Source organism: Oceanobacillus senegalensis (assembly GCF_900176885.1).
In the GTDB taxonomy this organism is placed as follows: Bacteria; Bacillota; Bacilli; order Bacillales; family Amphibacillaceae; genus Oceanobacillus; species Oceanobacillus senegalensis.
The window spans coordinates 3,446,039-3,503,709 of sequence record NZ_LT839648.1; the positions used below are offsets into that span (position 1 = coordinate 3,446,039).

Genomic DNA, 57,671 nt, shown 5'->3' on the forward strand with positions numbered 1-57,671 from the left:
AATCGAACCGCCGACACACGGATTTTCAGTCCGTTGCTCTACCGACTGAGCTACCGAGCCGTAATTATAAATGAAATTATCTAATATAAAAAGCTCACTTTTCGTTTGTGACCCCTGCATCTGCTAGTTTATTCAAAGATGATTCGTGCTTCGGGGTTACTCGTAGATTATTCGGTAGAAGTGTTGCTTGTTGCTCTACCGACTGAGCTACCGAGCCGTAATATTATTTATAAATTGTTAGTATTCGCCATTGCTTTTTTGGAATTTGTGCTCGTCATGTTGCTAGCCTTTTCGGTGTAGCAGCATTCCTCGCAGGCCTGCACATAGATGCTTAGTCAATGATGTTGACGGCCAGCTACCGAGCCATAATATTACTAATTATTAAGTTTTATGTATGGAGGAGGTAGAGGGATTCGAACCCCCGCGCGGTTTGACCCGCCTCTCGGTTTTCAAGACCGACCCCTTCAGCCAGACTTGGGTATACCTCCGTATTATTTTAAAGTATAGCGGTGGAGGGGATCGAACCCACGACCTCACGGGTATGAACCGTACGCTCTCGCCAGCTGAGCTACACCGCCAAAATTAAAAGTGGAGCCTAGCGGGATCGAACCGCTGACCTCCTGCGTGCAAAGCAGGCGCTCTCCCAGCTGAGCTAAGGCCCCATAATAGATTTATAATGGTCGGGAAGACAGGATTTGAACCTGCGACCCCATGGTCCCAAACCATGTGCTCTACCAAGCTGAGCTACTTCCCGATAATGGCGCGCCCGAGAGGAGTCGAACCCCTAACCTTCTGATCCGTAGTCAGACGCTCTATCCAATTGAGCTACGGGCGCTTATGGTGCCGAGGACCGGAATCGAACCGGTACGGTAGTTACCTACCGCAGGATTTTAAGTCCTGTGCGTCTGCCAGTTCCGCCACCCCGGCACATAGTCTGGAGCGGAAGACGGGATTCGAACCCGCGACCCCCACCTTGGCAAGGTGGTGTTCTACCACTGAACTACTTCCGCATGACAATGTTTTTATAGTATATTATAATGGTGCGGGTGAAGGGAGTCGAACCCCCACATCCGAAGATACTAGATCCTAAGTCTAGCGCGTCTGCCAATTCCGCCACACCCGCATAAATGGTGAGCCATGAAGGATTCGAACCTTCGACCCTCTGATTAAAAGTCAGATGCTCTGCCGACTGAGCTAATGGCTCATATATTTTATAGAAATGGTGCCGGCCAGAGGACTTGAACCCCCAACCTACTGATTACAAGTCAGTTGCTCTACCAATTGAGCTAGGCCGGCGTATTATGTTTTAGATAATATTATTAGATGGTGCACTACTTTTTTTATGCTCGTCGTGTTGTAAGTTCATTCGGTTAAGTTGCACTTCTCACAAGCCTGCACATAGTAGGTTTTGATGAAATAAACGGCTTGCTCTACCAATTGAGTTAGACCGGATTATATATGGTGGAGGATACAGGACTTGAACCTGTGACCCCCTGCTTGTAAGGCAGGTGCTCTCCCAACTGAGCTAATCCTCCGGATGAAACCTGGCGGCGTCCTACTCTCGCAGGGGTTAACCCCAACTACCATCGGCGCTGGAGAGCTTAACTACTGTGTTCGGCATGGGAACAGGTGTGACCTCTCCGCCATCGCTACCAGATAATACTTATTCATAAGAACAAGTTATATTATATGCATTTTTGACAAAAAGTGCAAGGGTTTTTTATACCCTAAAAACTAAATAAGAGGTAATCACTGACATCCTTTAAGAAGTTAGTTAAGTCCTCGATCGATTAGTATTCGTCAGCTCCACGTGTCACCACGCTTCCACCTCGAACCTATCTACCTCATAGTCCCTGAGGGATCTTACTCACTTAGAAGTGATGGGAAGTCTCATCTTGAGGGGGGCTTCATGCTTAGATGCTTTCAGCACTTATCCTTACCATACGTAGCTACCCAGCTATGCTCCTGGCGGAACAACTGGTACACCAGCGGTATGTCCATCCCGGTCCTCTCGTACTAAGGACAGCTCCTCTCAAACTTCCGGGCGCCCACGACGGATAGGGACCGAACTGTCTCACGACGTTCTGAACCCAGCTCGCGTACCGCTTTAATGGGCGAACAGCCCAACCCTTGGGACCGACTACAGCCCCAGGATGCGATGAGCCGACATCGAGGTGCCAAACCTCCCCGTCGATGTGAACTCTTGGGGGAGATAAGCCTGTTATCCCCGGGGTAGCTTTTATCCGTTGAGCGATGGCCCTTCCATGCGGAACCACCGGATCACTAAGCCCGACTTTCGTCCCTGCTCGACTTGTAGGTCTCGCAGTCAAGCTCCCTTCTGCCTTTACACTCTGCGAATGATTTCCAACCATTCTGAGGGAACCTTTGGGCGCCTCCGTTACCTTTTGGGAGGCGACCGCCCCAGTCAAACTGCCCGCCTGACACTGTCTCCGAACCGGATCACGGTCCTGGGTTAGAAGGTCCATACAGCCAGGGTGGTATCCCACGGATGCCTCCACGTAAGCTGGCGCTCACGCTTCTGAGGCTCCCACCTATCCTGTACAAGCTGCACAGACATTCAATATCAGGCTACAGTAAAGCTCCACGGGGTCTTTCCGTCCTGTCGCGGGTAATGCGCATCTTCACGCATAGTATAATTTCACCGGGTCTCTCGTTGAGACAGTGCCCAAGTCGTTGCACCTTTCGTGCGGGTCGGAACTTACCCGACAAGGAATTTCGCTACCTTAGGACCGTTATAGTTACGGCCGCCGTTTACTGGGGCTTCGGTTCTAAGCTTCGGACCAAAGGTCCTAACTCTTCCCCTTAACCTTCCAGCACCGGGCAGGTGTCAGCCCCTATACTTCGCCTTTCGGCTTCGCAGAGACCTGTGTTTTTGCTAAACAGTCGCTTGGGCCTATTCACTGCGGCTCTATCTCTATAGAGCACCCCTTCTCCCTAAGTTACGGGGTCATTTTGCCGAGTTCCTTAACGAGAGTTCTCCCGCTCACCTTAGGATTCTCTCCTCGCCTACCTGTGTCGGTTTGCGGTACGGGCACCTGTGATCTGGCTAGAGGCTTTTCTCGGCAGTGTGAAATCCGGAACTTCGGCTATAGTTGCCTCCCCATCACAGCTTGAAATGGCCAGACGGATTTGCCTATCTGACTTTCTCACTGCTTGGGCGCACACGTCCATCGGTGCGCATTCCTTATCCTACTGCGTCCCCCCATCACTCATAACGATCACGAGGTGGTACAGGAATATCTGCCTGTTGTCCATCGCCTACGCCTTTCGGCCTCGGCTTAGGTCCCGACTAACCCTGAGAGGACGAGCCTTCCTCAGGAAACCTTAGGCATTCGGTGAAAGAGATTCTCACTCTTTTTTCGCTACTCATACCGGCATTCTCACTTCTAAGCGCTCCACCAGTCCTCACGGTCTGACTTCACAGCACTTAGAACGCTCTCCTACCATTGTCTAAAAGACAATCCACAGCTTCGGTGATACGTTTAGCCCCGGTACATTTTCGGCGCAGAGTCACTCGACCAGTGAGCTATTACGCACTCTTTAAATGATGGCTGCTTCTAAGCCAACATCCTGGTTGTCTAAGCAACTCCACATCCTTTTCCACTTAACGTATACTTTGGGACCTTAGCTGGTGGTCTGGGCTGTTTCCCTTTCGACTATGAACCTTATCACCCATAGTCTGACTCCCAAGTCTAAGTAGCTGGCATTCGGAGTTTGACTGAATTCGGTAACCCGATGAGGGCCCCTAGTCCAATCAGTGCTCTACCTCCAGTACTCTTTCCTTGAGGCTAGCCCTAAAGCTATTTCGGAGAGAACCAGCTATCTCCGTGTTCGATTGGCATTTCACCCCTACCCACACCTCATCCCCGCATTTTTCAACATACGTGGGTTCGGGCCTCCTGTCAGTGTTACCTGACCTTCACCCTGGACATGGGTAGATCACACGGTTTCGGGTCTACGACCGCATACTCATTCGCCCTGTTTAGACTCGCTTTCGCTGCGGCTTCGTGTCTTCCACTTAACCTTGCATACGATCGTAACTCGCCGGTCCATTCTACAAAAGGTACGCCGTCACGCGTAAATGCGCTTCGACTACTTGTAGGCACACGGTTTCAGGTACTCTTTCACTCCCCTTCCGGGGTACTTTTCACCTTTCCCTCACGGTACTGGTTCACTATCGGTCACTAGGGAGTATTTAGCCTTGGGAGATGGTCCTCCCGGATTCCGACGGAATTCCACGTGTTCCGCCGTACTCAGGATACACTCCGGAGAGAATTCTCTTTTGACTACAGGGCTGTTACCCTCTTTGGCTCATCTTTCCAGATGGATTCGTCTAAAGAATTCCTTTGTAACTCCATGTGGAGTGTCCTACAACCCCAGAGAGCAAGCTCTCTGGTTTGGGCTGTTTCCGTTTCGCTCGCCGCTACTTGGGAAATCGCATTTGCTTTCTCTTCCTCTGGGTACTGAGATGTTTCAGTTCCCCAGGTATGCCTCTTGTGCCCTATGTATTCAGACACAAGTCCTGTTCCATTACGAACAGTGGGTTTCCCCATTCGGAAATCTCCGGATCAAAGCTTACTTACAGCTCCCCGAAGCATATCGGTGTTAGTCCCGTCCTTCATCAGCTCCTAGTGCCAAGGCATCCACCGTGCGCCCTTATTCACTTAACTAAGTTTACAATGAATAAGCGTACTAAATTAATAGCCTTGCTTTACGTTTTAATCTAGATTCAGCTCCCATAATCAGTCGCTGCATCCTTTTATTTTTGATGTCGTTGATTACTCTTATTTAGTTTTCAAGGTACAAAAATTAAGAGATTCACTCTCTCAAAACTGAACCAAACAACTCAGTATGTTTCATCCTAAATAGGATGTTCCGTAATAATCCTTAGAAAGGAGGTGATCCAGCCGCACCTTCCGATACGGCTACCTTGTTACGACTTCACCCCAATCATTGGTCCCACCTTCGGCGGCTGGCTCCAAAAGGTTACCTCACCGACTTCGGGTGTTACCAACTCTCGTGGTGTGACGGGCGGTGTGTACAAGACCCGGGAACGTATTCACCGCGGCATGCTGATCCGCGATTACTAGCGATTCCGGCTTCATGTAGGCGAGTTGCAGCCTACAATCCGAACTGAGAATGGTTTTATGGGATTTGCTTGACCTCACGGTTTCGCTTCCCTTTGTACCATCCATTGTAGCACGTGTGTAGCCCAGGTCATAAGGGGCATGATGATTTGACGTCATCCCCACCTTCCTCCGGTTTGTCACCGGCAGTCACCTTAGAGTGCCCAACTGAATGCTGGCAACTAAGATCAAGGGTTGCGCTCGTTGCGGGACTTAACCCAACATCTCACGACACGAGCTGACGACAACCATGCACCACCTGTCACTCTGTCCCCGAAGGGAAAATCCTATCTCTAGGAGTGTCAGAGGATGTCAAGACCTGGTAAGGTTCTTCGCGTTGCTTCGAATTAAACCACATGCTCCACCGCTTGTGCGGGTCCCCGTCAATTCTTTTGAGTTTCAGCCTTGCGGCCGTACTCCCCAGGCGGAGTGCTTAATGCGTTAACTTCAGCACTAAAGGGCGGAAACCCTCTAACACCTAGCACTCATCGTTTACGGCGTGGACTACCAGGGTATCTAATCCTGTTCGCTACCCACGCTTTCGCTCCTCAGCGTCAGTTACAGACCAGAGAGTCGCCTTCGCCACTGGTGTTCCTCCACATCTCTACGCATTTCACCGCTACACGTGGAATTCCACTCTCCTCTTCTGTACTCAAGTCCTCCAGTTTCCAATGACCGCTCACGGTTAAGCCGCAAGATTTCACATCAGACTTAAAAGACCGCCTGCGAGCGCTTTACGCCCAATAAATCCGGACAACGCTTGCCACCTACGTATTACCGCGGCTGCTGGCACGTAGTTAGCCGTGGCTTTCTGGTTAGGTACCGTCAAGGTATGATCAGTTACTATCATACTTGTTCTTCCCTAACAACAGAGTTTTACGATCCGAAAACCTTCTTCACTCACGCGGCGTTGCTCCGTCAGACTTTCGTCCATTGCGGAAGATTCCCTACTGCTGCCTCCCGTAGGAGTCTGGGCCGTGTCTCAGTCCCAGTGTGGCCGATCACCCTCTCAGGTCGGCTACGCATCGTCGCCTTGGTGAGCCTTTACCTCACCAACTAACTAATGCGCCGCGGGCCCATCTGTAAGTGACAGCCGAAGCCGTCTTTCAAACTCTCCATCATGCGATGAAAAGTATTATCCGGTATTAGCTCACGTTTCCGCAAGTTATCCCAATCTTACAGGCAGGTTGCCCACGTGTTACTCACCCGTCCGCCGCTCGTTCCACTAACGTCACCCCCGAAGGGGATCAGTTAGCTTCCCGCGCTCGACTTGCATGTATTAGGCACGCCGCCAGCGTTCGTCCTGAGCCAAGATCAAACTCTCCAAAAAAGTTTGTATAGAATTAACACCAATTAATTCTATGTCTTAGCTATAGTTAAAAGAAAAACGAGTTCCTTTTAATATCTTAACATACTGGTTGTTTTGTTCAGTTTTCAAAGAGCAAATTTGGTTCGCTTTGTAACAGCGACTTTATTAATTTAACATATCGAATTGTTGTTGTCAACAATTTTGTAAAATTAATTTTAGCTGGTTTCGTTTGTCGCCTCATGTCGAAGCAACGATATATAATTTATCATGTCTGTTAGATAAAATCAAGTACTTTTCTTTATTTTTTTACAGTGAATCATAACTTCAATTTTATCTTTATTTAACTAGATATTTATCTATTAAAGGTTAAAAATCACCATGGCTAAAAAAACAGCTTTTAATTTACATATATCTTCACCTATTAAAAACCTCCACAAAAAATATTCTTGTAGAGGTTTTTAATAGTATTATTTGGTACGCATTTGTGGGAACAGTAGAACATCTCTAATAGAAGGAGCGTTAGTCAATAACATAACTAAACGATCAATTCCTATTCCAAGCCCACCTGTAGGAGGCATACCGTACTCTAGCGCTTCTAGGAAATCCTCATCCATTAGATGTGCTTCATCATTTCCTTCTTCTCTTTCTTTAACCTGAGCTTCAAATCGTTCACGCTGATCGATTGGGTCATTCAACTCACTAAATGCATTGGCATGCTCTCTGCCAACAATAAATAATTCAAAACGATCTGTGAACCGCCCATCTTCTTTATTTTTCTTAGCAAGTGGGGAAATCTCTACAGGATGTCCATAAATAAAGGTAGGTTGGATTAACGTTTCTTCAACCTTTTGCTCAAAGAATTCGTTTACTACATGTCCAAAAGTCATGTTGGCCTTAATCTCTACGCCATGTTCTTTTGCAAGTTCCCTCGCTTCTTCATCACTCATATTCTTCCAGAAGTCTACTCCCGTCTGTTCTTTTACCGCATCTACCATATGAAGTCTCTTCCATCTTGGTTCTAAGTCAACTTCATACTCACCATAAATAACATTAGTTTTACCAAATACATCCTTAGCAATATGAGCAATAAGGTTTTCCGTTAATTCCATGATATCGTTGTAATCTGCATACGCCTCATATAACTCAATCATTGTAAATTCCGGGTTATGGCGTGTTGATACACCTTCATTACGGAATACACGTCCAATTTCATATACCTTCTCTAACCCACCTACAATAAGGCGTTTTAAGTGTAACTCAATAGCGATACGCATATATAGCGGGATGTCTAATGCATTATGATGTGTTACAAACGGACGTGCTGCTGCACCACCAGGAATACTGTGCATCATAGGTGTTTCCACTTCTAAGTATCCATGATTATTAAGGTATTCACGCATAGACTGAATAATCTTACTACGTTGAATAAATGTCTGCTTACTATCCATATTGGTAATTAAATCTAAGTAACGTTGGCGATAACGTTGTTCAACATCCTTCAGTCCATGGTACTTTTCAGGTAATGGACGGAGGGATTTCGTTAATAATTGGAATTCATCCACTTTAATGGATAGTTCCCCCATATTCGTGCGGAATATATCACCTGTCACACCTACAATATCGCCAAGGTCAATTGATTTAAATACGTCATATGCCTTGTCACCGACTGTATCTTTTCTAACATAAATTTGTATCTGACCACTTAAATCCTGAATATGAGCAAAGCTAGCCTTACCTTTTCCACGTTTTGTCATTATTCTACCAGCTACAGTAGCTCGTTCGGCTTTCTCCTCTAGCTCTTCTTTCGTCAAATCCTCATATTTATTAAAGATATCTCCTGCTAAATGGCTACGTTCATATTTCTCACCAAACGGGTCCAACCCTTTTTCTCTATGTTCATTTAATTTGTCACGTCTTACGAGCATTTGTTCATTCAATTCTTCTGACACGATCAAGCCCTCCAGTTCATTATATGGTGTAAGTATATAAGAAAAAATTAATTTTTTCACGTATGTAGTATTCTTACTTGGCATTATAACCTACATCTATATCATAAATACTATATTCATAGGAGATTAAAATTTCTTGCGTTCATTCATATAAAAACCTGCCAGTAATACTACTGACAGATTACAAGTTTAAGGAAATTACTCTAAAAAGGCATGGAACAACTCTAGTAAAACTTCCTTTAAATATACAACACATTTCCTTCTCCAGAAACTCTACCCCTTTTTCCCCTTGTCTTGTACCCATTTTCGCACTCCTTTAACGTCTGACTCGTGAAGTTCCTTCAATAACTGTTCCACACTTTTCTCCAGAGTCGGCACCATCATTTGAGGAGCAATCTCTGCAAATGGAATGAGTACAAATGCACGTTCATGCATCCTGGGGTGAGGTATCTGTAAACTATCCACTGTACTATTTTCATGATTAAACGTCAAAATGTCAAGGTCTATTGTTCGCGGGCCAAATCGGATATTTCTTACTCTGCCCAATTCATTTTCAATATACTGGCAATAGGAGAGCAAGTCAAAGGACGATAAGGATGTTGAAATCTCAACAACCATATTTAAAAAGTCCTCTTGATCGGTATATCCAACAGGTGCAGTTTCATAAATGGATGATTTCCCTCGGATGGATATGTATTCATTTTGCTCTAATATCTTTAACGCATTAGTTAAATGTTCATAACGTGGCTCAATATTGGTTCCTAGAGATAAAAATGATTGATTCACTTGCTTTTCTCCCGATATATTTCTACCGCTACCGAATCATAGTGACCTGGTATTGGTGGATTTGGTTTTATTACTTTAATCCTACAACCTTGAAGTAAATCAAAGGAGGATAAAAGCTTTTGAGCAATATCCTCGGCAACTGCCTCAATAAGATTTTTTGCCTCTCCCTCAACAATTTCCTTTATCATTTCATATGCCTCACCATAGTGGATGGAATCATTCATATTATCTGAAACTCCTGCTTTATATAAATCAGCATATAGCTCTACATCGACATGAAAAGGTTGCCCTAAACGATTTTCCTCTGGCATTAGACCATGAAATCCATAAAATTTTAGCTTTTGAAGGATTATTTTATCCATGATACCTCTCCTTACCAAGCATTGCGTCCATCATCCTCGCTAGTTCACTATTCATTTTCACATTATGTACACGAACAATATGAGCTCCCTTGGCTATTCCCAAGCATGTCGTTGCACCGGTACCTATATCGCGTTTATCTGGTTGCGATATCCCCAGTGTACTGCCTATAAATCGCTTGCGTGAGGTTGCTAATAAAAAGGCATATCCCATATCGACCAATTGTTCAAGCTGATTCATAACTTGTAAATTATCTTCCGCAGATTTAGCAAAACCTACTCCTGGGTCAAGAATAATGTCTTCCTTTGGCACCCCAGCATTCATCGCAATATCTATACTTTCTTGTAAATCCTTTTTCATATCGTCCATTAACGATGTGTAATCTTCGTTGTCTCGGTTATGCATTAAAATAATAGGTACATTCAATTCAGCAGCTACCCTAGCAATCTCTGGATCCTTTTTAGCTCCCCATATATCGTTTATCATATCAGCTCCAGCTTCTATTGCAGCTCTTGCCGTTGCTGCTTTAAATGTATCGATGGATATCGGTATGTCTACCTGCTCCTTCACAGCATTAATTACTGGCACAACACGTTCTATTTCTTCTTCATCCGATACAGGGACATGTCCAGGCCGTGTTGACTCTCCACCAACATCAATTATATCAGCACCCTCTTGTTCCATTCGCTTAGCCTGTTCTACTGCCTTGTCAATCGTTGTATAGCTTCCACCATCAGAAAAGGAATCGGGTGTTACATTTAAAATTCCCATAATATGTGTACGCTCTGATAAATTCAGTGTCTTTTTCGCAGTCTTTATGATCATTATTTTTTGTACCTTCTTCCAATTTAATATTTTTATCATATCGTATCATAAAGAACAGGTACTTTCATTAAAGAATAAAAACTAATTTAACCTAGATTAATTATCATTTACTCTCAGCGTACCCTATAATCAAATAAAACAAAAAAATTAGCTCTACATAAGAGCTAATCTTTTTGTTAACTAACTTATTTACCTTCTTCAAATTGATAAAGTGGTGTTGATAAGTAACGCTCACCATTATCTGGGAAGACAGCTAATACCTTCTTACCTTTTCCTAGCTCTTTTGCAACCTTTTTAGCTGCAGCAATTGCGGCACCTGCTGAAATACCACCTAGAATCCCATTTGTACTCGCAACTTCACGAGAGGTCTGGAATGCTTCTTCATTTTCAATTTTGATCACTTCATCATAAATATCTGTATCTAAGATTTTCGGAACAAACCCTGCACCAAGTCCTTGAATTTTATGTGGTCCAGGAGATCCTCCAGAAAGTACAGCAGAATCAGCTGGTTCAACCGCATAAACTTTAATTCCATCAAAGTTCTCCTTTAGCACTTTTCCAGCTCCAGTAATTGTACCACCAGTGCCGATACCAGAAACAAATGCATCTAGTCCATCTGACATTTGGCTTACAATTTCCTTACCAGTTGTCTCTTCATGAACTTTTACATTTGCTTCATTATTAAATTGCTGCGGCATAAAATAGCCTTTTTCTTTTTGTAATTCATTCGCTTTTGCAATAGCACCATTCATCCCATCTGGCCCAGGTGTTAAAATTAATTCCGCACCATACGCACGTAATAGGTTACGACGTTCCATACTCATTGTCTCTGGCATAACCAGAATTGCTTTATACCCTTTTGCAGCAGCCACCATTGCTAGGCCGATTCCTGTATTTCCACTCGTTGGTTCAATAATTGTGTCGCCCTCTTTTAGAGCACCATCTTTTTCCGCAGCCTCGATCATAGCCATAGCAATCCGGTCTTTAACGGAACTTGCTGGATTAAAGAATTCTAATTTCACATAAATATCTGCACTATTTTCATCTGTAATATTATTTAATTTAACAATCGGTGTTTCTCCAATTAATCCAATTATAGAATCTGCAACTCTCACAAAAATCCCTCCTCTTAATTCCTACCATTCCTATATGTTTAAATTTAATCCATTTATGCTCTACTGTCAAGAAAAAGGGAAAGAATAATACAACAATTATTACACTTTATGTAATTCATATTAATCATTCTTTCCCGCCTCCTTCTTTTTATCATAAATCCATTCAACGTCTAATTGCTTCCACAGCAAATCCGCAGTAGCAGGCTGGTTTAATTGCGACAAGGCTAATTCCGTTTCAATATATGGTTGCAATTCTTCATAAGTAAATGAAATAGATGGGAGTTTTTCATGCAAATATATAATGGCTACTCCTTTATTCGTTTTAAATGGATGACTTATACTATGCTCTTCCATTTCATCTGCTACTTTTTCATAGCCCTCCGGGAAAAACTCGCTATTTGTATGAATAAAACCTATATAGCCCCCGTCATACTTCGTTTCCTCATCTAATGAATATTCCTTAGCCAGTGAAGCAAAGGACGCGCCTTGTTCTAACTCGCTTTTAACCTTTTCAGCTATTTCAGTATTATCTACTATGATATGGGATAGTTGCATCGCTTCCGTAAAATTATATTGTTCACCGTAACGTTGATAAAATTGGCGCGTTTCCGACTCTGGAATGGAAACATCCTTTGCTAATAATCGTTCAAGCTGATATCGATAAACGATATCTCCCTCCCAGTCTTCAACTAATTGTTTAAGCTCCATTTGTGTCATAACACCCTGCATCGATGTTAATAATGAAATCTCTCGTTGGATGACTTTATCATCAATCTGTATGTCATGTTTATCTGCCAGTTGACGAACAACTTCCCTGTCAATTAGACTTTGTAGTTCCCCTTTTCCATGTTGTTCCATTATTGCTTTAAACCAAGTTTTGTATGTAATCTTTTCACCATCAATATTTGCAACAGCATCATTTAAAGCTACATTTACAGTATATCCATTAATTACAATTTTGTTTTCTTTATTGAATGTGATGATAGTCGCGATATTGGTTATCAAAAGTACTATTATAATACCCATCAATAATCGCTTTGACATCGAAAGAACTCCCTTTTCCTACTGTTTCAATTCCTCTAACTCTTTCTCTGTAAATTGATATGTTTCATTACAAAAATGACAACTTGCTTTAGCACCATGATCTTCATCAATCATACTTTGTATTTCCTCATTTCCTAATCCGATAATGGCATTTGCAATTCTCTCTTTTGAACATTTACAGCGAAATTCAACAGGAAGTTTCTCGTGGAATTTCACTTCACCTTCACCAAATAATCGCTCCAAAATTTGTTCTGGAGAATTACCTTCTCGGATTAATGTAGAAATGGGAGGGATATTCGATATACTTTCTTCCAAACGACTAACGATATTATCATTCGCACCAGGCATGACTTGTACGATAAATCCGCCTGCAGACAAAATCGTATGGTCTGGATTTACAAGCACTCCTGCCCCTACAGCTGATGGTATTTGCTCAGAAGTTACAAAGTAATACGTGAAATCTTCACTTATTTCCCCAGAAATAATAGGTACTTCACCAGTAAAGTAATCTTTAAGACCCAAATCCTTAATCACACTGACTCTTCCTTGCTTTCCTACTGCTCGTGAAACATCTAATTTACCTTTTTCATTAAGATCAAAATCAACATGGGGATTTTTGACATAACCACGGACATGCCCTTTTGCATTTCCATCCGTGATAATAGCGCCAATCGGGCCATCTCCCTCTACTTTTACCGTAATAGAGTCTTCCCCTTTCAGCATAGCACCCATCATTGCAGTTATCGTGAGTGTTCGCCCTATAGCGGCTGATGTCGTAGCCCACGTATCATGTCTTCTACGTGCTTCCTCTACTAATCCTGTAGTAGAGGCTGCATACGCTCTAATCATGCCTTCAAATGCTGTTGCTTTTACCAAGTAATCTTTCATTCCGCTATCTCCTTTTTACATTCTAGAATCCATTATTGTATTCGTTCGATAACAAGTAAAGCCATATTACCTTTGTTATTTAACCGTTTTTAATCTGCTGATAAATCATATACAATCCTTTTAACGTTAGATTCGAGTCGACTTTATCTATCGTTGTTGAGTGTTTTGCAATTAAATTAGATAAACCACCGGTAGCAATTACTTTCGCTTCTACGTTGAAATTACTCTTTATTCGGTTAACCAGTCCATCAATCATCTCTATCGTGCCAAAGTAGATACCAGACTGCATGGCATCTACGGTGGATGTCCCAACAACATTTTCAGGGGCTTCAATCTCAATTTTAGGAAGCTTAGATGCCTTACTATATAAAGCCTCCATGGATACATTCATCCCCGGTATAATAATCCCACCGCAATATTCATCCTCATCATTAATATAACAGTAAGTAGTTGCCGTCCCAAAATCAATGATAATAAGTGGACCACCACCATTTTCTTTAATGGCAGCAACTGCATTAACAACACGGTCTGCACCAATTTCTTTTGGGTTGGGATAATTCATTTTTAAATACCTACTAAAATTATCTTTGCCGATAATATGTGGTTCCACGTTAAAGTATTTACGACTCATCTCTTCTAACGAATACATAATTGGTGGAACAACAGAGGAAATAATAACACCATCAATTTCTTCAAAAGAGAGCTGGTTATATTCAAATAGGGATTTAAAGATCATACCAAATTCATCTTCTGTTTTATAGCGGTCTGTTTTAATCCGCCACTCATATTTTAGTATATCCTTTTCGAACACCCCTAGTACCATATTAGTATTTCCTATATCTATAACTAGTAGCATTTTCTACTTTACCTCCTTCATTTAAACCAATATAAAGTGAATCTTCAATTTTTGAGGTAGGGGCATGACGACCCTTAACCCGCGATAATATGTATAATTGCCATCTAAATTTTCTAAAAGCGGTTCTACCTATTATACAAACGAACCAGGGGAATTAATTCACTAGTTCTACTTAAGCTTTTTTAGAGTTAGTCTCAGGACATTCATAACCAGCAACCACTTTGTAAAATTTGCTCTATTCAACGTGTAAAATATACCACATTTCTCATTTAAAACAAAAAAACAGTCACTTTTCTGTGACTGTTTTTTGTTGAGTCTTATTTATTTTCATCATCAGATGCTTTCGGATCTTCTTCTATAGATGATGTTCTATTTTTTTGTTCATTCTCATCTACGTTAGCCTTCGCATCTTCATATGAAGATCCCACAGCGTCGTCACTATCTTTCTTCTGAATGTTTACTTTTACATCTTCACCATCCATTGTAGCAACAACTGGGTCTGGTAATTTTCCTTCTTCAAATAAAGATTTAATTTGCTTCGCATCCAGCGTTTCAATATCAAGCAAAGTTTGAGCGAATAGCTCTAACTTATCTTTGTTTTCTGTAAGAATTCTCTTAGCACGATCATAACAGTAATTAATAAAGTTTTGCATCTCTTTATCAATCTCATAAGCAATCTTATCACTGTATGTTTGCTCGTTTTGTAAGTCACGACCCAAGAAGACATTACCGCCTCCGCCACTTGAGAATTGAAGTGGCCCTATTTTGTCACTCATACCATATTCGGTAATCATCTTGTTAGCAATATTAGTTGCACGCTGGAAATCATTATGCGCTCCAGTACTTACTTCACCAAAGATAATTTCTTCTGCAACACGTCCACCTAATAACCCGGTGATCTTGTCAAATAGCTCTGGTTTGGTCATAAAGTAGCGATCCTCTTTAGGAAGCATGACGGCATAACCGCCCGCTTGACCACGGGGAACAATGGTAACCTTGTGTACCATGTCAGCTTCATCAAGCACCAGCCCAATAATCGCATGCCCACTTTCATGATATGCAACAATATTTCTTTCTTTTTCTGATATAACCCGACTTTTTTTCGCGGGACCAGCAATCACACGATCTGATGCTTCATCAAGGTCATCTTTGTTAATTGCCTTACGATTATCCCTTGCAGCCACTAGTGCGGCTTCATTAAGAAGGTTCTCTAAATCTGCACCCGAAAATCCTGGGGTTCGCATTGCAATTGCTTTTAAGTCAACTGTTTCATCCAATGGTTTGTTTTTAGCATGCACTTTCAATACTGCTTCACGCCCATTAACATCTGGACGGTCTACCGTAATCTGGCGGTCAAAACGCCCAGGACGTAATAATGCAGGGTCTAGAATATCCGCACGGTTAGTTGCTGCAATGATGATAATACCTTCATTTGCAGCAAATCCGTCCATTTCAACAAGTAATTGGTTTAGTGTTTGTTCACGTTCATCGTGTCCACCACCAAGACCTGCACCACGCTGACGACCTACTGCGTCAATTTCATCAATAAATATAATACAAGGGGAGTTTTTCTTTGCGTTTTCGAATAAATCACGAACACGAGATGCACCTACCCCAACAAACATTTCAACAAAATCCGATCCACTGATAGAGAAGAATGGTACACCAGCTTCTCCAGCAACAGCACGGGCTAATAATGTTTTACCTGTCCCAGGTGGTCCTACTAATAGCACACCCTTAGGAATACGAGCTCCAACTGCAGAGAATTTGCGTGGGTCCTTTAAGAATTCAACAACCTCCACAAGCTCTTGCTTTTCCTCATCTGCTCCAGCAACATCTTTAAATCGAACCTTTTTCTTTTCTTCGGTGTACATTTTAGCCTTACTTTTACCGAAGTTCATGACACGGCCGCCACCGCCGCCACCTTGAGCTTGACTAAAAATGAATAAAATAAATAGGCCGATTAATAAGAATGGTAAAATTCCTGTTAAGAAAGTTAACCAAGGACTTGGCTGTTCCTCTTCTACTACATTAAGTATTCCCTGTTCTGTTGCGGTCGCAGTAACCTGTGCCACAACATCCGTGTTATCAGGAATTTGTGCCACAAATGATGTATCATCTGTTAAAACACCAGTTACACGATAAATTCCATTTGCTGGTTGTAATGTCATTTCATCAATGTCACCAGTATTTAGAACATCCATAAATTCTTTTACATTTAATTGTTCTCTTTCTTCTCCTTGTCCATTGAATACTCCTATAACTCCAATTACAACGAAGAATATAAGCATCCAAAAGAACACATTCCGAAAAATCTGATTCATTTCGTACCTCCTCCCTAACCGGGAAAAACTATAGTTCATCGTACCATATGAAAAACTGAAAATACAACTAATTTAGCTTGAATATTCACTGAAATTATCCGCTATTTAAAAGTGCGATGATACAACACTTAGACGCTTCATTCTCCACCATAAATTTCCGGCTTAAGAACACCGATATATGGAAGGTTTCTGTATTTTTCTGCATAATCCAAACCATATCCAACCACAAATTCATTCGGAACATGGAAACCAGCCAAGTCTGCTTGAAGATCAACTGTTCTACCCTCAGGTTTATCAAGTAATGTAACAATTTTAATTGACTTTGCTTTTCGATACTTAAAGAGGTCAACGAGATAGCTAAGTGTTAATCCACTATCAATAATATCCTCAATGATAAGCAGGTCTCTTCCCTCGACCTTCGTATTTAAATCCTTCACAATCTTTACTTCTCCAGAGGATTTCGTCTCACTTCCATAACTCGAAACATCCATAAAGTCCATTTCAATATGGCATTCCATATAGCGTAATATATCAGACATAAATGGCATAGCACCTTTTAACACACCAACTGCTAATGGAAATTTCCCATCATATTCTACCGTAAGCTTCTTACCTAATTCCTTGCATTTATTTCTAATTTCATCTTCCGTGTATAAAACCTTTTCTATATCATTATGTATATTATCTGTATTCATCTATATCCTCCTACTAGTTGCCTGTACATAATTTAACTGAATCCATCGGCCTTTATCCTGCGAGTCTTTTAGCTTTCCTTTTTTTAAACCAATTAACCAGATGATTTCACCGTTATTATCGACTAAGATGGGCCAACTATTCCGTTTATCCAAAGGAATTTTCTCATCTATAAAAATATCCTTCAATTTTTTACTCCCATTTAGTCCATACCAACTCATCCGATCTCCTGATTTCCTTGTTCTTATATGTAACGGAAAAGAAACTTGGTTCTCATAAAAACCGTATGATATGGTATCTTGATTGTATCTAACATCACTAAATTGCGCTAGTACTTTGGAACCATCGGGAAACAACACCTCTCCTGGAACCTCCAAAGGAAAATGGTAGGAAGTGTCTTCTCCACTATCATAGAAACGAAATGTAATTTCCTCATAGGCTCTTTCCACTTTTAGTTGCGATGGAAAATACAATTGCCTATTCCCTTCTTTACTGTCTAATAACGAAAGAAACTGTTCCTCGTGTACATAGGATAAATCCTTTGGTAATTCTTTATATAGATAGTTTAATATTAGATGAAGTGCACGTCTTTGTAAAGCATGGGCACGTTTTTTAAATGCATCTACTTCTAATATCGCACTATTCCATTTATCATCAAATTTCACTACCTCTTCAACCATTTCTTTAGCCTTTTCTTGAAGAAAATATTCATCTTCGTTACGGGTTTCACTCAAATGCTGTATGGTAGTATGTATATTACTATTTTTCTGTTTTATTAACGGTACAACATGTTTTCTGAAAAAATTCCTTGTATATAGGGTGTCAAAATTTGTTTCATCTATTCTAGGTGAAATTTCATTTTCCCTACAATATGTATGAATTTCCGCTTTTGTAACACATAGAAGAGGACGAATAATATATCCGTTACTAAACTTCCTTCTTACAGGAATACCAGAGAAAGCAGTAGTTGATGCAGAACGCGTGAGACTCATGAGCATCGTTTCCACTTGATCATCTCCGTGATGACCTAATGCCAAATAATCTGCATGATATTCTTTCATCACTTTTTCAAAGTACTGATATCTTAGTTCACGTGCTGCTAACTCAGTACTGATACCTTTTTCCTTTTGATATTTGATAACATTTACTCTTTCCCAGACAAAAGGAATCCCCCATTCTTTGCAGACTGTATCTACATAGACAATATCCTCACGTGATGCCTCCCCTCTTAATTGGTGGTCAACCGAAACAGCAATTATATGGATGTTCCACTTCATTTGATTTCTATAAAGGAAATGCAATAAAGCCATAGAGTCTGCTCCACCGGAAGCCCCAACCAATACAGTCGATCCATTCTTTATTAATTGATGTTTATCGATAAAACTTAAAATAGTTTGTTTCATACTAATATCCCCATTAGAATTATAATGATAATTCCATTATATAGAAAAATATCTTTAATCCCAACCAAAGCAATCAAATTATAAAAGTAATGATAGTAAGTAAAAGAATGTAGCTACAACTGATATTCCTCCTAGTTCCAAATAAAAAGGTATATTAGAGAGTTTGCGAGTAGAATTTTTCTGCACCCTACTTTTATTTTGTGTTTGATAAACAGCACGAATGACTTCGTTTTTCATTTCCTTACTTGTACGATATTGTCCTAATAGTGCCTTTTTAAACATCATGCGGTACGGCTTAAGTTCTTTTACTTGATCTATCTTTCTACATAGAAGCTTTTCCGATTCTGCAACCTTTTCAAAGCGTTTAGGATAATAAATATTTAAAAATACCATCGTTAATGCAAATAGGTCGTAGCTTGGCTCTGCTTTTCTAGTACCCATCCCCCAGTATCCTCGATCATAAAACTCTGTATATTCCTTTATCGCTCGACCTCTTTGTGTTGTCCCCCCGACATCAACCCATCTAACTCTTATAGGTGATGAGAGAACGATTAAATTATCTAACTTCAAATCACCAAAGACCCAGCCTGATTGATGAAGCTGCTCTAGATCATCCAGTAATTGAAGTAGAAACACACCAACCCAAGTACCTCCTTGGTTCCGGATAAATTGTTCCATTGATTGGCCTTTTAAATATTCCATAACATAAAAAGAGTACGTTTCTCCAGATGGGGAAACCCAATCATCCACATCCAATAAATAAGGCCCAAGATGACTACCTTGGACCTGCTGCAATGACTTTAATACATTAACCTCAACAGTCATCGAAGTACTCTGTTCGCTAATTTTTAATGCCGCTAATTTCCCACCAGTTTCACATAAATAAACAGTTCCAATTGCACCTTTTCCGAGCCTCTTCTTTATTACATAATGTTTGTTATGCCATTTACCAAAAACTTTTGTGCCAGCCCTAAGATCAATATCAAACTTCTTCGATGTCTGCTTCATCTTCATTTCTTAAACTCCTTAAAAGGCTCTTCTTACCAAACTGATAAATTGCTTCACGCAATGCAGGACCAGTAGGAGTAATACCACCACTTGTCAGTTTAGGGAAAACATTTGAAATGGAATTTAATTGTGGAGACCAATCTAATATTTTTTGTAAATCTTTCCTTCTTCCAGGAAAGCTATAAATACAAAAGCGATTCTTACCGATACGGGAGTTTAAGCTAATGGAAAGGTCGATTAATGATTCTTTTACGGTTGGCAGTTTATCATGCATACTAGCACTTGTGTCCACCAAGACTACTACTTCTAAGTCACTCGTTTCACCTAAATCTTCTACAACCTCCATAATTTCACCACGTTTTTCTGGAGACACATCTTCTAATGATTGTTCAGATCCCAATATTTGCTTTAACTCCTTGTTAACAAAGCCTTGGATTGTTTGTGTCATAGCCTGTTTTGTTACCATTTGCACGGTTTGTGATAAGGTTTCCGGGTAAACAATTTGACTAACGCCACCACCAGAAAGTGCAATATCCTCTACTTCCTGAAGGCCATCCACATCCTCTGTTTGACGATTATCTAATACTCCAATTACATTAACGGTAATTCCTTGCTGATTTGCTAATGCTGCCACAGCTCGAGGATCCTCCCCCCTATTCGAGCATCCATCGGTTATAAGCAAGATTTGTTTTAATGTCCCTTTTTTCATACCGATAACCTCCCTTACATTCTACTAGCATCATCGCCATCATGTAGTAGAATTATACATGTCTATCGGTAGGATACGTGCATTATTCAGCCTATGACGTGAATCTATCATTCTAAATAACCACATGGACTCCCCCTAGCCGTAAAATCCGTCATAAGTCCCGATTCATCTAGTACCGTTCGGCTAAGACTGAACACAAAGTTGGAAAAAACGGTTTGTATCCTTTCTCTGTCAATTTGGCGAATAAATATATTCACATGGTTTGTGAATCGTCTTGTTTTTATAAATAGCTGGGCAGCAAACGGAAGAATATACTTATTTATTTGGGTAATACTTCTTTCCCACATAGGATTTCGGTTGATTACATTTACAAAAGCTAATATAAAACATTCAATCATAGAAAATATCATCTATCATCCACTCCTCTATAGAAATTCTTTTAAATAATTCGATAAAAATGACTTATCGATGTTTCTAGTTAGCGATAGGAGGACTTCTACTAAAACCGCCCACAACGTAAAAGTAAGCACTTCCTGATTAAGCCCGCTTCTCATGAACCTTTTAATTTACACTCCAATCCTTTTTTACCCTCCTTTAGAACACACTCTTATAATGCTTTATCATTGTACAGTGGTACCGATGCCCATTTAGGCTGGTTTTTTTGGACCTTTGCTACTAATACGGTCATATCATCATCAATTTCTCCTGATTTTGCTCGGATAACCTCTTCTAATAAGAGATCGGCAATTTCTTGTGGATCATCTGTTGCCATTTCACGGAGCTTTCTCTTCATCCAGATGTCTGTATTTTCCACATGCACTGGACCATCAAATATTCCGTCACTCATCATAATTAATAAATCCTCTGACAACAACTGTTCACTAACAATATCTACATCAAATTCCTGAATGATTCCAATTGGCAAATTACTTGCTTCCACTTTTATGACATCCTCTCCTCGTTTAATAAAGCTAGGAGTGGAACCAATCTTTAAAAACTGAACAAAGGCATCATGCAAATCAATGACTGCTAAATCAAGTGTTGCAAACATCTCATCGGTTGTCCTTAAAGATAAAATGGAATTAATAGATTTAATGGCAACCTTTTCAGGTATACCTGTTTGCAGGATTTGCTGAAGCAGTCTTAAAGTCTCTACGCTCTCTTCCCTTGCACGTTGTCCATTTCCCATGCCATCACTTATCGCCATTGCATATTTACCAGCTCCTAACTCAATGGTTGTATAACTATCCCCTGATATGAATCCCCCTCCTTTTGCGGCATTCGCAGCACCTGTAGAAACTACAAATTCCCTCGCAGAACCAAACGCTAAATAACTTGTCCCATTTGGAAATGGCGATATTTCCTCTTGCTTAACTACTATCATTTCATTCAATATCTCAGAGAGTACAGGAGCAATTAACTTTGTGCCTTCCCCATGATAATCATAGAAGGAAGTAGTCATTTCAATATCAACACTACCTTTCTCCAGCGAAAATATATCTAATTTATCTGTCTCAATCCCCATATTGGTTAATGCTTCTATAATTTGATTCTCTTGTATTTCGTGATTCTGTCTTTCCTTTAGAATTTCTTTCGCAAAATCCCCCATCACCTCCGAAACTCCATGTAATTGATCGGCTACTAAGCGTTTACTTTCGAGAACCTGTTGCTTTAACTTACGATTCGCTTCAAAAAATGTTATTTCTTCCTTCATCACCCCTAATACTTTCTTGGATTTAACGCAATGATTCTCAAATTCCCTCATCACCTTATGATTGGGATACATTCCATCTGCAAAATCTTCCTTCATCTCCTCCATTAAGGAATAAGTTGTATCAAACTCCTTCTGCCAACATCGGTCCTTCATAAAACAGGATTGACAGCTGCGTTCCGTTACTTGAGAAAGAAAATAATCGGTTTCCTTTCTATTTTCCGTTTCATCTAGTGCATAGGCATCCGTTGTATCAAAGCTTTTTGCTAATGCACCAAAAACACCTGAGAATTGTTCTACCCGCTTTGCTGTTACATTGCGTACCTTTTGTAAGTATCTTTCTTGTTCATTGGAATACTCCTCTGTTCCCGGAATGTACCGAGAAATTTTGCTAACCCATGTTGCTGGTGTCAAGAAGAATAGAATAATAGCTATAGCTGATTCCGTTATAGAAGGTATTAATTCAATAGACGTTCCGTAAATTCCAATTAAGAATGTACCAACCATCAGCCCTATAGAAACCCCTATTTTTTTCCCTTCCTTCAGTAAACCACCTAATAGACCAGAGAACGCTAGCAGACTCATTTGATAAAGGTTAGCTACATTAGCTAATGAAAGAATTAATCCTGCTACCACACCAACCGTTGAGCCTATCGCGGCACCTCCCACAAATGCAAACAGTAAAACAAAATACCGCGAAAAAATTTGTTCAATGGATGCACCGTAAATTTCCCAGCCGATGGTACCTGTTAATATAGAGGCAATAAGAATAATCATACAAACAATTTCTTCATTTTTTAATGTAGGTTTATATCTTTTTGGTGATAATAGCGGAATACTTTGCATAAAGATTAATACTAGAACTGTCCCTAAAACCCCTTCAACAGCTAAAAGCATCCACTCATATGACGAAATTTGGCTATTTAGGGAATATATAAAAACTCGAGTTACAGCTGTAGATAAGAACACAAACATCGGGATAAGTATCTGCTGATTTTTTTTATTTTTAAATAGAGCTGCTAAAAAAATAAATACGGTCATAGCTATCACCGCAAATACACTATGTGTGATAGAAAAGGTCAAAGCTCCGATTAGAACAGAGATCATCGTATAGAAAGTCTTTGTACGATCCACAAACCAAATAGTTGCAATAAATGCAACGGCAAATGGTGATACATCGCTTAAGATAACTGCACGTCCTAATAAAAATCCAACAATAAAAAACAACAAACCCTTTTCTAATAGGATGGTATTAAATTTTAGTTGAATTTGGTTTCGAAGTTTTCCAAATAGACTCTTGTTTTCCAAACCAAAGCTATCCGTATCCATTTTTGGAATAGAACCCATCATATTATCCACTCCTATCTTTTCACTTTAGTAAACCATAATATGTCTTTTTTTTTTGTCAAAACTTCAGTGTTCATTCCAAAAATCGTTCGACGTCTTTCTAACAAAAGTGCAAAATTCAACATATAGGAATAAGGGTTATGTCCAATTGTTCATCATGCAATCTAACAGTAAAAAAGGCTTGATTTACGTTAAAAGGATGGTCTAATTGAAAATAAATGCCTTAAAAATTTCCCATATAGGGATAATCTACTAGACAGTCTTTGACGAATCTCATTGCGAATTGGCGAAACCCGTTACATGGAATGGAAAGATACTAGTAATTTATACAAAATTTTCTTAATAAAAACGAAAATTTTTAAACAGACTTTCTAGCACTTTTCTATTGACACGAATAAAGACGTACGTTATTATATCTTCTGTTAGTAACTTGGCGGCGTAGCTCAGCTGGCGAGAGCGTACGGTTCATACCCGTGAGGTCGTGGGTTCGATCCCCTCCGCCGCTATAAACAAAAGCGAGAAGTGAACGTTTAGCTAGACGGTTGCGCTAGACACTTTCATGTAAAAAGGCTGTTACCTCATTGGTAACAGCCTTTTTATTTATATATAGTATTCAATCAGTGGGAGTTTTCTTTCATCCCCACTAATAATGATTTGCTCTTCCTTTATTTTTGAGGTGCGGGTATCACTATCCCTTAACCTGCGAGAAATGTATCAACCAAAAAACAGATACCGATTTGGTATCTGTTTTTTCTGTATATTTCTAGAGCATTGAACTATGATAGACAGCAACTGCTATCCTCTTCTAGCACCTCGACCTCCACGTTTGGATTCGGTATGCTTTTTCAAAGAGGCTAAGCGATCTTCAGAATCTTTGAGAAAGCGACTCATTTTTGCTTCGAAATTTTCTTGGCGGTCTTTTTTTGGTTTTGGACGGGATTGACGCGCTGGACGATCCTTCGCTTTCTTAATGGATAATCCGATTTTTCCATCTTTCTCGACATTAATGACTTTAACTTCTACTTCATCTCCGACTTTTAAATGGTCGTTAATGTCCTTAACATAATTGTCGGCAACCTCACTAATATGAACAAGACCTGTTTTCCCTTTTTCGATCTCAACAAATGCACCAAAATTAGTGATTCCAGTTACCTTTCCTTGCAGCTTGCTGCCTACTTCAATTGACATAAAAAAAATGCTCCTCCTTAAAAGATTAGATAAAGTTCATTTATAGTATATTAATCTTATGAAAAAGTGTCAATACGCCGGTTCCTCATCAGGGACGGTAAATATAAGTTCCCCTTCTTTAGATAAAAAATAATTCGTTCTAGCAATATCCAATACGTAATCCTCATTATTCAAAAGCTTAATTTCCTCCTGAAGCTTTCTACCTTCCACTTTTAATTCTTCTAGTTCCTTCTCAAGCTGATCATACTGTTCTTGTTTTTCAGCATGAAGTACACGTTGTTTCATATGGTAGCCAGCCATGCTCCCAACTATAACCATTGTAACAATAGAAAATAGTACTAAACGACGAATCAAACGCTGCTTTTTTCTTCTCTGTCTTTCTATGTATACGTCATATTGCTCCACGTAGTTTGAATCTATTTTAGTAACGGTTTTCTCTTGAGAAGACAAAGCTTCTACCTCCTTTTCGTTTCATTTAAGCTCCCTATGACAGGCTTGTCCATATATAGCTCTTAGTCATTTACGGTTGCTTTTATTTTTGATATACTTCAGCCATTTAAAGATTATATTCTTTATTTTACTATAAAATCCTGCTATTTGCTGCAAAAAGTTTTTAAAACTTTTCGGTAGCAGATAGTAAATGACTTTAGCAATCCAACGAATTGGAGCAAATAGAAGCTTTGCGATAAAAAGTACTACTTTCCATAAGGCAGTTGCTAAACCAACTACAATAGTTATAAGGACCGTTACCATCCATATTATTGGTTGAATAATAAGAGCTTGTACTAGCCTTTTGAAAAATTGATAAATAGCTGTTACCACACGTATCATATGTTCAAGCATACGCTTATATATATTTGCAGCAAACACTTGATACATTGAAAATCCCAATAGACATGCAATGAGAACATAAAATCTTATCTCGCCCGCATTTACCTGAAATAGGATATAAAACAAAATGATTGTTTGAGTAAGCCAAAAGCAAATTTCCATTAAATAGTTTAGAAAAACTGTATTTTTCCAATATGGTGTGAAACGGCGAAAGGTATCTAAGGCCATCCCTAAATAAAATCCACTTCCTACCATGGTTATCATGGTTAAGAATTGCACACTTAGGGTCATCTAAATAACTTGCTAAAGAATCCTTTAGCTTTCTCCTGACCTTGATCATCGACATAGGTAAGTTCATACACTTTTCCTTTTATGGTTACTATCCCTTCACCAACATCAAGATTTTTTAACTGTAGATTTTGGCCACGAACAATTAAGTAACCCATCACTGTCTCAAGCAAAAATTCCTCATTATCAAAACTGTCCACTTCTTTAACGCCTGTAATCTCCAAGTTCCTACGATTATTCATTTTTACATAATGGTCCGTGTTTGTTCTTGTAATGCTTTCTTTATTATCATAATAATTCATATAAAAACGCCCTCCTTATCATTATCAATTTATGAAAGGAGGGACAAGTATAGAACAGGAAACTTGATAAGAAATTTCGTGCGTAAATACACTACGCTTTCATTAATGAGTTAGATTATACATCAAGGCGCACAAAATTAATGCGTATTAATCCATTCCATCAAACCTTTTCTTCTTTAACAATTGTATACAATGTTTCTGCTTCGTCCTTTTTTACATTTTCTCGTAAATCGTTTATTTTCAACGTAACAATCTTTTGACCAAATGTAATGGTTAGTTCATCGCCTACTTTAAGATTAGCAGAGGCTTTTGCTTGGTTTCCGTTAATCATAATTCTCCCTTGTTCTGCTACTTCTTTTGCTAGAGTTCGACGTTTAATTATCCGCGATATTTTTAGAAATTTATCTAATCGCATACCAATCACTCTCTTTCCCTTTCCTTTGCTTCATTCCAGTACATGTCCATTTCTTCTAATGTAACATCTTCTATATTTTTTCCATTTAGATTTAATTGCTCTTCGATATATGAAAATCGAGAATAGAATTTTTTATTCGTTTGTTCCAATGCCAATTCTGGATTAATCTTATAATACCTTGTCAAATTGACTAAAACAAATAGAACATCCCCAAATTCCTTCGCTATTTCATCATCGTTTTTAAATTGAATAGCTTCTCTTACTTCCTTAATCTCTTCATCTAACTTATTCCACATATCTGTTACTTCATCCCAATCAAAACCAACTTTTGCGGCTTTTTTCTGTAACTTATATGCTTTAACTAGAGCAGGAAGGGGCTTAGGGATACCGTCTAATACTGATTTCCTCTTGTCTCCTTTTTCCTTCTTTTTAAGTTCCTCCCAGTTATCAACAACTTCCTCGACTGAATCTGCTGATACGTTATCAAAAACATGTGGATGACGGTAAATCATCTTATTCGTAATTCCTTTTATGACGTCATCAATGGAGAAATAACCATTATCTTCTCCAATTTGGCTATGTAGCATGACATGCATAAGAATATCGCCAAGTTCTTCAATTATTCCTTCATCATCTTGATTATCAATAGCCTCTATTAATTCATATATTTCTTCAATAGAATGCTCTTTTAACGATTCATGTGTTTGCTTCCGGTCCCATGGGCAACCTTCTGGGGATCGCAATACCCTCATAACCTCTCTGAGATTGGTAAATGTATGATTTAGGAGATTGGTAGGAACAGGAGGCACATAAACACTAGTCAAATTATTCACTTCTATCTCACGGTCTAGCTCACTTAAAGCAACCCTTTGAATGGATTCCTTCTTACTTCCTACCGCTTCAACAATTGTTATTTCATAATCTGGTGGTAAATCCTCTAATAATGCTAGTTTTACTTCTGAAGCAATCAACTGATCATATACCTGGCAAAAAATGAGGTGGTGCCGATATTCTAATTCACTGCGATGAAAGGATGTGCCATCAACAAATTGGAAGCCCTCAATTGGATCAATTTGTAACGCAGTAAATAAGTCATCTAAATAGCTTTGGCCACCTGCCACTTCTACTTGGATATCGTCCTGCCCTAATAGCAATTGAACGGATTTTTCCGCAAGCATAGGGTGTCCTGGAACAACATAGGAAACAACACCTTCTGTATCCTTTGCTATCTCTAACAAATCCTGAGAAATTCTATTATAAACGGAATCAAATTCATCCTCATCTTCATAAATGGAATCAAAGGTATGAAAGGATACCCCTTCTATTTGTAATGTTTTAATCACTGGATGGTCAGCTGTCCGTGCATATATCACCCGATCTGTACTTTTTAACTTTTTATATATCCCTAATGATAATTGATTGATGTCTCCAGCACCTAAACCTATTATTTCAATTTTACCCATTGTTGCCCCTCCAATTATAAACCTTTAAAATATAAGAAGAGAAAGGTAGTAGCGATATCTCCCTCTTCGATAATGCGTTTCCACGTATGAGAAGAAACATAAACAAACAAGCACCTGTTATAACCATAAATAAAACATATAACAATACATGTAAACGATTCTGTAATAAATGAACCGGAATGAAATGTTTTATCATATAAATATAGGCAAGCATCATTAAAGATGCCTGGAAAACTGCCTTATAATTAATATTCCGGAAAAAAGTCCATTCAGGTAGCTTCCTTTTTAGATTCATCATTACCATAACCAATAATCCAAGTAAACTAATGACAGTTGATAATGCAGCACCTGTTATACCGATAATAGGTACGAATAATTGATTTAATACCCACTTTGTAAATAAAGAGACTATAATAAATCCAGCCGTGCGTTTAATAAAACCTAACCCTTGTAGGATAGACGAAGCTGTTACTGCTAAAGAACATAAGAGTATGGATACCATCAGGATGCGCAAATCCATCGTTCCATTATCATTTTTGTACAATAATAGATTGACTTCAGGAAAAATGGCAATAATCCCAATTGTTGCTCCTATAGCCAAATAAAAACTAAACTTTAATGCACTACGTATATAAAAGTAAAACGCATCTCTATCTTCCACTAACCTTCGTTTCGAAACGGAGGGTATAAGGGCAAGTGCGAAAGATGAGCCTAGCACTGTACCTAACTGTATAATAGGCTGTCCTCGATCGAATATCCCCTTCACTTCTTTCGCCTCATTTAATAAGAATCCGTATTTCATTAGACTAGGCACTAATGTAAATGCATCAGCAAATTGCATCACTAGTAGAACCATATGATTTAATGCGGCGACCATTCCAAGTATTAATACTGTCTTAACGTAATAATTCCATGGAATAGGGTAAACTTCCATGGAAATTGGTTTTTTAAAAAGGAAAATAATGAAAAGGGTGGCTAGTGCGGCCATTCCTCCAATTAAGGAAGCAATCACCGCTGACAGTCCTATATCATAATAATTGATTACGTTTTTAGCGACCAACACTGCAGCAACAATGATAATCGTCACTCGTAGTAATTGCTCTATTACTTGGGACAAGGCGGTCGGCTTCATATCCAATTCAGCCTGAAAGACTCCCCGTTGTAATCCTATAAATGGTACGAGTAAAAATACGATTGCCGTAAATTGGTATGTATGTACTAAATTGGAGTCCCCAATCCAAGTAGCTAAATTATCTGCATTCAATAAGAGAAAAAGAAATATAGCCCCATTCATGATAAACATAATAAGTGAGATAGGGATATAAAAACTTCGAATGGAAAGCTTTCTTCCTCTTCCCCTCATATCTATTGCTATTTTAGATATCGCTTGTGGAAAGCCGTATAATGCTAACATAGTTGCAATACCTAAAATAGGATACACCTGCTGATAAATATAGAAACCGACATCCCCAGTTAAATTTTGTAGCGGTATGCGATAACCCGCACTTAAAATTTTACTAATAAAACCGGCTAACGTTAAAAGTAAAGCACCTTTCACTAACCGATTTGTTTCACTACCACCCATACATAACGTCCCTTTTTTATTTATCCCGATCTAGTTATATAAATTCCATCCAATTATAGCATAGTTTCTTTCCATAATTGTATAAATAGAAGGGTTAAAAATAAGCAAAAACCAGACATTGCTGATTTTTGCTTAAAACCATTACTCCATTTGCCTCGCTAAAAATCCAGAAGCAGTTTCAGCAGACTTTTCCTCCACTTTACTTAGCTTTTCGCCGTCTTTGGAAAAGATTAGTACACATCCTATTGGATCTCCATTCGCGATTACTGGGCTAATACAATAGGAATTAACCTCTTGTTCTTTTCCATCAAGGATTTCTATGGTATTACTCTCTGCTTCAAATACAGTGTTACGGTTTTCAATTGTTTTCGTTATTTGTGAACCAATATTCTTATTTAAGTAATCCTTTTTCGACTCTCCAGCAACTGCGATAACCTCATCTCGGTCACATATAAGTACTGGAAATTGAAGTGAATCAAACAGTGCTTCTGCATATTCTTTTGCAAAGTGTCCTAATTCATTAATCGGTGAGTATTTTTTCAAAATAACTTCGCCTTCTCGATCGACGAAAATTTCCAGTGGATCTCCTTCACGTATGCGAAGAGTCCTTCTGATTTCTTTAGGAATAACCACTCTTCCTAAATCATCAATTCGACGTACAATACCTGTAGCCTTCATCCTGAGTTCCCTCACTTTCTACGATGATTACTCTTGCTTCCGTATTTCTAAAAACTGTCGGGATATCTAATAATCACCAGGTGTGGTTTTAGTATAGGCAACTCAAAAATAACTATACATTACCTGCCAATTTTTTAGCCATTTCTATCCACTGTCTCTAACTTTTTAATAAAGTCCCTAACAAATTCATATCTATTTGGCATGTTTTTGGCAGTTTTAAACACAATCTTTAGGTTCTGGTTTTCAGTCCCTAATTGTACATTTCGTCCAAACTCATTCGCTAATTCAAATAACTTCGACCCATCAATTTGCTGGCTTCGTCCTTCATCGACTAAAAGGGTTATTTTATTATTTTTTTCCGTAATGGATTGCACGCTTTCTCTTTTAGCATACAGTTTTAAAGAAGAGACGGTAAATAAATTTGCAACTTCATCAGGGAAGTCACCAAACCGGTCAATAAGCTCTTCTTTTAATTCATCCATTTCCTCTTCATTATCTAAAGAGCGGAATTGCTTATAAATATCGATTTTCTGTTTTTCGTCACCAATATATTCATCAGGTATATATGCATCTAATTTTAAGGTCATTTCTGTTTCAAATGGCTCTACGTTCTCTACTTCTTTCCCTGCCTTGCGTGAATCTATTGCATCTTTTAACATTTGCGAATACATGTCAAATCCAACAGAATCAATAAAACCATGCTGTTTTGAACCTAATAGATTCCCTGCTCCACGAATAGATAAGTCACGCATGGCAATTTTAAATCCCGAACCTAACTCCGTAAATTCCTTAATCGCCTGCAATCTCTTTTCCGCAACTTCCGTTAACACCTTATCCTTTTGATACGTGAAGTAAGCATATGCTACTCTGTTAGACCTTCCAACGCGCCCACGAAGCTGATAAAGCTGACTTAATCCCATATGATCGGCATTGCTTACTATTAACGTATTCACATTTGGGATATCTACACCTGTTTCAATAATGGTTGTACTTACTAGAACGTCAAATTCGCCTTCCAGAAAACTTACAATCATATTTTCTAATTCTGTTTCACTCATCTTCCCGTGGGCAACACCTACTCTTGCCTCTGGAACGAGCATACCAAGGTCTCGTGCTACCTTTTCAATATTCTCCACCCGATTATATAAGAAGAAAATCTGTCCACCTCGTGCCATTTCCCTTTCAATGGCCTCCCTAACCAAAATTGGATTATACTCCATTACATAGGTTTGAATTGGGAAGCGGTTTTCTGGAGGTGTTTCGATAACGGACAAATCACGAACGCCTAACATAGACATGTGTAATGTCCTTGGTATTGGTGTCGCTGTTAATGTAAGCACATCTACATTCGTTTTCATTTGTTTAATTTTCTCTTTATGTTTTACACCAAAACGTTGCTCCTCATCTACAACTAACAATCCTAAATCACGGAATTCGATATCTTTGGATAAAATTCGATGTGTTCCTATAACAACATCCATTGTCCCTTTCTTTATTCCGTTGATGGTTTCTGTTTGTTGTTTCCTCGTCCGGAATCTACTCAATAAACCAATATTTATTGGATAATCCTGAAAGCGTTCGCGAATGGTCTCATAATGCTGTTGAGCAAGGATAGTAGTTGGTACTAAAAGGGCAACCTGCTTTCCGTCCATGACAGCTTTAAACGCAGCACGAATAGCAACCTCTGTTTTCCCATATCCTACATCCCCACATAATAGACGATCCATTGGACGCTGTTTCTCCATATCAGCCTTTATTTCCGTAATACATCTTAACTGATCTTCAGTCTCCTGATATGGAAAAGCTGCTTCAAACTCTCTTTGCATCTCTGTATCTTCGGAGAATGCGTAACCCTTTCTAGCTTCTCTTTCTGCATAAAGCTTTATAAGGTCATCTGCTATATCTTCCACGTTGGATTGAACTTTTCGTTTTACCTTCGTCCACTCTGAACCGCCTAGCTTATAAAGCTTCGGCTCTTTACCTTCTGCCCCAACATATTTCTGTACTAAATCAATCTGGTCAATAGGGACATATAACTTATCATCCCCTGAGTATCGAATCAGCATAAAATCTTTATGCAGGTCGTTCAATTCCAGTGTCTCAATACCTATATATTTCCCTACCCCATGGTTGGCATGTACAACATAATCCCCAACTTTTAATTCCTGATAGCTTTTTATACGTTCTGCATTCGATATTTTCTGCTGCCTTCTTTGTTTCTTTACTCGTTTCTTAAAAAGTTCATTTTCGGTAACTAGAACGAGCTTATGCATCGGTAATTCGATACCATTACTCAGGTTACCAACTACAATGGTTGGCTTCTCCACTGGTAATTCTAGCTTTTTGGCTACACCGGCTTCAATTCCATAGTCTTCAAAAATAGAATGAACTTTTTCTGCCCGCTTTTCATTTGGTGCTAATACAACAACTGAGAAGTCCCCTTTCTCCCAGCGTTTTAATTCATTTTTAAACAAGTGCATTTGGCCATGAAACTCCTGCATGGCTCTAGATGACAAGTTTATAATATTCTGCGGATTGGTATTAGGTATGTGTCTAAGGAATACAGACGTATATAATCGTTGCTGTATCATATCATCCATAATGGATTGCCAGTCAAAGGAAAATCTACTATTCTGGACCATCTTACCAGTTTCAAGTAGGCTACTGTACCATTCCGCTTCTTCCTTATCTAAATTTAGCGCCGTCTCTTGGATACGGCTCATTTCATCCAAAATGACTAGTCCATCCTCAGAAAGGTAATCTAATAAACTAGCAGGTTTTTCATACATGTAGCCGATATATTTATACATCTCCTGAAAACGCTCTAAATTTTTTAAGCGTCCAACATCTGCTTCAATGACCTCATCTAGGTTTTCCTTTGTTTCGGACTTTTTCATCTTTTTCAATGTTGCACCTAAAGCCTTCTCCACTCGATCTGCCGCTGCATGAATATCCTCATCTGTCAACAATAACTCTGTGGCCGGTCCAACTATAATTTCCTGCATCTTGGATAAAGACCTTTGTGACTCGGCATCAAAATATCGAATAGAATCAATTTCTTCATCAAATAGTTCAATTCGAATTGGATTTTCTTCCGTAATAGGATAAATATCAATAATTCCACCACGTTTGCTAAATTCACCTGGAGTTGTAACCATGGATACCCTTTCGTAACCCATATCAATTAAAAAGGCAAGATATTTCTCAATATCTATCTCTTCACCCAATGTAAATGTTAGTTGATACTTACTCCAGTAATTAGGAGGGGGGAGTATACGCTTTAATGCTGCAACAGGTGCTAGTAATATGCCTGATTTATTTTTTGCCCACTTTGTTAATGCTTCTATTCTCTGACTTCTTAACTCTGGACTAGAAAAAGCTATTTCAGAGGAAATCAATTCATTAACCGGATACAAATGTACATGGTCTTCACCAACTAGTTCTACCAAATCATCATAGAGCTGCTGTGCATGCACCAATTGATGGGTTACTAATAAAACCGGTTTAGAAATGGATTCATTAATAACCGAAACTAGCATACTTCTTGCAGAACCAGATAAGCCAGCTACAAGCTGTTCCTTCATTCCACCCGTTATACCGTTGATAATAGACTGAATATCTTCCTTCGATCCTAAAAAATTATTAATTGCTTTCATCGTTAACCCCCGCTACTTTTCTTCAACTAAGCGCAAAAATGCCTTGGCCAGTGCCAAAGCTCTTCATGCGTATTTTATTGTATAAAAAAGTCTAGCTCATGATATTGCGGATGCTGTCCTAACGTGTCCTCACAGCTTTCGCATATCGTCTTTACATGAATATCACCGTTATCATGATATTGTATCATTTCTTCCTTTTCTTGACCGGAAAGCTGATTAAATCCTAACATCGAAGAATCAACTACTTGATTATCTAGCTTTCCTATCTCTTGCCCACAGTGCCGGCATTGATAGACTATTGACAACTAAATTCCTCCTCGGTTAAACGATTCAAACTACTATGAAGTTTATCCGAAAAGAAATTTATTATACATAGTTCTCCTATCCTGGATGTGGACTGTGATTCCATCTAATTATTGTTATATTCATTCATTACCTCAAGAAATGACTTCCCTCTTAACCAATCCTCACAGGCGTCTGCGGATGTTTGAACACTACTTGCCATATTTTCCTGTTCCTTCTTAGAGAATGTTCCTAAAACGTAATCAATAATAGGTGTATTATTCGCTGGTCTTCCAATGCCAACTCGTATACGTTTAAATTCTTTTGTGCCAAGATGATCAATGGTGTTCCTTACACCATTATGTCCGCCGTGACCACCTTTTTGACGTAGTCTGATTTTTCCTGGGGACAAATCTAAATCATCATAAATAACAAGTAGATCCTCCACATCTATATTGTAAAAATCCATTAAAAGTCGAATGGATTCCCCCGAAAGGTTCATATAGGTTTCAGGCTTAAGCAATATTACTTTTTCCCCTTCAAAGGGTTCCATCGTAAATCTCCCTTTGAATTTTGATTTACCGAATTCCCAGCCATTTCTTCGTGCTAGTTCATCTACAACCATAAATCCTGCGTTATGTCTTGTCTGATCATATTTTTTTCCTGGGTTTCCTAAACCGACGATACATTTCATTTTTTGCTGGCTTCCTTTATTTGTAATTAATCTTTTTAAGTTAAACACTTTCATGATACCTCATTTAGAAATAAAAGCAACTTTAGTAAATTTTCTTACTCTTTAAACCTCGCAAAGAACTATGATAAAAGGTAACTTATCAAGGCGAATCGTGCGTAATTTTCGCTGCGGAAATACACTACGCATCCCATGGGTAGCTGTTAAATCAGCTTCGTGCTATCGATGCCTTTCCTTCCACAGGGCGAGGAGCACCTATGACAGCGAAGCATCGTACGCAGAAAACTACTTTTTTGTGTGGGATACGTCGTTGACGAAACCTGCGGGAAAATTATGTGTCAAGCCGTGTCCTAAAGTACGTAACTGCCCGATGTGGAAATCAACTCGCGCACACATCAATTTATGACAGATCGTTCTATTTAATGCATGAAACAACCGACTTATAGGAAAGGGCCAATAAGAAATACAACAATCCCTCCTACTAAGAATTTATTGTTTCAAGCTTCTTAATGGAGGGTTGTTATTTTTATGTTTTAGCTTCTGTTATTCTTCATTTCCAGCTTCTTCTTGTTCTTCTTCTACTGCTTCTTCTAATTCCTCTGAATGCTCTTTTGCTACTTCTGTATCTGGTGCAAGTACGGTAGCTACCGTTGTTTCGGGATCATCAAGAATTTCGTATTTATCATTCACTGGTATATCCGCTACGGTCTTACTATCCCCAATTCCTAAAGAAGATATTTCTAATGTTATTTCTTCAGGGATATCATTTGGCTTTGCCCGTACTTGAAGTTCAAATAAAGGCTGCTGTAAAATTCCATTTCCTTCAAGCTCACCATCAAGTCTGATTGGAACAGTAACATCCCTTTCTTCTGACATATCAACTTTATAAAAGTCAGCATGTACCATTTCATCTTTCATAGGGTCTACCTGATAATCATGGAACATTACATCAATGCTTTGTCCTGATTCAACAACAAGTGAGAGAACTGCATTTCTCCCATGTTCCCGAATTACTTTTATCAGTTCAATACTATCCACTGCAATTGGCTGTGGTTCTTTATCTTTCCCATAAACAATGGCAGGAACTTGTCCACTTTCTCTTAAATTCTTTGTACTTGAACGTGTTAAATCTTCTCTTATATTAGCCTTAAGTGATACTGACACGCTATCATCCTCCAAATTTATTTACTGAATACATGAAAGTTCAATAAGCCTTTCTTTGCTAATCAACTTTTGCAATCATCGAATGGAGCTAAATGTTAGTCAATACATTTATTCCCTAATATAGAGAAAAATAAACACTTTAGTCGAAAAGGATACTTACTGATTGTAATTCGTGAACACGGATAATCGCTTCACCGATTAACGGTGCAACAGATAAGGTTGTAATCTTATCAATTTTCTTTTCATTTGCTAAAGGAATACTGTTTGTAACTACTAATTCCTTAATCTTGGAATGTTCAATTCGCTCAATAGCTGGCCCTGACAACACTGGATGAGTGCAGGCTGCATAAACTTCTTTTGCACCGCTTTCTATTAATGCATTTGCTGCTAATGTAATGGTTCCTGCTGTGTCAATTATATCATCTATTAAAATTGCCGTCTTTCCTTCAATATTTCCTATAATATTCATTACTTCAGCAACATTCGGACGAGGTCTACGTTTGTCGATAATCCCAATTGGTGCTTTCAAACGATCAGCCATCTTGCGAGCACGAGTTACTCCACCGTGGTCAGGTGAAACCACAATAGGATCCTCTAATCCTTTTGATTCAAAGTAATTTGATAGAATTGGTACACCTTGTAAATGATCAATTGGAATATCAAAGAACCCTTGAATTTGAGGAGCATGTAGATCCAGTGTAATTACACGATTTGCTCCGGCTGTTGTAATTAAATCAGCTACTAATTTAGCAGCAATTGGTTCACGTGAGCGTGCTTTACGATCCTGTCTAGCATAACCATAGTAAGGCATAACAATATTAATGGATTTTGCGGATGCCCGTTTTAACGCATCTACCATAATTAACAATTCCATTAAATGCTGATTAACTGGAGCACAAGTCGATTGTATGACATAAACGTCGCAACCACGAACACTTTCCTCAATGTTAATTTGTACCTCACCGTCACTAAATGTTGAAACGGTAGATATTCCTAGAGGCACCCCAATATGATGGGCAATATCTTCTGCTAATTTAGGATTTGAATTTAGCGATAATACTTTTAACGATCCATCGCTGTACTTTGGTGACATGAATTTACCCTCCGTTAATCTCGTTTTCGGTTTTTTATTCTTGAAACATAGCCTTCCTTATTCGTTTGTCTTGATCTTGCAACAGATAAAGCATCCCGGGGTACATCATTTGTAATGGTTGATCCCGCTGCAACATATGAGCCTTTTCCAATTGTTACTGGTGCAATTAAATTGGAATTACACCCAATAAACGCGTCATCTTCTATCGTGGTCAAATATTTATTGGTACCATCATAATTCACTGTTATTGTACCACATCCGATATTCACATTGCTTCCTACATCTGCATCTCCAATATAACTTAAGTGAGAAGCCTTACTTCGATCACCCATCTCCGTCTTCTTCACTTCAACAAAATTACCAATTTTCACTTCGTTTCCAATGGTGGATTCCGGCCTGATATGTGCAAATGGACCAATGTTTACTCTATCGCCAATTTTGCTATCACTAGCAACACTTTGCTTAATAACTGTCTCTTCGCCTATTTCGCAATTTGTAATTTCACTGTTGGGGCCAATTTCTGTATTCTCTTTAATCACTGTTTTTCCTCTAATGATCGAACCAGGATGAATGACAACATCTTGTTCAATACGAACACCGGGTTGAATGTATGTGTGATCTGGGTCAATAATAGAAACGCCATTTCTCATATGCTGCTCATTAATTCTCTTCTTCATAATTCGTTCCGCCTTTGATAATGCAACCCGATCATTTACACCCAGCGTTTCTTCAAAGTTTTCCGTCATAAAGGCGCTAACTTTGTCCCCTTTCCCACGAAGGATCTCAATAACATCCGGTAAGTAATACTCTCCTTGTGCGTTTTCATTGGAAACTTCTTTTATGGCAGCAAAAAGGGCTTGATTATCAAAACAATATGTACCAGTATTTATTTCATCAACTTGGAGTTCTACTTCATTTGCATCCTTATGTTCAACAATTCGTTCTACTTCATTATCAATATTGCGAATAACCCTTCCATATCCAGTTGGATCATCAGCTTTAGTGGTTAAGATAGTAGCACTTGCTTGTTCTTTTTCATGGAAGTTAAATAGTGCACTGAACGTATCACTTGTAATTAATGGAGTATCCCCACAAACTACAATGGTTGTTCCTTCCTTATCCTTTAACAGGGCTTCTGCCATTTTTACAGCATGACCTGTTCCAAGCTGTTCCTCCTGAATAGCGAACTCACTTTGGTTACCGATAATCTCTTTTACTCGTTCAGCCCCAAAGCCAACAATGGTTACAAGTTCATCTAATTGTAGGGGATTTAATTGGTCAATAACATGCTGAACCATTGGACGACCCATTACAGGATGTAATACTTTATATAATTTCGACTTCATTCTTGTTCCTTGCCCAGCTGCGAGTATCACAGCATACCGATTCGTCATAAGGATACCTCCAATATTACTTTTATCCATTATAAAATATATCTTAAACGTAATATGATTTCAACACTTTGAGAATATTAAAATATAGGGATTTTGTTATGCAGTTGCGGGGATATGGAAGGAATTAACAAATAGTTTTTCAAATGCTGTTGCATGAGGATTGTTGTTTCAAGGAAGTGATTTTCTACTGAGTAGGCTGAAGCTGTGCCTTAAGTTTCGCACTGCCCGTAGCGAAAATTAATTCACATCATCCTTCAACCACGAAGGGAAATACAACGGCATTGACACCAAATTGACAAAAAAAAGGTCAATCTTGGTTAAAAGATTTGACCCCTTCGTTAATCATGATTTAGGAAGCGCCTGCTTCTTCATATTCAACCTCTGCTTCACCTGCACGGTGGTATTCCTCTAATACCGCATCTTGAATTTTAGCGCGTGTTCCAGAATTAATCGGATGTGCAATATCTCGGAATTCACCGTCAGGAGTGCGTTTGGATGGCATTGCCACAAATAATCCGTTGTTACCGTCAATAACACGGATATCATGAACAACAAATTCCTGATCCAATGTAATCGATGCTATTGCGCGCATTCTGCCCTCTGTATTCACGCGGCGTAATCTAACGTCGGTTACTTCCATGATGTCTCACCACCTTTTCCCTTTGAACTTACTAAACTATTTCAACAAAATTTCATAAATTCCTGCTTAAAATAGAAAAAAAATTATATATTTTTAAAAAGAATGCTAGACATTGCATTAAAAAAAGACTAAAAAGCCCATTAAATCAGCTTTTTAGCCTCTATTAATCTTCATATTATTCAATAGAAAAATTTCCTGCCTGAACTTCAATTTTATTATTTAATAAGTCCACATTGGTAATTTTTATTAAAGATGTATAATCTGTAACAATCCGCTCTTCTTCTTCATCATCGGCTTCAGCTAATACACCGATTGCTTGAACTTTTGCATTAAATTCTGATAATAGGCTAATCATTCCGTTAATCGTGCCGCCAGCTTTCATAAAGTCATCAATAATACAAACATTGCTTCCTTCAGGCAAACTCCTTTTCGGTAGAACCATGGTTTGTATTTTCCGAGAAGACCCTGAAACATAATTAATACTTACAGAAGACCCCTCCGTTACCTTAGGGTCTCTTCTTACAATAACAACCGGAACATTTAATAAAGACGCAACTGAATATGCTAACGGAATCCCCTTCGTAGCTACCGTTACTACTACATCAATATCTAATTTAGAGAATCGCGAAGCAAAAATACGACCAATCTCACGCACAAATTTTGGATTGCCTAAAATATCTGTCATATATAGGTAACCACCCGGTAGGATTCTGTTCGCATCCTCTAATTTCTCGCGTAAATCCCCAACGAAGTCTAGTGACTTTTCCTTTGATAATTCAGGAATATATTTTACGCCACCACCGGCACCCGTCGTTCGTTCTAAGTACCCCAATCCTTGCGTTTTTAACACATTATCAATGATATCAAGATCCTCACTTATAGATGACTTAGTCGTTTCACATAAATCAACAAAATATGGTAATTGTATATGCCTTCTAGGATTTTCCATAAAAAATTCGGTTAAAATGACTAATCGGTTACTCCTTTTCATTTCTACACCTCAGAAACCGTATATTTACAATATAATATACCACTATTATACGATTTTTGGCAACTAATCACCCAGTTATCCGAACTAAATATACCTCTTCACAAAATCCTCGCATACCATTATAAATCCTTCTAGCCTTACTTTCCTGTTCTATTAGGCCATATACCGTTGGGCCACTTCCGCTCATTAAAACCCCGCTAGCACCAATATTTTGCATTGCCTGTTTTATTTGCTTAACCTCTGGATACATCGAACATGTAATGGATTCAAGTGAATTACCTATATTTGCACAAAGCATAGGGAAGTCCTTCTCTTCTAACGCTTTAATAACAAGAGGTGTTTTAGGATGATATAATTCATCGACATTTACACGGTTAAAAATCTTCCAAGTGGAAACGCCGATATTCGGCTTTGCAAGGACAACCCAACAAGGTGGAGGAGATGCTAATTTTTCAATTTTTTCGCCATACCCTCTAGCAATTGCCGTGCTACCATATACACAAAATGAGATATCTGCTCCAATTGTTGCTCCTAAGGCCGCAAGTTCATCCAATGGAATATTTAAATTCCACAGGCGATTTAATCCCCGTAAGACTGCAGCAGCATCAGCACTTCCACCACCGAGTCCAGCGGAAACAGGAATACTCTTCTCAATCAGAATATGAACTCCCTTTTTTATACCGTATCTTCTTTTAAAAGCAACTGCTGCTTTATATGCTAAATTACGTTCATCACTCGGAACAAATCTGCTTTCTAAAGAAATTTCAATTTTATCTTCTTGAAGTGAAAACATTTCGACTCGGTCGGATAAATCAATCGTTGTCATAATCATTTCTACATCATGTAGTCCGTCTGCACGTTTTCTCAACACATCTAGTGATAAGTTTATCTTTGCTGGCGCCCTTTCTATCAGAGCCATACCATCACCTACTTGTACCATTCAAAAGATAAACAAATTGTAACACATTAAAAAAGTGGAGGCGACTGTTTAGAAGCGAACACAGAAGAGCAATAGCCTCTAGAAGACATAGCTAGACATTAAAAGGTGGAGCCGGGTGCTAGGATTAAATACATAAACAGTCAATCAAATCGTCACGTTTACTATATTAACTATATTGAAAAAAGACAACTCCTAAATTAGGAATTGCCTTTTTCATTCATGTTCTGTTGTGCTATCTCAATAGCTCGCTTTACCATGTTGCCGGCATCTCTTGCTTTAATGCCACCCCAGCCTTCCTGCTGTACCGTGTCGTAAAACCCTAATTCCTTGGCAATTTCTTCTTTCATTCGGTCTGACATGATTCCTTTTCGCCTAGCCATGAAAGTCATCCCCTTAAAGGTATAATTTACGACATGAATAGGTTATGTAAAATGATTAAATTAAAAACTGGAAATATCATACAAGAGGGGTAAAAATCTTAAAAAATTAATGTTTATTTTTTTCCTCCCTTGTACAAAATAATATGTACGAATGAGATATAAAGAAAAAACAGTAGACTTGGGATTGTCCACTGTTTTCAGATTAAATCATTGATGTATTACGATCTTCTAAAAAGTTGATTTCTACAGTTTCCGTTAGAACGTCGGCATAGCTGTATGAAACACGTTCGAATGCATTTTCGTCTTGATCTAGTTCAACAATAAAGACAGAAGGATATGTTTCTGCTAATGTTCCTTGGCGTTCAATCGTCTTTCTTCTTCCACCATTAGCTTTCAATTTCAGCCTTCTACCAACCTGTCCCTCAAGACCTTGCTTAATTTCGATTAATGTTTTAGCCAATACACTCCACCTCACTAGTTATAGTATATCATATACTTGTATAACAGTCAAAACTTAACATTATACCAAGAGGTGTTTTTTACTGTCAACAAGGATTACTGTCTACTTTTTATATTATTTGTCAAACTTAGTAATTTATGTATAGATTTTCTAATTTAGTTACAAATGATAATAATAATGAAAAAGGAAAATGCGTAAAATGTTTTACTATTTTCCCTATAAAAAAAGGAAACCTTTCTCCTTTTTTAGGAGTAAGGTTTCCCTTTGTCATTCTCTTCTTCATTTTCTTCATCTTTCATATATGGCATGCCTGTGCGTAATAAACCTCTCGTCTCTACGCCCCCCATACCTTTTTCACCAGTCATTGTATTTCGTAAAGCATCCCACACACTTACACTCTCCATGAATGAAGTATAGGCAATTTTAGCAGCAATATAGACAGGGTCCAATGCATGAATATTTATCCGAAATGGGGAACTTGCAAAATTAGCCCCTGCACGTATCAAAGATTCAAAGTGTGATTGACATGCACCGGCAAATATAACTAGCTGATCAAGACTTGGATTGATACGTCTAGCCTCTCGTACAGTTTCAGCAAAGTATTTCGAATGCCTATATGCGCGAAGATCATATTTTTTTCCCTTATTTTTTGAGTAGGAATCATGTCCTGTAATAACAATAATATCTGGTTGAATTCTCTCTACCAGTGAACCGATCTCACTTGGCATATCTTTCTCATATAAATGCACTCCATGTACTTGAAGGCCCAATCGATGATAAAGCTCAATACATTTTCTTAAGTACATTTGATCTCCATCCAAATGAAGAACCTTGGCAGGGAGTTGAAAATACTTTGCATAATGATGATAACCATCAGAAGCCTGATAATCTCTTTTTTCTTTCATAAGTTGATAATCCTGCCGAAAAAGACGATAAGAAAATTCTTCTTTTTCTTTTTCTCTTTGCTTTCTTTTTTCTAAATCCCTCTCCTCAATCTTTGACAGGTCATCAACTGGAGCATCGACCTCTAATCGAAAATCCTCACCATACAGTTGTGCGATATTATTCTTTATAGTTGCTATACGAAACAATAAATCATGATTATAGGATTTCCTCGTTACAAGGGTTCCATTTGAAAAGCTCATACATTCACCTCACAGCCTTCATAAAGGATGAAAGCATTCCTCCTATAAACTATGAGCGAAAATGTATTATGTGCGTATAGCCTAGTAACCTTTTAATTAAATAAAGGTCAATTATGGGTTAGCAGATATTAGGATAATTATTTATTACTTCGTTTCTTTAAAGAATGTATTTGCCAAGCGAGCAAATTCCCCAATATCCAAAGACTCCCCACGCCTTTTTCCATCAATACCTGACTTTTCTAGGACATTATGGATAACATCTTTATCATACCTATCCTTAAAATAACTCTTTAAGTTATTTTGTAACGTTTTTCTACGTTGAGCAAAGCTTGCTTTTACGATATTGAAAAAGAAATCTTCATCCTCTACATGAACGGGTGGACGCTCTCTCATTTCCAATTTTAAAATAGCAGAGTCTACATTTGGCTGCGGCATGAACACACTTTTAGGAACAGGCATAGCGACCTCCGCTTCCGTATAATACTGAAGGGCAATGGTTAATGACCCATAACTTTTTGTATTCGGCTGGGCTGCCATACGTTCTGCAACTTCCTTCTGAATCATTACCGTTATACTGGAAACCGGCAATTTATCACGTACCAATTTCATAAGAATTGGTGTCGTAATATAATATGGCAAATTTGCTACAACATGGATATTCTGTTCCTTGGTAAAGTGTTTGCGTATGACTTGAACTACATCAGCTTTTAATATATCCTGATGAATCAACTCAAAATTATTATAACCATGAAGCGTATCCTTCAATATAGGCAATAAACGTTGGTCAATTTCAAATGCAACCACTTTATCCGCATGGATCGCTAATTGCTCGGTAAGTGCACCAATTCCTGGGCCTATTTCAATAACACCTGCTTGCTTATCAATTCCTGCATGCTTTATTATATTTCGAAGGACATTGACATCGATTAAAAAGTTTTGACCCAAACTCTTTTTAAATGAAAATCCATATTTATTTAGTATTGCTTTTGTTCGAGTCGGTGTTGCGATATAATTCGTCATTCTGTTCCTCCTGCATTAACGTTATTATTGCTTGATCAAATTGTTCCTTTGAAATTTGAAAAACTGTTAGTCGTTTCAGTAGTTGTTTTCCATTCGTATGACCGATTTGGAGGATTTCTCCCAATCGATCCCGTCGTTGGCTTGCCTTAGTTGTTCCAATTAAGCCATGATTAATAAGATCTTTCTGGGTAATTTCACTCTTCGTTTGCTCTGTTAATTCATAAACATCTGCTAAGGCCCTTTGTATCGCTTGAATGGAAGCATGTTCAATTCCAAGGCTTTTATTATGAGGGTTTGCGGCTCTTGCTGCATCTTGTGTTAGAAACGCATGCTTACAACCTGGGATATGGTTATCAATGATATGTCTTATTCGTTTACCTGGATAGTCTGGGTCGGTAAAAATAATGACACCACGCTTTTCTTTGGCATGTTTAATCTGTGCCAGAATATCCTTATTGATTGCCGAACCATTTGTTTCAATGGTATCTGCATCAACAGCTAACTTAATACGTGCAGTATCATCCCGTCCTTCCACCACAATAACTTCTTTAATTTTCACTTTTCTTCCTCCAACAATATAAATAGAAAACAGCCAATCATACGTAAAAAGCTCCTACCATTAGCATGGTAAGAGCATATAACTTACATACATCTTAATCAAGAATTTTCACTTGAACATTACGAACGCCCCATTGATAAGCTTGTGATTTATTTGGGACATGTATATCAATTCGACTACCTTTAATATGTCCTCCAGTATCTCCAGCAATTGCTTCACCATAACCCTCAACCCAAACTCTTGTACCTAGTGGAATAACATTAGGATCCACGGCAATTACCTTTTTACTTGGATTGGACTTCAGATTGATACCTGTTGCAGTATAGCCGGAACATCCACTACAGCTTGCTGTAAATGCGCTAGCTTTCATGTTAAGCGTCTTTCCTCCTGAATGATTACTACTATCCGTTGAAGTAGATAAAGTAGCAACACTTGCTTTAGGTTTTTTCGTACCTACTGCAACTATACGTTTAACTGGTTCCTCTTTAACTTCTGTATCTAATAATTTACGTTCTACTTCTTCACCGTTCTCTAGTGTAATTTCATATGTATTAACAACTTTACCTTCTTTTCCTTCTCTAATAACCTTCTCTGTTCCTTTTAATAGAGAATTATCTTCTTTGGTTTCTGTTTCAAATGTAACTTTTTCTTCTATTACCTCTTCTTGTACTTCTACACGAACTATTTCAATGGAAGTGTCTTTCGTTACCTTTTCTTCTAACGCAGGCTTAACTCTGTCATCTTCATCAATGGTAATACCATTCTGCTTTAGCAGACTCTGTATTGTACCGCCCGTCGTTTTAATAACCTGTTCTTCCCCACCATCGTTGATTGCAACATCAAAAGCTTTTGTAACATCTATCTGCAAATCATGTTCGATTTTATCTGTGTTCTTTAATGATATATCATCATGCTCAGAGAATGACAGATTTTCTTCCTCAAAAAATCCCCCGACTGTATCAGCAGTTGAATAATATGTATTGGATTGACCATCCACCACTAAAGTAATCTGATTAGCCGTATCATAATCAATTATCATACCGTTCTCAATTTCTGTACTTAAGTCATGTGACAACTGATCGTTTTTACCAACGGATATCCCTACTTCTTTCAGTAGCTCGCCAACAGTATCCTTATGGGTGTTTACTGTTTTATTTTCGCCGTTGTCCTTTAGCACTACTTCAGTCTTCGTAAATTCATAAATAACAATACTGGTGAAAATAACTAGTGCAAGAAAACCTATACTAGAAACTACCAGCTTCATTTTCGACGCCGGCAATAGCTTTGAAATATATCTCATGCTCCTTGCCCCCTTTGATATGATAGATTATAGTAACAGAAATGATTAAAGTAAATGCTTTTCCTATTACGATTGTTTTACAATTCCATTACATCATTTTCTATTTTCGTGGTGAGGCATTGATATAAACGGGTTGCAAGAGACACTAAAAACGAAAAAAATAAGGGGATATCCAATCGGTTTCCCCTTATTTTAAATCAAAACATATAGGTTTTATAGAAAAATAGTAGATTTCCCTCCAAATTTTACAATTATGTTTCACTAATTCCAAAGAATCGGAATGCATTATTTGTTGTAATTTGACTAATTTCCTCGAATGACACTCCTCTTAGTTCAGCAATCTTTTCTGCTACTAGCTTCACATATGCTGGTTCATTTCGCTTTCCTCGATTTGGATGTGGTGCTAAAAACGGTGCATCCGTTTCAACTAATAAGCGGTCAGCTGGAACTTGCTTCGCCACTTCCTTTGGTAATGGAGCGTTTTTAAAAGTAACAGGGCCTCCTAAAGAGATATAGAAATTCATATCAAGACATGCTTCAACATAGTCAACAGAATCATTGTAGCAATGCATAATGCCTCCAACTTCTTCGGCATTTTCTTCTTGTAAAATTTGAATAATATCCTCTGTTGCTTCTCTATTATGAATAATAATTGGCATGTTAACTTTCTTTGCTAACTGAATTTGCTTACGAAAGACATCTTTTTGAATACCTTTCGGTGACTTATCCCAATGATAATCAAGTCCCATTTCTCCTATGGCCACAACTTTAGGATGGCTGGATAATTCCTCAATCCATCTTAAATCTTCATCTGTCATATCAATCGCATCTACTGGATGCCAGCCTACTGCTGCATAGATTGTTTCATTTTGTTCTGCAATCTCAATTGCTAATGGTATCGTTTCACGGTCAAATCCCACCACTGTCATATATTTAACATTAGCATCAAACGCCCGCTTTATCGTTTCATCACGATCCTCTATAAATTGTCTTGCATTTAAATGCACATGAGTATCGAATAACACACTATCCCTCTTTTAACTTTTTATTATTTAACGACAGATCCATTTGGTAAGGACGATTCTACAGTAGCTAAGGATAGATTTCCGTTTTCATCCTCACCTGATAAAATCATTCCTTCCGACATTTCACCGCGTAATTTGACAGGTTTTAGGTTCGTAACACAGATTACTTTTTTCCCTACTAATTCTTCTGGCTTGTAGTACTTGGCAATTCCTGAAACAATTTGTCTTTTTTCTGTACCTAAATCTAATTGTATTTTTAGTAGTTTATCTGCTCTTTTAACCTTCTGTGCATCGATTACTTCTCCAACACGCATATCTACCTTCATAAAATCGTCGTATACGATTTGTTCTTTTTTCTCGTCCACTTGTTTTTTCGATTCTTCTTCCACTGCAGGTCGCTTCATCATAGATTTAATTGCTTCTACTTCTTTCTCAACGTCCAATCTTGGGAAAATAGGATTCCCCTTTTGCACCTTCGTACCCACTGGAATTTGACCATCTGTATAAATACTATCCCATACTTTTAGGGATTCGTCGGTAATATTTAGCTGTCGGAAGATTTCGCTAGGTGCCTCTGTTAAGAACGGTTGAAGCATAACTGCAGTTTTGCGTATAGACTCCGCTAAATGTGCCATGACATTTCCTAATCGTTCTTTACTTGCTTCATCCTTAGCAAGTACCCATGGTTGTGTTTCATCAATATATTTATTGGTACGACTTATTAATTGCCATAATGATGAAAGAGCAACTGAAAACTGCATGTCTTCCATGGCATCTTCCACTTTCCTAATAGATTCCTTCGTAAATTCTTCTAAAGACGCATCCACTTCTGTTTCTGATACCTTAAATGCAGGTATTTCACCATCAAAATACTTTTGAATCATTGCAACGGTACGATTCAATAAATTACCTAAATCATTAGCTAAATCATAGTTTGTACGTTCTACAAAGCCTTCTGGCGTAAATACGCCATCTGAACCGAATGGAACTTCACGTAATAAGTAATAACGTAAAGCATCTAGTCCATAACGATCAATTAAACTTACTGGATCGACGACATTTCCTTTTGATTTGGACATTTTTCCGTCTTTCATCAAAATCCATCCATGAGCAAATACCTTTTTAGGTAATGGTAAGTCTAATGCCATTAAAATAATAGGCCAATAAATAGTGTGGAAACGTACAATTTCCTTACTCATTAAATGAACATTTGCTGGCCAATATTTTTTAAACTTCTCTTCATTATCCGAACCATAGCCAAGTGCTGTAATATAGTTTGTTAGTGCATCCACCCATACATAAATAACATGCTTAGGATTTCCTGGGACTTTAATTCCCCAGTCAAAAGAAGTTCTAGATACAGCTAGGTCTTCTAATCCTGGTTTGATAAAGTTACTTAACATTTCATTTTTTCGACTTTCAGGTTGGATAAATTCTGGATTATCTTCATAGTATTGAATCAGTCGATCAACATATTTACTCATTTTAAAGAAGTAAGATTCTTCTTTTACTTTATCAACATGGCCGCCACAATCTGGACAGTTTCCATCATCTAATTGCCGTTCGGTAAAAAATGATTCACAAGATGTACAATACCAGCCCTCATATTCATCTAGGTAAATATCACCTTGTTGAACCAGTCGATCAAATATTTTCTCTACAACTCTTTTATGGCGTTCTTGTGTAGTACGAATAAAATCATCATTAGATATCTTAAGTTTTTTCCACAAATCCTGAATACCGTCGACAATTTCATCGACATATTCCTGTGGAGATACCCCTTTTTCTTCTGCCTTTTTTTGTATTTTCTGTCCATGCTCGTCCGTTCCAGTTAAATACATTACATCATAACCACGCATGCGCTTATATCTCGCCATTGCATCACCTGCAACGGTTGAGTATGCATGGCCAATATGTAAATTTCCACTTGGGTAATAGATTGGTGTTGTTATATAAAACGTCTTCTTATCCTCTGGCATACTGCTACCTCCTAAAAATCGACAACCTTCTTTAATAAATAAACTATTTCTATTGTAGCCATTTTAACGGAATTTGCCAAATACTGTGCAATATAATTATTGCCCGAACTCCCTAATCATAAGCCTCTAAATTGCATATTCTATGAAAATAGTTTTGTTAAGATAATGTAAATTTTTTAAAACTCTATTTACAATAACAAAAATTATCTGTTAAAATAAGATAAATCATAAAAGTCATAAAGAGAGCCGATGCTTGCGATAGCACGTCGGCTCTTTTTTTATTTTCGCACTTTAATGTTTGATTGGTCTCCCTTACTTTTTATTTCACATGATATTCTTGATATATTTCCCGCTTAGGAGACTTCCTATCATTAGCTACTTGTTTAATAGCCTCCTTACTTGTAAGTCCCTGTTTGATATAATACTTTACATGGTCATTTACCGATAAATTACTCCACCAATTGGCCTTCTCTTCTTCTACCGCTTTGTCATTCCCATTGACAATAAGACAAAACTCACCTTTTAATTCACGGTCATCTGCCCATTGCATTAGTTCTTCCAACGTTCCACGGGCAAATTCCTCAAAGCGCTTTGTTAACTCTCGGGCGGCAACTGCTTTTCTATTTCCTAAAACGTGATACATGGTACGTAACGTTTCCTTTACCCTATAAGGAGATTCATAAAAGAGTAATGTTGCATTTACAGCATGTAGTCGATTTAACTCCGCTTCCTTTTCTTTTTTCTTTCTCGGTAGAAAACCATAAAAGTAAAACTCATTCGTAGGCAGGCCTGATCCGACTAATGCACATAATGCTGCATTGGCACCTGGTAACACAACAACATTTAAATCCTCTTCCAATGCAGAATAGACCAAATCGAAGCCAGGATCTGAAATCGCAGGCATTCCTGCATCACTAACAATTGCTATAGATTCTCCGTTTTCCATCCGCTCCAATAACTGACTTTCTCTAGCCTTTTTACTGTGTTCATGGTAACTGATAAGCGGTACATGAATGTCAAAGTGAGTAAGGAGCTTCTTTGTATTTCTTGTATCTTCCGCAGCAATAACAGACACTGACTTGAGTATATTCAACGAACGATATGTGATATCCTCTAAATTGCCGATTGGTGTTGGCACCACATATAAAGTCCCAGTAGATTTATCATCAAAGCTCTTTTGTATCTTCATTTTGCATCACTTCTTTCAGCCAATTCCGAATGAGGAGTAATTTTCCTTTTCGTTCTAATTGTTTAATTTGATATTCCTTTCTCATCGCTTCTTCCTTCGTTTCAAACTTCTCTATATAGACAACTTTAAAAGGGCCCCTACCTCTAGTATATTTAGCACCTTTTCCTTCTCTATGCATTTCCAAACGATGTTCTAAGTCATTTGTATAACCAGTATATAAGGAGTCATCTCCACATTTTAAAATATAAACGGTGTGTTGTCTTTCATCCATAAATTATTTCCTCAGCTTCCTTTGTATAAGTACCATCGTGATTATAAATATATAATGGGGACAAGACCTTTAAATCTACATTACCATCACGAATTCCCTCGATTAATAGCATGTTTGCTTCTTTTCCCTTTTTAGGATATACAAGCTGCATGCGCTTTGGTTCCAATTTGTATTTTCTAAATAGACTGATGATATCTATTAGACGACTTGGCCTATGGACCATCGACACTTTACCTCCTGGTTTAACATGTAGCTTACAGGCCTTTACTACATCCTCTAAGGTGCAGTACACCTCGTGTCTTGCTATCGTTAAATAGTCATTCTGATTTTGGACCTTTTTAGAGGGTGTCCGAAAATATGGAGGATTACACGTCACTACATCAAATGAGCTATGCCCTAAGATAGGTTTCATTTCTTTTAAATCACCATGTATGAAGCGGAGCTGGCCTTCGAGGTTATTCAATTCAATATTACGCTTAGCCATACTAAAGATACGCTCCTGTATCTCTACCCCTGTTATCCTGGCTTCTGTTCTTCTCGATAATAGTAAGGAAACAGCCCCATTACCAGTGCATAAGTCTAATATCTCCCCTCTTTTCTTAGGGACAGATGCAAAATGGCCTAACATCACTGCATCAAGTGAAAATGCAAATGCTGTCGGACTTTGAATAATACGCATGCTTTCATCCGCTAATAAAAGGTCAATTCTTTCATCATCGTATAGTTGTACCATCGCTCTCTCCTGTTCTACTCCTTATATTCAAGTTGTTTCATGTATCATGTTCCATTTAATAAATCGCCGATTACATCAATTTCCTTTCACATTTGAAGGATGATGTGCAATAACTTAATTTCTTTGCATGTTGATTTGCGTTACGGACAGTCGCACACCTTAGGGCACGGTTTCAGACTCCTCAGAAGAAAACCACTTCCCGCTCAGGTCTAGACACGTGCCTTTCCCACAGGACAAGGAAGGGTTCGTCAGCCGCCTTTGGTGCGCGTAGTATATTTCCGTAGCGGTATTAATGCACCGATTATCTTCGCCTGGTTACTGCGCATTCTATAGATATTGCGCAATAACTGTAACCACATAAAAGATAAAGCATACTAATACCCGTTAAATGTAAAGCAAGCTGCCTCTAAGGTGAGACAGCTTGCTTTCACTTTATGTTATAAGCGATAAGTATGCCGGATTAAAAAACTGCCGTTTCATTGTATGATCTTATTTCGTCTTATCGAAGAATTCAAGGCAAAACATACAGTCTTCATTTCTTCTAGGGCTTCCAAATTCCAAATTACATATATGAAAACCTTCATCATACAACCTAGCTAAATTATCGTAACCCTCACTTGGTAGCTTTTTCTTTTTGGGAGACGGCTTCTTTTCATTTTTCATTTCCTTTGTATCATCACCGAGCATATCCAAATGGTTCCTAAGATTATGGTTTTCCATTGCAAGTCGATGATTTTCCTCCAAGAGGTCACTTAACTCCTGCTTTAGATCCCCTAATTGCTCATATAGCTCACCAATTTGCTTTTCCATGTCTGACACTTGGTCAAAGATTTGTCTATTCCTCACGCCCACTCACCTCGTCATTCTGTGGCTTGCGCTAAAATTCCTTCTTCTATAAGTTCATCTAATGTATACTCAATCACACGTTCCTTTTCAGGAATTTCAATTTGGATTAGCCTTTCTAGAATATTTAATCCAACAACTTTCCCTTTCCCATATGGTGTGGTTATAGCTTCCCCAATATCCGGTAATTCACGCTTTGCCGTTTCATATTCATCATTTTCGTATTTTAAACAGCACATTAAACGTCCACATAAGCCAGAAATTTTTGCGGGATTTAAAGAAAGATTTTGATCCTTTGCCATTTTAATAGAAACAGGCTCAAAGTCTCCTAAAAATGTAGAGCAGCATAACATTCTCCCACAAGGGCCTATACCGCCAAGCATTTTAGCCTCATCCCTAACTCCGATTTGACGTAGCTCAATCCTTGTCTTAAACATGGCCGCTAAATCTTTTACTAGTTCACGGAAATCCACACGTCCATCAGCAGTAAAGTAAAATATAATTTTATTCCGATCAAATGTATATTCTACTTCAACTAGATTCATATCTAGTTGATGATCTTTAATTTTATCTGTGCATATATTGAAAGCTCTTTTGGCTTCTTCTTGATTCTCTAATACAGTTAACTTGTCCTTTTCATTCGCTACCCGAATTACCTTTTTAAGTGGTAGGACTACATCTTCCGTATCAACCTTTTTATTATGGATGACCACCTTACCGAATTCTATCCCGCGTATGGTTTCCACAATAACATAGCTATTTAAGTCTATTGTTTCTTCCCCTGGGTCAAAGTAATATATTTTACCCGCCTTTTTAAATCGTACACCAATTACTTCTATCATTTGTTTCACCTCTTCATTTGAAGCGTTAGTTGTTCAAACACCAAGGTTGGTTGAACATTCTGCTTCAATTTTCTTTTTGCAGACAATATCGCATTTAATATATCCATTAATCGATCCTGTGAAAAAGTCATCGCTGCCTTTTCTAGTAATACATGGTTTGAATCAAAGAACACAAGATCTCTCTCATTTCCAAGATGGTAATAAAGAATGTCCTTAAATGCTAATAATATCAAATCAAGTCCTCTTTCCTGATCATTTCTATCTTTGAAGTGAGGTATCAAATGACTGTGAATAAATATATATACGTCGTCAGGACTAGTTGAGAGTATTTCTATTAATTGTACCACTAATTTTCTCGCTTCTGCAAACCACTCACCTTTATTCCACTCTATTGCATCATGCAAATTATTGGTAAGTGCACTCATTAATGAAGCAGTCCCAGCATCTAATCCATTTTCCTCTAATTGCGCTTTAAATAACAACGGATTAAGTGGTTTCAAATCAATAACCTGACATCGGGAACGGATGGTAGGTAAAATCGACTGGCTATTTTCTGTTAACATAATAGCCGTGGTCTGCCTGCTAGGTTCCTCTAAAAACTTTAAAATCCGGTTAGATGCATTTACGGTTAAAGTATCAGCATCTTTAATAATGTATACCTTCTGATTGGATTCAAGCCCTGAATAGGTAAATTCCTTTTGTAACTTCTCAACTTGTTCTTTTTTGATAGACATTCCATCTGGTTCAATCCAATGAACATCTGGGTGATTATGGGAAGAGATACGTTTACAGTTCCTACATTCATGACACGGCTCAGTTTCCGATCCATTTAATCGTTCACAAAACAGAACCTTTGCAATGATTAATGCAATATCTGTCTTACCTGTACCACGCTCTCCCTGAAGTAGATACGCATGAGAAATACGGCCTTTTCGAATGCTATTTTTAATTATTTTACTGGCTAATGGCTGTATTTCTTCCATTTCAGACCATGTTTTCATATGTACCCATCCTTCATTCTATATACAAATACTTGTCCAAAAGGAGATAGTGAATACTTCTATCAATACGTAAATGCCCTTCCATATGAAAGGACATATTCTCATTTCCATTTAAGTTACGTATACAAATTAATAAGCAACCCTTTTATTTCACCTATCAAACCAAGAATTTGAATAGATTTTTCCTCTTGATTCATCATTTGCTCTGTCAGTTCCATCAACTTCTCATCAATCTGTTTAACAATAGTCATACTAGGACTTCCATTCATACTAAAACTGTGCTTCTTTTCTAATTCTAATCCGCTAGAAACCGTTTCGTCTATGAAGGACTTAACTAGACGTTAAATTTCACCAAGTCTTTAAATGTTCGGGAACGTGATAATATATTTCCTTGTAACGTAATATTTTTCATTAGATGATCGATTTCCTGTTGCTTATGGAAAACGGTTTGGGACTGAAGCATATTATGAAAGGACTTTGTTTCAGATGGAGCTTGTTTCAGATACGTTGTATCCGTATGTCTCTACATTTCATTCGTAATTTTCAACTTGCTTCGTCCCCTTTTAGTTTAAAAGTTACCAGACCTTTTGAACATCCTTTAAAATTGATAAAATGATTCAATCGGCAGAACAAACACAGTAGCACCACCCACTTCCACCTTAACTGGATTAGGAATATAAGAATCCGCATTCCCACCCATTGGTGAAATTGGTGCAACCATTTGCTCACGGTTAGAACAATTGGTTTTAATAATATCTAAGACTTCATCCACATTTTCATCTTTACAACCAATCATAATGGTTGTATTTCCTTCTTTTAAAAAGCCACCTGTAGAAGCAAGCTTTGTGGATTGAAAGTTCTTTTCACCCAGTGCATTAATTAGGCGATTTGTGTCCTTATCTTGAACCACAGCCATGACTAGCTTCATATCTCAGCCTCCCTTATACAATTAAAACAGTAGTACAATGAACTAATATAGAATATGATATTTTGGAATAACAGTGCACAATCATCCCTCATTTTCAAGATAGGAATGTATACATTTAAATGCCTCTTCTTCAACCTGTTCTACCGGCTGATTCGCATTAATCTTTTGGACACGGTCTGGGAACCTTTCTAGAAGAATTTGATATCCTTTATAGACTTGCTCATGAAATAAAAGGTGTTCTCGATCGAGACGATTCTTTTCCCTATCCATATCAGATGCAATGCGTTCAAGTCCCTTCTCAGGCTTAATATCAAAAAATAGAGTCTTGTTTGGCATCTGTCCCCCAATAGCAAATTGATTAATTGCAAATACTTCATCAATTCCAAGTCCACGTGCAAAGCCTTGATATGCTAAACTGCTATCAATAAATCGATCACATAGTATTATTTTCCCTTCCTTTAAAGCTGGAAGTATCTTTTCAACTAAGTGTTGTCTTCTTGCAGCAGCATAAAGTAAAGCCTCTGTACGATCTTCCATATTTGTATTATTGGTATCCAAAATAACATTTCTAATTTGTTCTGCTATTTCAATACCACCCGGCTCGCGTGTTGCTAGTACTTCATAACCTAATGATTCCAACCTATTCTGCATTTTATGCAAAATCGTTGTTTTCCCAGCACCTTCTCCGCCTTCAAATGTAATAAAATGTCCGTTCAACTTTACGTTCCCCTTCTTAATTATTACAGTATACTTTCATACCATGCTCTCTCTGCTGGAGTTTAACACCCTGTGAAATCAAATGTTGAATCGTAAGAATATGTTCATCCATTACCCGCTCCCCCTTTAAAATGAAAGGAATCCCGGGCGGATACGGAATAACTGCTTCAGCAGCCACCTTACCAACGGCATCTTCAAACGAGACATGTTTATATGTTAACTGATTCATTTCTTGGTAAGTTAAAGCTAATTGCTGAATAGGGGTAGCAAAAAGCTTTGATATATCTATTGTAGCATGTATTGAATCTTTTTTTAATCGTTCATTAATGGTTTTTACAGCTTTTTTCAGCCGATTTAATTGCTTATATGGTGCTAAGCCAAAGATAAGCAAAATCTGATTATCTGTTATTAGTTCTGGAAATAACCCTACCTCTTCTAATAGATTTCCAACATCTGTAATTGAATAAAAATGTTTCACGTGTAACGTAATTTTTAAAAAATCACTATTTTCTGTCAACGGTAGAACTTCCCAGCACTTACAACCCTCTAAAATCGTTCTTACATGGAGAATTGTATTCCTGATTTCTACTAATTCGGATTGCGAAATGTTAGCCAAAAAGGCTCTCGCTATATCCAATGAGGCCATTATTGGATAGGATGGACTGCTAGATTGTATCATTTGCAAGTAATAAGCAATTCGGTCTTTTAAGGGAAAATCCGTTTTTATATGTAAATAGGATCCTTGTGTCATCGCAGGGGCCATTTTATGTGCCGATTGTATAACGACATCTGCCCCCAATAATAGAGCAGATGATGGAAGTGGAGATCCTAGGGAAAAATGAACTCCATGAGCTTCATCCACTAAAACAGGAACATCCCATTCATGCGCTAAATCTATCATTCTTTTTATATCATAGGTTTTTCCAAAGTAGTCTGGGTAAGTTAGGACAATTGCCTTTACATCTGGATGCTTATGGAGAGCCTCTTTTAACACATCTACCCTAGGATTAGTATATCTCTCAACCGTAGAGTCGTAGTCAGGTGCAATAAAAATTGGCTCCGCTCCACTTAGCTCCAGCGCATTCATGATAGATTTGTGGCTATTCCTTTGCACAATGACTTTATCTCCAATTTGACAGCAGGCTAAAATCATTGCTAAATTTCCAGAAGTACTACCGCCAACAAGGAAGAAGGTTTCATCCGCATGGAAAAATTCCGCAGCTAATTCCTGGGATTCCTGAATGACACCGGTTGGCGCATGTAAATCATCTAGTCCAGTCAACTCTGTGAAATCCAGTTGTAGAATATTTTCAAAGTCTTCTCTTGCCTCATTAAAAAAAACTTCCCCATTCTTATGGCCTGGCACATGAAAGGATATGGGATTTTTTTCTCTAAATTGTTTTAATCTATTATATAATGGCGTATTTCCTTGATTCATAACATATCCCCATTTCTATTGCTACTAGGTGTTCAAAAGGAGGATAAAAAGGACCGGTCCCGCTAAGGCCACAACGTCCGTTACAGCGCCTCCTAAGACCCACGTCCTGTAGGCCTGAACGAACCAATCCCCCACCTAAAAGGTCTCCATTTTCCCACCATTTTTGGGGTGGGGGTATTACTACTCTCCCCTTAATCTGTGCTAAAAGGTACATGAGAAGCGGGAAAGCAGGCTTTCACAGAATAAGGTGACTTCTGGTTCCCCACAAGACCGTGGACAATTTTAGTATAAGGCCATCTACAGTGTCATTTTACCGGCCTCTTGAACAACCTTCGCTATTATTCCTATACTAAGACAAGAAAAAAAGCCTTTGCAAGCAAAGACTTGGATTAAGAATATAATTTCGGTTTACTAATGTTTTTAAGTTTATGCAAGTAATAATTATACTTTTCCTCTCTAGGTTCTGTATGAATAATATTATGTTCACATTCTGAGCAGATAAACATGTTGTACAAATGAATTCCTGTTTCTTTTTCATCCTCACAAATACCACAGCGTTCATGAAAATTGGTTTGTTTCATATTCCCACCTCCGTTAGAAACTAGTATCTCCTAATCTAACGGAAAATATACAAAGAAACTTTGAAACTTTAATTCATGGCTTACATAATAAATAGATGTATGGCTGTTAGGGAGGCCACTCCAAATAACCCTAAAAATCCAGCAACTACTGCAGTAAATAGGTTTATAGGGATATGAAGTCCTAT

At 38.3% G+C, this 57,671-nt stretch carries 53 protein-coding genes, 12 tRNA genes and 3 rRNA genes (1 of these 68 cut by a window edge); 1 reads left to right on the top strand and 67 read right to left on the bottom strand.

Annotation, left to right across the window (positions count from 1 at the left end):
• Positions 1-395 precede the first annotated feature (395 nt).
• The 29 genes from CAO17_RS16650 to spoIIE form a co-directional block, all read right to left on the bottom strand.
• Positions 396-488: transfer RNA gene (locus CAO17_RS16650), tRNA-Ser, on the bottom strand.
• Between the two features lie 16 nt (positions 489-504).
• A tRNA-Met gene (locus tag CAO17_RS16655) sits at positions 505-578 on the bottom strand.
• Between the two features lie 11 nt (positions 579-589).
• A tRNA-Ala gene (locus CAO17_RS16660) sits at positions 590-662 on the bottom strand.
• 15 nt (positions 663-677) lie between these two features.
• A tRNA-Pro gene (locus CAO17_RS16665) sits at positions 678-754 on the bottom strand.
• A gap of 4 nt (positions 755-758) precedes the next feature.
• Positions 759-835 (bottom strand) — tRNA-Arg (locus CAO17_RS16670).
• Between the two features lie 3 nt (positions 836-838).
• Positions 839-927, bottom strand: a tRNA-Leu gene (locus CAO17_RS16675).
• Positions 928-935: 8 nt separating this feature from the next.
• Positions 936-1,010 (bottom strand) — tRNA-Gly (locus CAO17_RS16680).
• 28 nt (positions 1,011-1,038) lie between these two features.
• A tRNA-Leu gene (locus CAO17_RS16685) sits at positions 1,039-1,123 on the bottom strand.
• Positions 1,124-1,128: 5 nt separating this feature from the next.
• Positions 1,129-1,204 (bottom strand) — tRNA-Lys (locus CAO17_RS16690).
• Between the two features lie 16 nt (positions 1,205-1,220).
• Positions 1,221-1,296, bottom strand: a tRNA-Thr gene (locus CAO17_RS16695).
• Positions 1,297-1,459: 163 nt separating this feature from the next.
• A tRNA-Val gene (locus CAO17_RS16700) sits at positions 1,460-1,535 on the bottom strand.
• 7 nt (positions 1,536-1,542) lie between these two features.
• Positions 1,543-1,657, bottom strand: a 5S ribosomal RNA gene (rrf, locus tag CAO17_RS16705).
• 113 nt (positions 1,658-1,770) lie between these two features.
• A 23S ribosomal RNA gene (locus tag CAO17_RS16710) occupies positions 1,771-4,691 on the bottom strand.
• A gap of 221 nt (positions 4,692-4,912) precedes the next feature.
• A 16S ribosomal RNA gene (locus CAO17_RS16715) occupies positions 4,913-6,477 on the bottom strand.
• Together the 16S, 23S and 5S rRNA genes with 11 tRNA genes alongside form the textbook arrangement of a ribosomal RNA operon.
• A gap of 446 nt (positions 6,478-6,923) precedes the next feature.
• On the bottom strand, positions 6,924-8,420 hold the full coding sequence (lysS, locus tag CAO17_RS16720) for a lysine--tRNA ligase (RefSeq protein WP_281252965.1): 1,497 nt from the start codon (positions 8,418-8,420) through the stop codon (positions 6,924-6,926).
• 258 nt (positions 8,421-8,678) lie between these two features.
• Positions 8,679-9,191 carry a 2-amino-4-hydroxy-6-hydroxymethyldihydropteridine diphosphokinase gene (folK, locus tag CAO17_RS16725; protein WP_085993717.1) on the bottom strand — a complete coding sequence of 171 codons (513 nt, stop codon included), beginning with the start codon at positions 9,189-9,191 and terminating at the stop codon, positions 8,679-8,681.
• On the bottom strand, positions 9,188-9,553 hold the full coding sequence (gene folB / locus CAO17_RS16730; protein ID WP_085993718.1) for a dihydroneopterin aldolase: 366 nt from the start codon (positions 9,551-9,553) through the stop codon (positions 9,188-9,190). The genes folK and folB overlap by 4 nt, the downstream gene beginning before the upstream one ends.
• A complete protein-coding gene (folP, locus tag CAO17_RS16735) occupies positions 9,546-10,376 on the bottom strand; it encodes a dihydropteroate synthase (protein WP_085993719.1) in 831 nt (276 codons plus the stop codon). The genes folB and folP overlap by 8 nt, the downstream gene beginning before the upstream one ends.
• Positions 10,377-10,561: 185 nt before the next feature.
• Positions 10,562-11,491 (bottom strand): cysteine synthase A, encoded by a 930-nt coding sequence (gene cysK / locus CAO17_RS16740; RefSeq protein ID WP_085993720.1) that lies wholly within the window; start codon positions 11,489-11,491, stop codon positions 10,562-10,564.
• A 120-nt stretch (positions 11,492-11,611) separates the two neighbouring features.
• Positions 11,612-12,535 carry a peptidylprolyl isomerase gene (locus CAO17_RS16745; RefSeq protein ID WP_085993721.1) on the bottom strand — a complete coding sequence of 308 codons (924 nt, stop codon included), beginning with the start codon at positions 12,533-12,535 and terminating at the stop codon, positions 11,612-11,614.
• 18 nt (positions 12,536-12,553) lie between these two features.
• Positions 12,554-13,423, bottom strand: coding sequence for an Hsp33 family molecular chaperone HslO (gene hslO / locus CAO17_RS16750; RefSeq protein WP_085993722.1), 870 nt, complete (start codon positions 13,421-13,423; stop codon positions 12,554-12,556).
• A 79-nt stretch (positions 13,424-13,502) separates the two neighbouring features.
• Positions 13,503-14,279: a type III pantothenate kinase gene (locus tag CAO17_RS16755; protein ID WP_085993723.1), complete on the bottom strand. Its 777-nt coding sequence runs from the start codon at positions 14,277-14,279 to the stop codon at positions 13,503-13,505.
• A 317-nt stretch (positions 14,280-14,596) separates the two neighbouring features.
• Positions 14,597-16,603, bottom strand: a complete 2,007-nt coding sequence (gene ftsH / locus CAO17_RS16760; RefSeq protein WP_085993724.1) for an ATP-dependent zinc metalloprotease FtsH — start codon at positions 16,601-16,603, stop codon at positions 14,597-14,599.
• 137 nt (positions 16,604-16,740) lie between these two features.
• Entirely contained in the window at positions 16,741-17,298 is a 558-nt protein-coding gene (hpt, locus tag CAO17_RS16765; protein WP_425435888.1) for a hypoxanthine phosphoribosyltransferase, read from the bottom strand.
• Positions 17,299-18,699 (bottom strand): tRNA lysidine(34) synthetase TilS, encoded by a 1,401-nt coding sequence (gene tilS / locus CAO17_RS16770; RefSeq protein WP_085993725.1) that lies wholly within the window; start codon positions 18,697-18,699, stop codon positions 17,299-17,301. It lies immediately after the preceding gene.
• A gap of 78 nt (positions 18,700-18,777) precedes the next feature.
• A complete protein-coding gene (locus tag CAO17_RS16775; RefSeq protein WP_085993726.1) occupies positions 18,778-19,713 on the bottom strand; it encodes a protein kinase domain-containing protein in 936 nt (311 codons plus the stop codon).
• Positions 19,682-20,416, bottom strand: a complete 735-nt coding sequence (locus tag CAO17_RS16780) for a vWA domain-containing protein (protein WP_085993727.1) — start codon at positions 20,414-20,416, stop codon at positions 19,682-19,684. The genes CAO17_RS16775 and CAO17_RS16780 overlap by 32 nt, the downstream gene beginning before the upstream one ends.
• A 107-nt stretch (positions 20,417-20,523) precedes the next feature.
• Positions 20,524-20,826, bottom strand: coding sequence for a hypothetical protein (locus CAO17_RS16785; protein WP_085993728.1), 303 nt, complete (start codon positions 20,824-20,826; stop codon positions 20,524-20,526).
• Between the two features lie 197 nt (positions 20,827-21,023).
• On the bottom strand, positions 21,024-23,477 hold the full coding sequence (spoIIE, locus tag CAO17_RS16790) for a stage II sporulation protein E (RefSeq protein WP_085993729.1): 2,454 nt from the start codon (positions 23,475-23,477) through the stop codon (positions 21,024-21,026).
• Positions 23,478-23,906: 429 nt separating this feature from the next.
• Here spoIIE and CAO17_RS16795 point away from each other — a divergent pair.
• Positions 23,907-23,980: transfer RNA gene (locus CAO17_RS16795), tRNA-Met, on the top strand.
• Between the two features lie 289 nt (positions 23,981-24,269).
• Here CAO17_RS16795 and CAO17_RS16800 read toward each other — a convergent pair.
• The 38 genes from CAO17_RS16800 to CAO17_RS16980 form a co-directional block, all read right to left on the bottom strand.
• The gene (locus CAO17_RS16800; protein WP_085993730.1) at positions 24,270-24,662 is read right to left on the bottom strand and encodes a S1 domain-containing RNA-binding protein; all 393 of its coding nucleotides are present in this window, start codon (positions 24,660-24,662) and stop codon (positions 24,270-24,272) included.
• A 69-nt stretch (positions 24,663-24,731) separates the two neighbouring features.
• Entirely contained in the window at positions 24,732-25,112 is a 381-nt protein-coding gene (locus CAO17_RS16805; RefSeq protein ID WP_085993731.1) for an FtsB family cell division protein, read from the bottom strand.
• A 66-nt stretch (positions 25,113-25,178) separates the two neighbouring features.
• Positions 25,179-25,784 carry a spore cortex biosynthesis protein YabQ gene (yabQ, locus tag CAO17_RS16810; protein ID WP_085993732.1) on the bottom strand — a complete coding sequence of 202 codons (606 nt, stop codon included), beginning with the start codon at positions 25,782-25,784 and terminating at the stop codon, positions 25,179-25,181.
• Complete coding sequence (gene yabP, locus CAO17_RS16815) at positions 25,781-26,083, bottom strand: sporulation protein YabP (RefSeq protein ID WP_085993733.1); 303 nt, start codon at positions 26,081-26,083, stop codon at positions 25,781-25,783. Before yabP ends, yabQ begins: the two co-directional genes overlap by 4 nt.
• A gap of 160 nt (positions 26,084-26,243) precedes the next feature.
• Positions 26,244-26,498: an RNA-binding S4 domain-containing protein gene (locus tag CAO17_RS16820; protein WP_085994537.1), complete on the bottom strand. Its 255-nt coding sequence runs from the start codon at positions 26,496-26,498 to the stop codon at positions 26,244-26,246.
• Positions 26,499-26,503: 5 nt separating this feature from the next.
• On the bottom strand, positions 26,504-27,961 hold the full coding sequence (gene yabN / locus CAO17_RS16825) for a bifunctional methyltransferase/pyrophosphohydrolase YabN (protein ID WP_085993734.1): 1,458 nt from the start codon (positions 27,959-27,961) through the stop codon (positions 26,504-26,506).
• Complete coding sequence (locus CAO17_RS16830) at positions 27,954-29,546, bottom strand: putative polysaccharide biosynthesis protein (RefSeq protein ID WP_085993735.1); 1,593 nt, start codon at positions 29,544-29,546, stop codon at positions 27,954-27,956. The genes yabN and CAO17_RS16830 overlap by 8 nt, the downstream gene beginning before the upstream one ends.
• A 141-nt stretch (positions 29,547-29,687) precedes the next feature.
• Entirely contained in the window at positions 29,688-30,224 is a 537-nt protein-coding gene (gene spoVT, locus CAO17_RS16835; protein ID WP_085993736.1) for a stage V sporulation protein T, read from the bottom strand.
• Positions 30,225-30,358: 134 nt separating this feature from the next.
• Complete coding sequence (gene mfd, locus CAO17_RS16840; RefSeq protein WP_085993737.1) at positions 30,359-33,880, bottom strand: transcription-repair coupling factor; 3,522 nt, start codon at positions 33,878-33,880, stop codon at positions 30,359-30,361.
• A 74-nt stretch (positions 33,881-33,954) separates the two neighbouring features.
• Complete coding sequence (gene fin / locus CAO17_RS16845; RefSeq protein ID WP_085993738.1) at positions 33,955-34,185, bottom strand: anti-sigma-F factor Fin; 231 nt, start codon at positions 34,183-34,185, stop codon at positions 33,955-33,957.
• Between the two features lie 104 nt (positions 34,186-34,289).
• Positions 34,290-34,856 (bottom strand): aminoacyl-tRNA hydrolase, encoded by a 567-nt coding sequence (gene pth / locus CAO17_RS16850; protein ID WP_085994539.1) that lies wholly within the window; start codon positions 34,854-34,856, stop codon positions 34,290-34,292.
• 540 nt (positions 34,857-35,396) lie between these two features.
• Positions 35,397-36,017 carry a 50S ribosomal protein L25/general stress protein Ctc gene (locus CAO17_RS16855; protein WP_085993739.1) on the bottom strand — a complete coding sequence of 207 codons (621 nt, stop codon included), beginning with the start codon at positions 36,015-36,017 and terminating at the stop codon, positions 35,397-35,399.
• Between the two features lie 139 nt (positions 36,018-36,156).
• Positions 36,157-37,110: a ribose-phosphate diphosphokinase gene (locus tag CAO17_RS16860; protein WP_085993740.1), complete on the bottom strand. Its 954-nt coding sequence runs from the start codon at positions 37,108-37,110 to the stop codon at positions 36,157-36,159.
• A 14-nt stretch (positions 37,111-37,124) separates the two neighbouring features.
• The gene (gene glmU, locus CAO17_RS16865) at positions 37,125-38,504 is read right to left on the bottom strand and encodes a bifunctional UDP-N-acetylglucosamine diphosphorylase/glucosamine-1-phosphate N-acetyltransferase GlmU (protein ID WP_085993741.1); all 1,380 of its coding nucleotides are present in this window, start codon (positions 38,502-38,504) and stop codon (positions 37,125-37,127) included.
• Between the two features lie 349 nt (positions 38,505-38,853).
• Entirely contained in the window at positions 38,854-39,144 is a 291-nt protein-coding gene (gene spoVG / locus CAO17_RS16870) for a septation regulator SpoVG (RefSeq protein ID WP_026680175.1), read from the bottom strand.
• A 175-nt stretch (positions 39,145-39,319) separates the two neighbouring features.
• The gene (purR, locus tag CAO17_RS16875; RefSeq protein ID WP_085993742.1) at positions 39,320-40,135 is read right to left on the bottom strand and encodes a pur operon repressor; all 816 of its coding nucleotides are present in this window, start codon (positions 40,133-40,135) and stop codon (positions 39,320-39,322) included.
• Positions 40,136-40,202: 67 nt separating this feature from the next.
• Positions 40,203-41,054, bottom strand: coding sequence for a 4-(cytidine 5'-diphospho)-2-C-methyl-D-erythritol kinase (ispE, locus tag CAO17_RS16880; protein ID WP_085993743.1), 852 nt, complete (start codon positions 41,052-41,054; stop codon positions 40,203-40,205).
• A 218-nt stretch (positions 41,055-41,272) separates the two neighbouring features.
• Positions 41,273-41,455: a small, acid-soluble spore protein, alpha/beta type gene (locus tag CAO17_RS16885; protein ID WP_085993744.1), complete on the bottom strand. Its 183-nt coding sequence runs from the start codon at positions 41,453-41,455 to the stop codon at positions 41,273-41,275.
• Between the two features lie 202 nt (positions 41,456-41,657).
• Positions 41,658-41,915 carry a biofilm formation stimulator Veg gene (gene veg / locus CAO17_RS16890; RefSeq protein WP_085993745.1) on the bottom strand — a complete coding sequence of 86 codons (258 nt, stop codon included), beginning with the start codon at positions 41,913-41,915 and terminating at the stop codon, positions 41,658-41,660.
• 245 nt (positions 41,916-42,160) lie between these two features.
• The gene (yabG, locus tag CAO17_RS16895) at positions 42,161-43,060 is read right to left on the bottom strand and encodes a sporulation peptidase YabG (protein WP_085993746.1); all 900 of its coding nucleotides are present in this window, start codon (positions 43,058-43,060) and stop codon (positions 42,161-42,163) included.
• A 144-nt stretch (positions 43,061-43,204) separates the two neighbouring features.
• The gene (gene rsmA / locus CAO17_RS16900; RefSeq protein ID WP_085993747.1) at positions 43,205-44,080 is read right to left on the bottom strand and encodes a 16S rRNA (adenine(1518)-N(6)/adenine(1519)-N(6))-dimethyltransferase RsmA; all 876 of its coding nucleotides are present in this window, start codon (positions 44,078-44,080) and stop codon (positions 43,205-43,207) included.
• Entirely contained in the window at positions 44,031-44,639 is a 609-nt protein-coding gene (gene rnmV, locus CAO17_RS16905; protein ID WP_085993748.1) for a ribonuclease M5, read from the bottom strand. The genes rsmA and rnmV overlap by 50 nt, the downstream gene beginning before the upstream one ends.
• Before the next feature lie 94 nt (positions 44,640-44,733).
• Positions 44,734-45,939, bottom strand: a complete 1,206-nt coding sequence (locus tag CAO17_RS16910; protein WP_085993749.1) for a resuscitation-promoting factor — start codon at positions 45,937-45,939, stop codon at positions 44,734-44,736.
• A 251-nt stretch (positions 45,940-46,190) separates the two neighbouring features.
• On the bottom strand, positions 46,191-46,964 hold the full coding sequence (locus CAO17_RS16915) for a TatD family hydrolase (RefSeq protein WP_085993750.1): 774 nt from the start codon (positions 46,962-46,964) through the stop codon (positions 46,191-46,193).
• A gap of 23 nt (positions 46,965-46,987) precedes the next feature.
• Positions 46,988-48,943, bottom strand: a complete 1,956-nt coding sequence (gene metG, locus CAO17_RS16920; protein ID WP_085993751.1) for a methionine--tRNA ligase — start codon at positions 48,941-48,943, stop codon at positions 46,988-46,990.
• 319 nt (positions 48,944-49,262) lie between these two features.
• Positions 49,263-50,132 (bottom strand): 16S rRNA (cytidine(1402)-2'-O)-methyltransferase, encoded by an 870-nt coding sequence (rsmI, locus tag CAO17_RS16925; protein WP_085993752.1) that lies wholly within the window; start codon positions 50,130-50,132, stop codon positions 49,263-49,265.
• Positions 50,110-50,403 carry a GIY-YIG nuclease family protein gene (locus CAO17_RS16930; protein ID WP_085993753.1) on the bottom strand — a complete coding sequence of 98 codons (294 nt, stop codon included), beginning with the start codon at positions 50,401-50,403 and terminating at the stop codon, positions 50,110-50,112. Before CAO17_RS16930 ends, rsmI begins: the two co-directional genes overlap by 23 nt.
• Positions 50,396-51,136: a tRNA1(Val) (adenine(37)-N6)-methyltransferase gene (locus CAO17_RS16935; protein ID WP_085993754.1), complete on the bottom strand. Its 741-nt coding sequence runs from the start codon at positions 51,134-51,136 to the stop codon at positions 50,396-50,398. The genes CAO17_RS16930 and CAO17_RS16935 overlap by 8 nt, the downstream gene beginning before the upstream one ends.
• 489 nt (positions 51,137-51,625) lie before the next feature.
• Positions 51,626-51,982, bottom strand: a complete 357-nt coding sequence (yabA, locus tag CAO17_RS16940) for a DNA replication initiation control protein YabA (RefSeq protein WP_085993755.1) — start codon at positions 51,980-51,982, stop codon at positions 51,626-51,628.
• 14 nt (positions 51,983-51,996) lie between these two features.
• Entirely contained in the window at positions 51,997-52,821 is an 825-nt protein-coding gene (locus CAO17_RS16945; protein ID WP_085993756.1) for a PSP1 domain-containing protein, read from the bottom strand.
• A gap of 5 nt (positions 52,822-52,826) precedes the next feature.
• Entirely contained in the window at positions 52,827-53,822 is a 996-nt protein-coding gene (gene holB / locus CAO17_RS16950) for a DNA polymerase III subunit delta' (RefSeq protein WP_085993757.1), read from the bottom strand.
• Positions 53,823-53,938: 116 nt separating this feature from the next.
• Complete coding sequence (locus tag CAO17_RS21955) at positions 53,939-54,145, bottom strand: DUF327 family protein (protein WP_281252966.1); 207 nt, start codon at positions 54,143-54,145, stop codon at positions 53,939-53,941.
• A gap of 11 nt (positions 54,146-54,156) precedes the next feature.
• A complete protein-coding gene (locus CAO17_RS21960; protein ID WP_281252944.1) occupies positions 54,157-54,285 on the bottom strand; it encodes a hypothetical protein in 129 nt (42 codons plus the stop codon).
• A 135-nt stretch (positions 54,286-54,420) separates the two neighbouring features.
• Positions 54,421-54,750, bottom strand: coding sequence for a cyclic-di-AMP receptor (locus tag CAO17_RS16960; RefSeq protein ID WP_085993758.1), 330 nt, complete (start codon positions 54,748-54,750; stop codon positions 54,421-54,423).
• A gap of 81 nt (positions 54,751-54,831) precedes the next feature.
• Positions 54,832-55,467: a dTMP kinase gene (tmk, locus tag CAO17_RS16965; protein ID WP_085993759.1), complete on the bottom strand. Its 636-nt coding sequence runs from the start codon at positions 55,465-55,467 to the stop codon at positions 54,832-54,834.
• A 16-nt stretch (positions 55,468-55,483) separates the two neighbouring features.
• On the bottom strand, positions 55,484-56,905 hold the full coding sequence (locus CAO17_RS16970) for an aminotransferase class I/II-fold pyridoxal phosphate-dependent enzyme (RefSeq protein ID WP_085993760.1): 1,422 nt from the start codon (positions 56,903-56,905) through the stop codon (positions 55,484-55,486).
• A gap of 389 nt (positions 56,906-57,294) precedes the next feature.
• The gene (locus tag CAO17_RS16975) at positions 57,295-57,486 is read right to left on the bottom strand and encodes a sigma factor G inhibitor Gin (protein WP_085993761.1); all 192 of its coding nucleotides are present in this window, start codon (positions 57,484-57,486) and stop codon (positions 57,295-57,297) included.
• 80 nt (positions 57,487-57,566) lie between these two features.
• A protein-coding gene (locus tag CAO17_RS16980; RefSeq protein ID WP_085994540.1) for a pro-sigmaK processing inhibitor BofA family protein crosses the window boundary here: on the bottom strand, positions 57,567-57,671 show its end. 159 nt of this gene lie beyond the right edge of the window; only the last 105 of its 264 coding nucleotides appear in the window; the start codon falls outside the window, past its right edge; its stop codon occupies positions 57,567-57,569.

Coding starts and splice junctions, on each gene's coding strand:
- folB (WP_085993718.1), bottom strand. CDS start 9,553: ATGGATAAAATAATCCTTCAAAAGCTAAAATTTTATGGATTTCATGGT.
- folP (WP_085993719.1), bottom strand. CDS start 10,376: ATGATCATAAAGACTGCGAAAAAGACACTGAATTTATCAGAGCGTACA.
- CAO17_RS16745 (WP_085993721.1), bottom strand. CDS start 12,535: ATGTCAAAGCGATTATTGATGGGTATTATAATAGTACTTTTGATAACC.
- hslO (WP_085993722.1), bottom strand. CDS start 13,423: ATGAAAGATTACTTGGTAAAAGCAACAGCATTTGAAGGCATGATTAGA.
- CAO17_RS16755 (WP_085993723.1), bottom strand. CDS start 14,279: ATGCTACTAGTTATAGATATAGGAAATACTAATATGGTACTAGGGGTG.
- ftsH (WP_085993724.1), bottom strand. CDS start 16,603: ATGAATCAGATTTTTCGGAATGTGTTCTTTTGGATGCTTATATTCTTC.
- hpt (WP_425435888.1), bottom strand. CDS start 17,298: ATGAATACAGATAATATACATAATGATATAGAAAAGGTTTTATACACG.
- tilS (WP_085993725.1), bottom strand. CDS start 18,699: ATGAAACAAACTATTTTAAGTTTTATCGATAAACATCAATTAATAAAG.
- CAO17_RS16775 (WP_085993726.1), bottom strand. CDS start 19,713: ATGAAGATGAAGCAGACATCGAAGAAGTTTGATATTGATCTTAGGGCT.
- CAO17_RS16780 (WP_085993727.1), bottom strand. CDS start 20,416: ATGAAAAAAGGGACATTAAAACAAATCTTGCTTATAACCGATGGATGC.
- CAO17_RS16785 (WP_085993728.1), bottom strand. CDS start 20,826: ATGATATTTTCTATGATTGAATGTTTTATATTAGCTTTTGTAAATGTA.
- spoIIE (WP_085993729.1), bottom strand. CDS start 23,477: ATGATGGGTTCTATTCCAAAAATGGATACGGATAGCTTTGGTTTGGAA.
- CAO17_RS16800 (WP_085993730.1), bottom strand. CDS start 24,662: ATGTCAATTGAAGTAGGCAGCAAGCTGCAAGGAAAGGTAACTGGAATC.
- yabQ (WP_085993732.1), bottom strand. CDS start 25,784: ATGACCCTAAGTGTGCAATTCTTAACCATGATAACCATGGTAGGAAGT.
- yabP (WP_085993733.1), bottom strand. CDS start 26,083: ATGAATTATTATGATAATAAAGAAAGCATTACAAGAACAAACACGGAC.
- CAO17_RS16820 (WP_085994537.1), bottom strand. CDS start 26,498: ATGCGATTAGATAAATTTCTAAAAATATCGCGGATAATTAAACGTCGA.
- yabN (WP_085993734.1), bottom strand. CDS start 27,961: ATGGGTAAAATTGAAATAATAGGTTTAGGTGCTGGAGACATCAATCAA.
- CAO17_RS16830 (WP_085993735.1), bottom strand. CDS start 29,546: ATGGGTGGTAGTGAAACAAATCGGTTAGTGAAAGGTGCTTTACTTTTA.
- spoVT (WP_085993736.1), bottom strand. CDS start 30,224: ATGAAGGCTACAGGTATTGTACGTCGAATTGATGATTTAGGAAGAGTG.
- mfd (WP_085993737.1), bottom strand. CDS start 33,880: ATGAAAGCAATTAATAATTTTTTAGGATCGAAGGAAGATATTCAGTCT.
- pth (WP_085994539.1), bottom strand. CDS start 34,856: ATGAAATGTATCGTCGGTTTAGGAAACCCAGGAAAAAAATATGATCAG.
- CAO17_RS16860 (WP_085993740.1), bottom strand. CDS start 37,110: ATGTCACCAAAGTACAGCGATGGATCGTTAAAAGTATTATCGCTAAAT.
- glmU (WP_085993741.1), bottom strand. CDS start 38,504: ATGACGAATCGGTATGCTGTGATACTCGCAGCTGGGCAAGGAACAAGA.
- spoVG (WP_026680175.1), bottom strand. CDS start 39,144: ATGGAAGTAACCGACGTTAGATTACGCCGCGTGAATACAGAGGGCAGA.
- purR (WP_085993742.1), bottom strand. CDS start 40,135: ATGAAAAGGAGTAACCGATTAGTCATTTTAACCGAATTTTTTATGGAA.
- ispE (WP_085993743.1), bottom strand. CDS start 41,054: ATGGCTCTGATAGAAAGGGCGCCAGCAAAGATAAACTTATCACTAGAT.
- CAO17_RS16885 (WP_085993744.1), bottom strand. CDS start 41,455: ATGGCTAGGCGAAAAGGAATCATGTCAGACCGAATGAAAGAAGAAATT.
- yabG (WP_085993746.1), bottom strand. CDS start 43,060: ATGAGCTTTTCAAATGGAACCCTTGTAACGAGGAAATCCTATAATCAT.
- rsmA (WP_085993747.1), bottom strand. CDS start 44,080: ATGACGAATTATATCGCAACACCGACTCGAACAAAAGCAATACTAAAT.
- CAO17_RS16910 (WP_085993749.1), bottom strand. CDS start 45,939: ATGAGATATATTTCAAAGCTATTGCCGGCGTCGAAAATGAAGCTGGTA.
- metG (WP_085993751.1), bottom strand. CDS start 48,943: ATGCCAGAGGATAAGAAGACGTTTTATATAACAACACCAATCTATTAC.
- rsmI (WP_085993752.1), bottom strand. CDS start 50,132: ATGAAGATACAAAAGAGCTTTGATGATAAATCTACTGGGACTTTATAT.
- CAO17_RS16930 (WP_085993753.1), bottom strand. CDS start 50,403: ATGGATGAAAGACAACACACCGTTTATATTTTAAAATGTGGAGATGAC.
- CAO17_RS16935 (WP_085993754.1), bottom strand. CDS start 51,136: ATGGTACAACTATACGATGATGAAAGAATTGACCTTTTATTAGCGGAT.
- CAO17_RS16945 (WP_085993756.1), bottom strand. CDS start 52,821: ATGATAGAAGTAATTGGTGTACGATTTAAAAAGGCGGGTAAAATATAT.
- holB (WP_085993757.1), bottom strand. CDS start 53,822: ATGAAAACATGGTCTGAAATGGAAGAAATACAGCCATTAGCCAGTAAA.
- CAO17_RS21960 (WP_281252944.1), bottom strand. CDS start 54,285: ATGCTTCAGTCCCAAACCGTTTTCCATAAGCAACAGGAAATCGATCAT.
- CAO17_RS16960 (WP_085993758.1), bottom strand. CDS start 54,750: ATGAAGCTAGTCATGGCTGTGGTTCAAGATAAGGACACAAATCGCCTA.
- CAO17_RS16970 (WP_085993760.1), bottom strand. CDS start 56,905: ATGAATCAAGGAAATACGCCATTATATAATAGATTAAAACAATTTAGA.
- CAO17_RS16975 (WP_085993761.1), bottom strand. CDS start 57,486: ATGAAACAAACCAATTTTCATGAACGCTGTGGTATTTGTGAGGATGAA.